Genomic DNA, 57671 nt, shown 5'->3' on the forward strand with positions numbered 1-57671 from the left:
TTTCAAATATAAATATTTGTGTCCAGACGGTAGGGTAGTAGCGGCATCCTTTTGGGGCGGGGTTCGCCCCAAAAGATACAGCGGATGACGGGATTAGCTCCTAATTATTTTTTTAATGAAAAATTATATTGTAATCCTATTAAGAAGGTTCTAGGTGCGGCGGCTGTATACGACGGTTGTGAGGTGCTTAGATTGGCACGAGATACATTAAAGGCGTATAATTTATCGGTCAAATTCATTATGTTTCCGTAGCATTCAAGGGATTTGTAGTGATAGCCCAATCTAAAATTGAAAATATCGTAACCTGCATATTTTACCGTGTTGATTTGGTCTTGGTAATAGCTTCCTACCGATTGCCATTCTAGAGCTGTTCTAAAATTAGGTAACCAATTTGGATAATAGCTGATTTCTGCGTTTCCAGACCATCTTGGAGCTTGAGGCATTTCTTTGCCATCTATGTTTTTTACTGGATCGGTTGGTCTATCCGATACTTTGAAGTTGATAAAGGTGTGCTCAGCAACAGTTCCTCCAAATCGAATGTGCCATTGCTCCAAAGGTTTGTAGCTGAAACCAAATTCAACTCCTTTGTGTCTTGTTTCTCCTGCAGATTGAAAATCGGTTGAATTGTCTGGTTGACGGATGCTTAACAGTTCATTTTTGCCATCCATATAGTAGATAGCATAATCAAAATACAATTTGTTTTTTAGAACATTTATCCAACCACCAGCTTCGTAGTTGTCGAAAGTAGCTGGCTCAAGATTATAGTAAAACTCAGCGGGTTTACCAGTGGTTCCGCCTGTTCCTGGTTTCGCTCTAAAAATAGATGTGATTCCTGGAGGTGCAAATCCTTGTGCATAATTAGCATAAAACCCAAAGTAGGTAGAAGGATTGAAGTTGGCTCCAGCTTTGAAGGTTACTTTGTCGTATATTTTGGTTCCGATGGATTTATCGAGAGCATTGTTATAATCAACCTTCATATTGTCATAACGTAAGCCTCCTGTAAGCACCAATTGTTCAATTGGACTAAAACTAATTTGAGTATATTCGGCAGAGTTGTAAATGTCAGCTGTGTAGTCCACTAATTTGATGTCTGGTCTTTCTGCGATTTGTTCGAAATTGTTTACTGTTAATCCACCAGGGTTTAAGTTGGCTTTTAATTCGGTTCTATACGCCCAATAGGTTACTGGAGAGTAGTCATAAAGTACACCCGCTACAATTTTGGTATCCCAAAAGGATAGTTTTTGGGTGTGTTGTGCAATGGCGCCATAACTTTTGAAATTGTTAGAGTTGATTTCACCTGTTGCTGTAGTTTTTCCTGCGGTCCAACGAATAGAGTAGGAAGGATTTTGTCCTAATTTGTTATCTCTAAAATAAACCGTCAAGGCACTACTTGAGTTGTCATTCCAATCGTGTTCAAGTGCCACTTTAGTTCGTAAGGCATCGGATTTTCTATAAGTGAAATCGGTGGTGCTTTTGTAGGTTCTCTTGTAAAAAGCATCTTCGTTTACACTTCCACTCATATCCGAATAATATTTACCCCACATCATAGTACCGATTAATCGAGTTTTTGGACTGATGTTGAAGTCGATACGGGCATTCAGGTTGTCTTTGTTGTAATCAGAGAAAGCCATCCAGCCGTTTTTTTGCAAACTTGAAATTCCTGCTATGTGAAAACCAACTTTGCCAACCGTTGCACTCGCCATAGCCTGAATACGGTGGTAGCCCCATTGATCGGCTTGGATTCCGAATTTGAACTCTGGGTCTAACGTTGGTTTTTTTGAAATTAAATTGATGGCTCCGCCAACAGCTTCAGGTCCATACAATGAAGAAACTGGTCCTTTGACTACCTCAATGTTTTGAAGGTTGAATTGGTTGATTTCTAGTAATGCATTGTGGTTAAAAATTCCCATGGGGCGAATAGGTAATCCGTCTTCAAGGTATAAGTAATAGGCATTTGTGGTCATAGGTTGACGAATCGCCATAGAATGTTGCTCGTTCCCTAAATTGACCATCAATACACCAGGTATTTTGTTGATTACTTCGAATACAGCAACGGCTTTAGCCTCGTCTATCGTTTTGGCGGTTAGTTTGCTGATGGCCGTTGGGGTTTGTTTACGTTGGGTAGCGGTACGGTTGGCGGTAACAAAAACGGTTTCTAAATCTTGAGTTTTGCTGCTGTCTTTTTCGGTTTTATTTTGCGCAATAGCGATTTGCCCTATTAGTAATAAGGCTGTTATATATTTTTTCATTTGGTTTTAGCTAAAAGTCAAAGCAAATAGCATCTTCCAATTCTTATTTGTTTAAGAATTTTGGATAGACATAAGATAGCATTGACTTTTTGTTAGTATAAATTAAACAACAAGTGTTTTTCAATGAGGTAGTCATTGAATTTACATTCAAAAAGGTTGAAAATAAAAGTAATTTATACTAAAAAGGAGGGAGGTCTGAACGTTGAATTTGTTTTGGAAATGGTTTCTCCAGACGTATGAAAAACGTTCAACTTGGTTGTTGAAGTTATCGGAGTGTTACTTGCAAATGATGTAGGTGTTGAATGAAGAAGGTAAATGAAATCTGCTTTTTCTTTCAGGATGTTTTCCATTTTTTTTTCATTCTCATCAAATTGTTTTAGGCTTTTTTGTAGTTCACAACGACCATTACAAGTATTGTTGACAAGTTTTCGTTGTACACAAATGGTTTTGATGATTTGCTCTTGCTTGGTTTTAAATTGGATGTATACCACTACATTCCCAAAAATAGGGAAGAGCAAAGTTAAAGTTAAAAGAAATACGCCGATTTTTTTCAAAACAATTGTATTGTTTTTTTGAGGAGCAAAAGTAGCACAAGATTTTAGATTACAAAATTATCCTTTCATAAAATTCTATTTTCTAGTTTTATCTGGTTATTGTGAGCTATTAACAATAAGTTCTTGATAAAAGTAAATTTATCTTGTTTTTTTGATATCGTTTTTAATTATATTTAAAAACGATTTAGAATGAAATACCACTTATTATTCCTTACTTTTTTATGGACCTATATTCTGTTGTAATCGTTGATGATGAATCAATCAACATAGAAATTTTAAAGAAAATTATTTCCACGCATTGTTTAAAACTTAAGATTGTTGGTGTTGCTAGAACGATCGAGACCGTCTATTCTGAACTATTAGCAAAGAAACCCGATATCGTTTTTTTGGATATTAATATGCGAGAAAAGCAAATCTTTGAAGTTTTAGATCAATTTGAAACTATTGATTTTCAAATTGTTTTCGCAACAGCTTTTCCAGGGTATTTCTTTAAAGCTACAGATTATAATCCTGCAGATTTTGTAATCAAACCCTTCAGTGAAATTGCTGTAAAAGAAGCGGTAAAAAAAGCCACAAAGCGTATAAAAAAAATACGCAAGCAACTGGAACATTAATTATTTTTTCTTCAGTATTTTGTATTCTTCGTAGCAACCACTAATCGCATCCATGATTTGTAAATCATTGGCGGTTTGAATAAAAGCCTCCGAATAATTACAACGCTTTAATATTTCGGGTATTTCGGTCAACTCAATACCTAAAAGGGTGGCTATCATTTCTCGATCGTACTTGGACTCTAAGGCTTTACGAACGGTATCGTCTTTTTTGAGTTCCTTTAAACGCCTTAATTCTTTGGGTTTGTTACCAAAAACATTGTATAACATATCGGCGGGATTAAATATAGAACCCAAAACTTTTCCAAAGGCATCAGGAGAGTAGTGTCCGCCCTCGTAACCTTGAGAAAGCCCAGAAATGCTGTATCTGAAATTTTCTTTAGTGGGAATTAATTTGGAGTCAACTTCTAAATAACCGGTTAAGTTAAAAGGTCGAATGATAACTTCTTCTAAGGCGATGGCTTTTTCGGTAAGTTTTATGACTGTTTTTTTGGTTTTCAGCCAGTCGTTGGTTACCCTCACTTTGATGGATTGGAAACCTAATAAGGATACGTGTAAGGTGTCGCTTTGTGAAACTTCTATCTCAAAATTACCTTTAGTGTCTGTTGTAGTACCCTTAACTTTGTTAACGTTGATAATGTTGGCATAGGATAAAGGCTGGTCATTACTATCGTTTACAATGGTGCCAGTTACTTTAAGAGAAGTAGGGTTTTCTTGGGCAAAACCTATAAATGATAGTGAGATAAAAAAGAAAACTACAAAATATTTCATACACGATTTTAAAGCACTAAAAATAGTAAATCGCGAATTAATATTTTGTAGTTTTCAAATATAATTATAAGAAAATTAACAAAAATAATTAGTCTCTTCTTGTTCTTCTTGGTCTTGGACTGTCTCCAAAATTATCAGATCTTCTTGGAGCTCTGTCCGATGCACCTTCTCTTCTCGAAGCGCTTCCTCTTTCGCTTCGGAAACCACCTTCTCTTGGAGCAGCGTTTCTGTCGCTTCTAAAGCCGCCTTCTCTTCGTGGGGCAAAACTGCCTTCTCTTCTCGGAGCACCACTTCTGCCACCAAAACCACCAGAGCTTCTTCCGTTGTGATCACGTCTTCCGCCACCATCGTTTTTAGAAATCTCCACATTGATACGACGTCCTTCTAATTGGATGTTGTTCAAGATGTCCATTACTTTGTCGGTATGTTCAGCGTCGGTGTTGAAGAAAGAAAACCCTTCTTTAACATCCACTTTAAATACATCATCTCTGCCTAAATCCAGTGTCTCTTTTAAGAAATCTTTCAATGACATCCAGTCAAAATTGTCTCTTGAACCGATGTTCACAAAGTAACGAGTAGCGCCACCTCCAGCATTGCCTCGAGCTGCGTCTCTATCACCTCGCTCACGACGATCACCGCCGGCAGATTGAGGAGATAAATCTCTGTTTTTCTTGTAATAGTTCAAGAATCTATTGAATTCAACCGAAACCATTTTCTTGATCAATTCTTCTTTGGTCAATCCTTCTAACACATCGTTGATGGCCGGTAAATAGTTGTCAATTTCATGATCTACTTCGGTCTCTTTGATTTTGTTAGCCAAGTGTAACAATTGAATTTCGCAGATTTCAATTCCTGAAGGAATAGTTTTCTCTTCAAATTTTTGTTTGATGATGCGTTCGATAGCCGAAATTTTACGCAATTCACTTTTGGTGATAATAACGATAGAAGTTCCTAGCTTACCAGCACGACCAGTTCGACCTGAGCGGTGATTGTAGGTTTCGATTTCGTCTGGAAGTTGATAGTTGACTACGTGCGTAACATTATCAACGTCAATTCCACGAGCCGCTACGTCGGTAGCTACTAGCATTTGAATTTGTCTTCCTCTAAAAGATTTCATAACGCCATCGCGTTGAGCTTGCGATAAGTCACCGTGTAAGGCAGCAGCATTGTAACCGTCTTCGATAAGTTTTTCGGCAATTTGTTGCGTATCTCTCTTCGTTCTACAAAAAACCACCGAGAAAATATCCGGATTGGCATCGGCCAAACGTTTTAAAGCTTCGTAACGATCTCTTGCGTTTACTAAATAAAACTCGTGTGATACGGTAGCCGATCCTGAATTTTTGGCACCTACAGTAATTTCTAAAGGCTCACTCATGAATTGTTTAGCAATTCGAGCTACTTCCTGTGGCATAGTAGCCGAGAATAACCAAGTGTTTTTTTCATCTGGAGTGTCCGATAAAATAGAGCAAATGTCTTCATAGAATCCCATGTTCAACATTTCATCCGCTTCATCAAGAACGCAATAGTCGATATTTTTGATGTTTACTAAACCTCTATTAATCATGTCTTGCATTCTACCTGGAGTGGCTACAATGATTTGTGCTCCTCTTTTAACTTCTCTCGCTTGCTCTGTAATACTGGCACCACCATATACCGCAACGACATGTATACCTTTTTCGTATTTAGCGTAATTTTTAAGTTCGTTTGTGATTTGTAAACAAAGTTCTCGTGTTGGCGATAAAACTAATGCTTGTGTATTTCTGTTGTCGGCATCAATTTTTTGAATTAGCGGAAAACCAAAAGCTGCTGTTTTCCCAGTCCCTGTTTGAGCCAACGCAACCATATCCGTGTCTTTTTCCAATAATAGGGGAATCGCCTTTTCCTGTACCTCTGACGGATTTTCAAATCCTAGATCTAAAATCGCCTTCAGTAACGATTCATTCAATCCTAATTGTTCAAATTTGTTCATTATATGTTTTTAAAATAGGGCGCAAAATTACTCTTAATTTCCCAAATTAACTAATGCAAATTTAAGTTTTATGGATTTATTTTGTTTTGATATTCAGAAAGTTATGTTTTTGAATTGTAAATTTTCTAATTTTAAAAAGCGATTTTATGCTAAAACCGGAAGAAAAACAATGATAAATATTAGGTAATTGTATAGGTTTTTGATTGTTAATGAGTTGAGAGTAGAAATTGAAGTAAAGCTCGTGTGGCTTTTCCTCTATGGCTGATTTTGTTTTTTTCCTCTAACGAAATCTCAGCAAAGGTGTTTTGATATTCTTCTGGTTGAAAAATTGGATCGTAGCCAAACCCATCCGTGCCCTTTTTTTCTCTGGTGATACTGCCTTTGGCGATACCTTGAAATACATATTGCTGGCCCGAAAGGTTCAAACAAATCACGGTTTTGAATTGGGCATTTCGGTTGTTTTGCAGCTCCAGCAATTGAAGTACTTTATTCATATTGTCTTCTGAGGATCGTTGTGGTCCAGCAAATCGAGCCGAATATACACCTGGGGCATTATGGAGCGCTTCAATCTCTAAACCGGTATCATCGGCAAAACAATCGTAACCGTACTTTTCGGTAATATAATTGGCTTTCATGATAGCATTGCCTTCTATGGTATCAGCGGTTTCGGGTATTTCTTCATGACAACCTATGCTTTCTAAACTCAAAATAGTAATAGAATGAGGAAGCATGCTTTGAATTTCTTTGATTTTATTGGCGTTGTTGGTAGCAAATACGATTTTCATTTTTATTTTTTAGTTCAAAGGTATTGTTTTTACTTTTTAAACATATAATAGGAGGAGAGTAGTTTTGTGTATAAAAATAATTAATAATAAATATGAAAAACATTAAATATGTTTATATGTATTTATGTTTTAGCTTTGCCGAATAAAAATAAATAAAGCCATATGAAAAAATTAAATGCATTTTTAGGGGTAGTCACGATCCTTTTTGTAACAAGTGTCTATGGGCAAGTTTCGCCTTCTCAAGCTTTGGAAGCTTTAAAAGAAGGTAATTTACGATTTGTAGCTGGAAAAAGTATTAAACCGCATCAAGATGTAAATCGCATTAAAGAATTGGCTTCTGGGCAAAAACCTTTTGCGGTTATTGTTGGTTGTTCCGATTCAAGGGTACCTAGTGAAATCATATTTGATCAAGGGTTGGGAGATTTATTTATAGTGAGAACGGCTGGACAAGTTTCGTCCTACGCCTCGTATGGAAGTATTGAATTTGCGAATGCAGTTTTAGGAGCCAAATTGATTGTGGTTTTGGGACATACGCAGTGTGGAGCAGTGGCGGCAGCATGCAAGTTGCCTGAAGTTCCAGGTCATGTGGTGACGTTAGTTAATGCGATAAAACCTGCAGCAAAATTGGCCAAACACCAACACGGGGATGAGATTGAAAATGCAGTGAAAATTAATGTAGCGATGCAAGTAGAGCAGTTGAAAAATTTAGAGCCTGTTTTGACAAAGTCTACTAAGGATGATAGTACGAGAGTAGTTGGAGCAGTGTATGATCTAAAAACGGGTAAGGTTGAATTTCTTCCCGAAAATTATTTGAGCACTTTAAAAGAGAAGTAATATAAGTTTAAAACAAACGGCATCACTAATACGAGATGCCGTTTTTTATAGTTTTAGTAACGAAGCCTAACGTAGACATGTTTAATCCCTTTTTTATCCGAATCTCTTTCGTCAATTTCTAAAATATCGGTCAAGGATTTAAGCATAGGGGTGAGTTTGTTGAAACCGTAACTTCTGGGGTCAAATTCAGGTTTGTTTTTGACAATTAAATTGCCAACATCGCCCAAAAAAGCCCAGCCATCATCATCGCTTATAGCATCTATGGCATCTTCAATCAAATCAATGGTAGGGTCGTCAATTTTTATCGTTTTCTCTTTTTCAGTTACTTTTTTGGTGTCCGAAGTAGTAGTCGAGACGGTTTTAGGTTTTTTCTTTTTGGTGCCACTTTCTAAAACTTCTATAAAGACGAATCGATCACAGGCAACAATAAAGGCGTTTGGCGTTTTCTTTTCGCCCATGCCAATCACTTTCATACCGGACTCCCTTAGTCGGATAGCCAATCGTGTAAAATCGCTGTCACTTGAGACGATGCAAAAACCATCCACTTTATAGGAGTATAGCAAATCCATAGCGTCTATAATTAAGGCAGAATCCGAGGAGTTTTTGCCCGAAGTATAACTGTATTGCTGAATAGGAGTTATGGCGTGTTCTAGTAAAACGGATTTCCAACCATTAGAATTGGGCTTAGTCCAATCGGCATAAATACGTTTGGTGGTGGGGGTGCCGTATTTGGTAATTTCTTCCATCATGCCTTTGATGTTGCTATACGGAACATTATCGGCATCAATCAGTACTGCTATTTTTAACTCTTGAGTGTTGTTTGACATGCTTTATCGGTTTGTGTTCAAAGATACAAAGTTTAAGGTATTCTCCCTTATGTTGGTACAGCAAAACCTCTGACTAGTGACGCAAAAGCGATGAACTGTAGTTTGGACTCTTTTGAAATCAATTTTTTAAGCAAAATAAAAGAGAATTGACAGTGGTGGTTTAAGCTAAATAATTATTTTTGTCGCTTATTAAATAATAAAGTATTAAGTTGATATAAAATGGTAAAAGATCTATTCGAAAGAATCCAAAGCAATAAAGGTCCTTTAGGAAAATGGGCTTCTCAAGCAGAAGGGTATTTTGTTTTTCCAAAACTAGAGGGAGAATTGGGACCTAGAATGCAATTTCAAGGGAAAAATATATTGAACTGGAGTTTGAACGACTATTTAGGTTTGGCAAATCACCCAGAAGTGCGTCAGGCAGATACCGATGCCGCTATTCAATTTGGTGCCGCTTACCCAATGGGAGCGCGAATGATGAGTGGTCATACGAAATACCACGAGCAATTGGAGCAAGAATTGGCTGCTTTTGTGATGAAAGAATCGGCTTATTTATTGAATTTTGGTTACCAAGGAATGGTGTCTATCATCGATGCTTTGGTGACTAAAAATGATATCATTGTATATGATGTAGATTCACACGCTTGTATAATTGACGGGGTGCGTTTGCATATGGGGAAACGTTTTACCTACAAACACAATGATTTAGAGAGTATGGAGAAAAACCTGCAACGTGCTACTAAAATGGCGACAGAAACAGGTGGAGGAATTTTGTTCATTACCGAAGGGGTTTTTGGAATGCGTGGGCAACAAGGAAAATTGAAAGAAATTGTTGCAATGAAAGAGAAGTACAATTTCCGTTTGTTGGTTGATGATGCACACGGATTTGGAACGCTTGGAAAAACAGGTGCTGGAGCAGGAGAGGAGCAAGGGTGTCAAGACGGAATTGATGTGTATTTTTCTACGTTTGCCAAATCGATGGCCAATATTGGTGCTTTCGTAGCGGCAGATAAAGATGTAATCGATTATTTGAAGTACAACTTGCGTTCTCAAATGTTTGCCAAAGCATTACCAATGATTCAGACGATTGGTTCTTTAAAACGTTTACAGTTGTTACGTGAATCTTCTGCAATTAAAGATAAATTGTGGGAAAACGTAAATGCGTTACAAAACGGATTAAAAGAAAGAGGATTTAATATTGGAGATACAAATACTTGTATTACGCCAGTTTACTTAGAAGGAAGCATTCCAGAAGCGATGGTGATGGTAAACGACTTAAGAGAAAACTATGGTATTTTCTTATCGATTGTTGTCTATCCAGTAATCCCGAAAGGTATTATTTTGTTGCGTATGATTCCAACGGCTTCGCATACTTTAGAAGATATTGCAGAAACTTTGGCTGCTTTCGAAGCCATTCGTGAGAAACTAGTTAACGGTACGTATAAAGAAATTGCCGCACGCACTACAGTAGATATGGAAGCTTAGGTTTTTAAGTATTCAGTTTACAGTTAGTAGTAGGCAGTTATATAAGAAATCCATTCGTTTTCGGCGAATGGATTTTTTTTTTAATACAATAAAACAAATACAATACTCAATGTGTATTGATGTTGTTGATGTATAAATTTTCTTTCACAATAATTTCTAATGGTATAGGTAATACTTCTGTGTTATCTTCTTTGTTTGCGCATTTTTTATATAGCAGTTGAATGGCTGTATAGCCTTGTTCTTCTGGTTTTTGATGGATTAAAAAATCGATTCGCTCCTTTAGAAGGAATTCGATATTTTCTTTTAAAAGTTCATGACCTATTAACTTTACATCAGTAATATGGTGTTGTTCGAAAAAACGAGCAACGATATGTACTCTTGAATTGGGAACATATACTGCATCAACGCCTTCAAATTGAGCAGGAGTAAGTATATCTTTGGATTCAATTATGGAATTGGTTTCTGATAAAACAAGGTTGAAATTTGGTTTTTTTTCATCAAAGTAATCTCTGAATCCTTGAATTCGCTGTATGAACACATTATTTCTGTTAGTGTTTTCCTTAAGGCTTTTTAGCTTTAATATTAGAATATGAGCATTAGTATGCAAGCCAAATCCAATAAGTTTTCCTGCGAGATAACCACTTTTAAGAGAATCTTGACCCACATAAAAAACATTCTTTATTTCAGTTAAATTGGAGTCAATCAAGACAACTGGCGTGTTTTTGTTTTGATACTCTAGTAAGAATGATTGGGAGGCTTCTTGAAAAATAGGGGCCAAAACTAAGCCGTCGTGTTCAGCTTCTAATACTTTTTGCGCAGTTTCGATAAATGCTACTTCGTTAAAATCAAAATAGTAATATTCTAAAAGAACTCCCATTACAGTTAATTCTTGAGCTGCTTTTTGAATCCCTTTAATAGGTTCTTTCCAATATTCAATTCGATCACTTTTGGGTAAAAAAATGGCGAATCGGTATTTCTTGTTAAGAGCCAAATTACTAGCCATTACATTTTTGACATAGCCATATTCTTTGATAATTGCGTTTACTTTTTCAATGTTTTCTGGAGTTACTTGGCCTCTATTGTGGATAATACGGTCTACGGTTCCGACAGAAACTTGAGCTAATTCGGCTATTTTTTTAATAGTGATAATGGCTAAATGGTTTTATGGTTAGACTTGGTAAAAATAGTATATTTTTTTTTCATCTTTTTATTTTGTTTTTATTAACAAATAGTTGTACTGCATACATTTTTTTCTATATTTGTATTACGTGTGCGCACACGAATAAATAAAATATGACAAAAAAAATTATAAGTTTAGGTGAAATATTATTGCGATTAACGCCACCCTCGCAATTGAAAATAGCACAAACGAATGCTTTTGATATAGGTTTTGGTGGAGCAGAGGCCAATGTTTTGGCATCTTTATCACGTTTTGGCTGGGATACTCAATTGATAACTGCTTTGCCTCAATCTATACTTGGGGAGAAAGCTTTACGACAATTGCAACAAACTGGGATGGTAATATCAAATCAATCTTTAGTAGGTAGAATGGGCTTATATTATTATGAGCCTGGATTTTCAATACGATCAGGTAAGGTAATTTATGATAGGTCCCATTCCGCCTTTTCAAATCTTAGTGTTGGGACTATTGATTGGCGAACTATATTTGAAGATGCGGATTGGTTTCATTGGTCAGGTATTACGCCTTCTTTATCTATAGATTTGGCTTGTTTATGCAAAGAAGCCCTTTTAGTCGCTCATGAATTAGGTCTTACCATATCTGTAGATCTCAATTATCGTCCAACCTTATGGCAATATGGCATTCGTCCATCCGAAATCATACCTGAATTGATTACTTATTGTGATGTATTATTAGGAGGTATTGAAGATTCTGAACCGGTATTAGGGGTAAAGGTTGAGGCTAATGCTAGTGTTCACGATGTGTTTGCTTTATGGAAGCAAAAGTTTCCAAAATTAAAAGTAGTTTCTAGCACCCAACGTAAAAATGCTACGGCCTCTTCAAATGTAATTAGTGCTGTATTATGGGATGGGAAACAAATGTATGAGTCGACCGAGCATTGTATAATGCCAATAGTGGATCGTATAGGTGCTGGTGATGCCTATATGGCTGGATTGATCCATGGGATTGGTTCATGGTATGAATTTCCACAAAAGACGGTGGATTTTGCCATTGCAGCAAGTGCTTTAAAGCATACCATTGTTGGTGATTTTAATTGGGCTACCCAAGAGGACGTTTTTGATTTAATGCATGGGGCTACAGGTAGCCGTGTAGCAAGATAAAGTAGGCAGTAATTTCAATAGTAAATGAAATAATGAAAACTAATAACAAAATACTTAGTGTTTTAACAGAACAAGGGCTATTGCCACTATATTATCACGACGATGCCGCGATTTCTATAGCGGTACTAAAAGCTTTGTATAAATCAGGAATTCGTGCGGTAGAATATACACATAGGGGCGCAAAGGCTAGTCAAAACTTTGCTAAAATGATGGAAGTTAAGAATCAAATGATGCCAGATTTGTATTTAGGAATTGGTACGGTGAAAGATTTATATCAAGCGCAAGATTACATAACGTTAGGTGCTGATTTTGTAATAAGTCCGGGATTTGTTCCAGAAATAGCTACTTACTTAAAAGGGGAAGGGATTTTGTATAGTCCGGGTTGTATGACGCCAACAGAAATTGGTGCCGCTGAACGTGCGGGAGTTGAGTTGATCAAGTTATTTCCAGGTAATTGTATAGGGCCCTCATTTTTGATGGCAGTAAAAGGATTGTTTCCAGATTTACACTTTATGCCAACTGGAGGAGTGACCCCAGGGCAAGCTAATCTTGAGGAATGGTTTCATGCAGGAGTGGTTGCTGTAGGTATGGGGAGTCAATTAATTAGCACCTCTCTTTTGGAGGCTCGAGATTTTGATGGACTCACTAAATCAACACAAACTCTTTTGCAACAAATTCGATTAATAAAAAATAAATAAGTACATGAAAACAGTTATAATTACAGGGGCTGGAGGGGTATTGTGTAGTGCATTAGCCAAGGCTTTTGCACAACAAGGGTATCAAATTGCAGTTGTCGATTTGAAAAAGGAAGCAGCAGATGCCATTGCAAATGAAATTAATGCATCAGGTGGCATAGCATTTGGATTTGTTGCCAATGTCTTGGAGAAAGCATCATTAGAAGCTGCACGAAATGAGATCAATGCAAAGTTAGGGACTTGCGATATTTTGATAAATGGTGCAGGAGGGAATCATCCATTGGGAACTACCTCGAATTCGTTTTTAACGGAAGATGACCTAGAAAATACTACGGAGGGGTTCAAAACTTTTTTTGATTTGGATGCAGAGGGAATTAAGTTTGTCTTTCATCTTAACTTTATAGGAACGTTATTGCCTACACAAGTTTTTTCAAAAGATATGATTGGCAAAAAGGGCTGTAGTATTTTGAATATTTCCTCTATGAATGCCTATACTCCATTGACAAAAATTCCCGCTTATAGTGGGGCAAAAGCTGCAGTGTCTAATTTTACGCAATGGTTGGCAGTTCATTTTTCAAAAGTAGGAATTCGAGTGAATGCAGTAGCACCTGGTTTTTTCTTAACCGATCAAAATCGCAGTTTATTGACAACCGTTGAGGGGACATTGACTCCAAGAGGGAATACAATTATCGAACAAACGCCTATGGGACGATTTGGACAACCTGAAGATTTAATAAGCACAGCGCTTTATTTAAGTGACGAAGCCTCTTCTTTTGTAACCGGTGTAGTCATTCCAATTGATGGTGGTTTTAGCGCGTATAGTGGAGTGTAATACAATATAAAAAATATAGAAATGGAACAAACATGGCGTTGGTACGGTCCAAATGACCCCGTAAAATTATCTGATGCCCTTCAAGCTGGTGCAACGGGTATAGTGACCGCATTGCATCACATTCCGAATGGACAAGTATGGGAAGTGGATGAAATCTTAAAAAGAAAAGAAGAAGTAGAAGCTGCTGGATTAACACTCTCAGTTATTGAAAGTATTCCAGTACACGAGGATATTAAAAAGCAAACTGGGGATTATTTATTATTCATAGAAAATTACAAACAAAGCTTAAGAAATTTAGCAGCATGTGGCATTTATACCGTATGTTACAATTTTATGCCTGTTTTAGATTGGTCTAGAACCGATTTGTCTTATACCATGCCCGATGGTTCAAAAGCTTTGCGATTTGATGTGATAGCATTTGCGGCATTTGAATTGTTTATCTTGAAAAGACCTGGAGCTGAAGATATATATACCGAATCTCAAATTGCACAAGCGAAAGCGATGTTTGAACACTTATCTGATGCAGATAAAATTAAATTGCAACAAAATATAATTGCAGGCTTACCTGGCGCTGAGGAATCGTACACTGTATCAGATTTTTTAAATGTACTTCAGCAGTATGATGGAATTGATGCTTCTACTTTGAAAGGTAATTTGTATTATTTTTTGAAAGAAATCATTCCTGTTGCTGAACAGGTTGGGATAAAAATGGCCATACATCCCGATGATCCACCTTACTCTATATTAGGATTGCCTAGGGTTGTTAGTACTGAGGCCGATTTAAAGGAGTTATTACAAGCAGTTGATTCTCCTTCTAACGGATTTTGCATGTGTACGGGTTCTTATGGTGTGCTTGCCTCAAATGATTTACCAGGTATTGTAGATCGTTATGGAGACAAAATGCATTTTATTCACTTAAGAAGTACACAACGCGACGCAGCTGGTAATTTTTTCGAAGCCAATCATTTGGAAGGCGATGTCGATATGTATGCCGTAGTGAAATCGATTTTGAAAAAAGAAAAAGAAACCAACAGATGCATTCCTATGCGTCCTGATCACGGGCATCAAATGCTTGACGATTTAAATAAAAAAACCAATCCAGGCTATTCAGCTATTGGGCGTTTAAGGGGGTTGGCAGAACTCAGAGGTTTAGCTATGGGAATTGAAAAAAGTATATTTTAGTATATGACTACTTCAACCTTCATTACCAATAATTTTTTATTGCATACAGCAGCAGCACAAAGACTGTATCATGATTACGCTAAACATCAGCCAATTTTTGATTATCACAGTCATCTTTCGGCCAAAGATATTGCGGAGGATCGACACTTTGAAAATATAACTCAGCTTTGGATAAGCGGTGATCACTATAAGTATCGCGCTATGAGAGCGCATGGAGTTTTGGAACATTTTATTACAGGCCAAGCAAGTGATTATGATAAATTTTGCCAATGGGCAGCTACTGTGCCTTACACGCTTCGAAATCCATTGTATCATTGGACGCATTTGGAGTTACAAAGATATTTTGATATGGATATTTTGCTTTCTGCTGAGACAGCGGATTATGTGTATCACCATGTAGGTACTTTATTGTCAAAAAAGGAGTACAGTGTTCAGAGTTTATTGCGAAAAATGAATGTTCGATTTGTGGGAACTACAGACGATCCTACCGACGATTTACGCTATCATCTAAGACTTCAAGAACAAGGTTTTGAAATTCCAGTACTCCCTACTTTTCGACCTGATAAAGCATTAGAAATTGATAAAGGTTTAGCTTTTAATACGTGGTTATTACAGTTGGGAGCTGTAGTGGGGTATAAAATTGAAACTTTTGATTTGTTATTGCAAGCATTAAAGGAACGTCATGACTTTTTTCATACTATAGGTTGTCGTATTTCTGATCATGGGCTTGGAGAATTGCATTATGAAGTGGCATCTTCTGAAGAGGTTGCTACAATATTTGAAAAGGCAATTTCTGGGGTTTCATTGACTATTGATGAGATCAAAAAATACCAAACTTCGCTATTATTAGCCTTAGCTACAATGAATCATGCTAAGGGATGGGTTCAACAGTTTCATATAGGTGCTTTAAGAAACAATAATTTATTTATGTTTCGAAGTATTGGTGCAGATCAGGGTTTTGATTCGATAGGTGATATCTGCATTGCTCCTTCGTTGGGTCGTTTTTTAGGAAAATTGAGTGAACTTCAATGTTTGTCGAAGACCATTGTGTATAATTTGCATCCAAAAGATAGTGAAATGATAGCTACCATGTTAGGGAATTTTAATGACGATGGTCAGGTTGGTAAAATGCAATATGGGGCAGCTTGGTGGTTTTTGGATCAAAAAAAAGGGATTGAGGCACAACTTGATGTCTTGTCAAATTTTGGATTATTGTCCCACTTTATAGGGATGGTGACAGATTCTAGGAGTTTTATGTCCTTTCCTCGTCATGAATATTTTAGACGCATACTTTGTAATGTACTAGGGGAAGAAATGGAAAAAAATGAATTGCCCCATGATTTTCAGTTGATAGGAGACAGGGTTGCAGCTATTTGTTATCACAATGCGGTAAACTATTTTGCACAATAAAATAAAAACTAATTAGTATGGAAATAAGTGACCTTGTAGTGTCAAAAAAAATTGAAACTACCAAAAAGCAGCCTTTTGCTCAAGGGAAGTATAGATGGGTGGTCTGCAGTATGTTGTTTTTTGCTACAACTATCAATTATCTGGATCGACAAGTCCTTTCATTAACTTGGAAAGACTTTATAGCTCCAGAATTTCATTGGACAAACAATGATTATGGAAATATTACGGCTTTGTTTTCAATTTTTTATGCGATTTCTATGTTGTTTGCTGGCCGCTTGGTAGATCGGTTAGGTACAAAAAAAGGTTTTCTTTGGGCGATAGGGATATGGTCCTTAGGGGCCTGTTTACATGCGTTTTGTGGTATAATCACATCCGGATGGCTAACGGGAGATTGGCAATTAAGTTTTGAAGGTTCCAAAAAAAGTATACAAACAATAGGGAATATTGGCTCAGTAATCTCGGTGAGTGTTACCTTGTTTATTATTTCTCGCTTGGTTTTAGCTATTGGGGAAGCAGGTAACTTTCCAGCGGCCATTAAGGCTACAGCTGAATATTTTCCTAAAAAAGATCGGGCTTTTGCCACGAGTATATTTAATTCAGGGGCTACAATTGGAGCTTTGATTGCTCCTGTAACGATACCATTTATTGCAAGAGTTTTTGGATGGGAAATGGCATTTATAAGTATTGGACTATTGGGATTTGTATGGATGGCAATTTGGATACTGCTTTACGAAACACCAGAGGAAAATGGAAAACTAACCCAAGAGGAATTACAGTACATTCAACAAGATGGATTGGAGCCTTTTGCTGTTACTATGTCTGACACAAAAACACACTATTCTTTGCGCACTTGTTTGAAATATAGACAAACTTGGGCTTTTGTAATTGGCAAATTTTTGACTGATGGTGTTTGGTGGTTTTTCTTATTTTGGACCCCAGCCTATTTAAGTTCGGTGTATCAAATGGAGGCTACAACAGCAGCTTTTCCCTTATTTGTTTTGTATTCGATAACTTTGTTGTCAATTATTGGAGGGTGGTTGCCAACTTATTTTGTTACTAAAAAAGGAATGCAGCCTTATGAAGGAAGAATGAAGGCCATGTTGATTTTTGCCTTTATTCCTTTACTTGCTCTTTTAGCACAACCGTTAGGGCATTATTCTTATTGGATCCCGGTGGTTATTATCGGAGTATGCGGAGCAGCTCATCAGGCATGGTCTGCAAATATTTTTACTAGTATTGGCGATATGTTTCCCAAGCCTACTATTGCTACCATTACAGGAATTGGAGGTTTAGCGGGTGGTATCGGATCTACATTAATAAACAAAGGTTCGGGTATGTTGTTTGATTACATGGAAAAGTATCAATGGGTATTGTTCGGATTTAAAGGGGTAGAAGCCGGTTACTTTATAGTTTTTTCAATTTGTTCTGTAGCGTATCTTCTTGGATGGGGTATAATGAAACTATTAGTACCCCACTACCGTCCAGTTCTGTAAGGATAGGTAGTGTGGGATGCTATTATAGGAATACAGTTTTAAAACTAACTTTACTTGTGGTTTATTCACTACGAGTAAAGTTTTTTTATTTTTCAAATGCTCCTGTATTTTGTGTATTTGACATGTGAAATTCTAAAGTTCCACCTTCCTTAATTTTTAAATGATCAAAAAATGGGGTGTCTAAAGTTACCGAATTGAGTTTTGCTCTTTGAATATAGTAATTGTTTTCACTGTTGTTATTGGCTTTAATAGTAAAGGTACGTTTGTTTTGGAGTTTGATATTTACTTCATCAAATATTGGTCGGCTGATACTGTATTGATTGTTACCAGGGCAAAAAGAATAAAATCCCATGGCGTTTAAAACATACCATGCTGACATTTGTCCACAATCTTCATTACCTGCAAGTCCGTTTGGATTGTTAAAGTACAGGGTTTTCATGATCTGGTGGGTAAGACTTTGAGTTTTCCAAGGTTGTCCCACAAAGTTGTAAAGGTGTGTAATGTGGTGACTGGGTTCGTTACCATGAGCGTATTGTCCAATTAATCCAGAGATGTCTTCGGAAACTTTTCCTCCAGTTAACTCAGAGTTAGTGGCAAAAAGTTGGTCTAGATTCTCTGTGAACGAGGTTTTTCCACCCATTAAATCAATAAGTTGGGTTACGTCATGGGGTACAAACCAATTCCATTGATAGGCATTTCCTTCTGTATAATCATTGGCATTGTGAACAGAGTAGCGCGGGTCAAAAGGTGTTCTCCAACTGCCGTCCAGGTTTTTTCCTCTCATGAAACCAGTAGATTTATCATAATATTGAGAGTAGCGTTTAGATCGTTCGGTAAAACGTTGATAATCTTGAGTTTTTCCCATGTGTTTTGCAACCTGTGCTATACACCAATCGTTGTATGCATATTCTAAAGCTTTGGAAACAGATTGATTTTCCAAGTTCGAAGGGATGAAGCCATACATTTCATTGTACAACTTGCCTTTAGGCATTAGTCTTCTTTCGACTTCTTCGGAAGGGAAATATATCCCTGTACGGGCATAATTAGCAGCATCCACCATAGCTTTATAAGCTTTGTTGTAATCAAAATTCCGTATCCCTTTCAGGTAGGCATCCGCTATTAACGATACTGCGTGGTACCCAATCATACAGCCAGTTTCATTGGACGCTAATTCCCACATTGGGAGTGCTCCACCTTCGTCGTATTTTACCAACAGGGAATGGATAAAATCTCCTGCCCTTACAGGGTCAAGTATCGTTTTTAGTGGATTGTTTCCTCTAAAAGTATCCCATAAGGAAAAAACAGTGTATATAGTTCGGCCATTGGAATTTTTTATAGTGTGGTCCATACTGCGGTATCTGAAATCGACATCATTGGCAATGTTCGGGCAAATAGAGGTATGATATAAAGCAGTATAGAAAATGGTTTTCTCAGTATCTGTTCCACCTTTACTATTTATTTTGTTAAGTTCCTCTTGCCAAAGTTTTTTTGCTTTTTTTTGTATGCTGGCAAAATTCCAGGAAGGGATTTCGGATTCAAGATTGCGTTTAGCTCCTGCATTATCTACGGCTGATATTCCTACTTTGGCCAAAATTTCATCTCCTTTTTCAAGGTCAAAATATAGTACTAGTTGTATGTTTTTGGCTAGAGCATGTTTTTTATTTGGCAAGGCTTTACCGTTTTCGTACAGTATTGCTTTGAATGGCTTGTTGAATTTTGCGTGAAAAAAGACGTGCTGAGCTTCGGCCCAACCTCCTGATTTTTTGAACCCTTGGATTTCGTGATCATTTAGAATACGAATTTCATGATCGGGATTTTTGTCTTTAAAAATAGTATGCGATAAATCGATAATGAGGCCCGAAGGACCGCTTTTAGTATAGGTGTACTTGTGGAATCCAGCTCTTGTAGTGGCTGTTAATTCAGCTTGTATGGCATATTTTTTTAAAAAAACGGAATAGTATCCAGGCGAAGCTTTTTCCTCTAGATGGCTGAAAGTAGAACGGTAACCGTTTTCGGGTTCGCTTGGGGTTCCCGGAGTTAGGTTGGGTTGTCCTGAAAAAGGCATAAATAGAACGTCTCCAAAGTCTCCAATACCCGTTCCGCTTAGGTGAGTATGTGAAAAGCCTATAATAGAGGTGTCCGAATAATGGTAGCCACTACTGGCATCCCAACCTTCCGTACGTGTGTCAGGGCTTAATTGTACCATGCCGTAGGGGACTGTAGCTCCAGGAAAAGTATGCCCGTGTCCTCCTGTTCCAATAAAGGGATTGACCCATTGGGTATTATCTAGGGCTTGTGCGTTTATAAAGTTCGAGTGTGGGCATCCTATCCAAAAGCAACAAAGGATTAATAATTTGAAGTAATACAGTTTCATATGTGTTTAATTTAATAAAACACAAATAAAGTAGGATGGTCTTAAAAAGGTATTAATTTATCCTTAACTGCCAAATAATTATCTATTAATTGGATATTTGAATATTAGTGTCTCCTTTTATTTCAAATAGAAAGTCTGTCTAGAGCCTTAAGCCCTCTCTGTATAGTGTACAGCTAGAGGGAATCAGTTAGGAAAGGCCGAAGGATATCTTAAACAATATCTTTGAAAGGAATTGTGAATTTTGCTTCTAATAAGTTATGATATTCTTTACAAAAATCATCATAAGACTGTTTGGAAAGACTTTTTTTACCCATAGCATAAAGTGCTTTACATTTGATGATGATAGCTTCTTCATTCAGTGGATCGAAGTTTAGAATACTATTGGCAATTAGTTCTAACAATGGTAAATTGGTTTGGTTTTTAGCTAGTTGTTCTAAGGCTTCAATGATATTATTGGCAATATCTACTTTGAATGGGTCAATCCACTCATTTTGAAAATCTGGGCAAATTTCACCAGCTTCAATGGTTTTTAAGAAAGGTTTGATTTCTTGCTCAGGTAAGGTGTTATTTTTGATTGCAGGAATTAGATGTGCTACATAAAAGTAATCACAAAAAACATCTTCCTCAAATTGGATAGACCAATAATTATTTTCGTTTTTAATTTCAATGTTTCCAATTTTTTCCAATAGGATTTTGAGTTTACTTAAGTTGACATTGCGATTATTTCTGGCACTATTTTCGGATTTATCCTGCCATAAACTTTCAATCATTTTAAATGAACTAACCCCTTTTTGATTTTTGGTTTTGGATAGTAAAATCAAAAGAAACAATTGTTTGAGTGTAGGGGTAAATTGAGATGTGATATCTTTACCTTCTTTGTCATAGGCCTCAAATCCGCCAAATAGGTATATGGCAGATTTTTTTATTTTGTTAAAAGGTACTTCTGATGAAGGTTCAATCGTTGTAGTGATTGAAGTTTCCCTTGTTGGCTCTATAGCAACCTCATGGTTTGTGTTTGCAGTTGTAGTACTGAGTTTAGATTTTTTCTTTTGAGTATATAAATATAAACCTGCACCTCCCAAACTTAGCAAGGTAAGAAGGATAATAGCTGTTTGTCCCCATTTTGACTCTTCTTCTTGAAAGACTTCGTTGGCAAGCAGAGGCGGGTAGGCCAAAGTATGAAGATTTACTGTGTTTTCGTTTGTAGTAACAGCAATAAGATTAGCTGTTGGTTCGTCTAACCATAGCGATGCGTTGGATTTGATATCTAAAAATTGATATGGAATTGCTTCTGGATAAAGTGTCATATCATATGAGTTGATACCAAATCGGGCCAGCTTAGCTTTAGTGTTGAAATTGTTGTTGTTGTAAATTAAAGTATAAAAGTGTTTTTTGTTTTGATCCAAAACTAAAGAGCTGACAGGAACAAAAGGTGCATTTTCAAGATTTGTTTGTTTCCATAGCCTTTTCACTTTAAAATCAGCAAAAGATACTTGAAATAAATCATAAAAATGATGACTATTAACCGCTTGACTTCCTGAAGTACTACCAAATCCTCCGAATAATAAAAAGGAATCTGTGTCGTAAATTCCAGCAGTACTTAAATATCGGGGTTCAATGGCATTTGTTTTTACTGCGGACCATTTGCCTGTATTGGGGTTTAAAGTATTGATAGTGTTTTTATAATTGTAATGACCATACCCTCCAAAAGTAATAAGATTTCCATTGCTGGGGTTTATTAGTTTAATATGATGCCACCAATCCGGTTCTAAACAAGTAGTTGGATTTTCGGACCAAGCTGCACTTTCAAAATTGAAACGAGAAATCTTACTTTTTTGGAACGAATAGGACCAAATTTCTTTAGTTTTTTTGTTGTAAATAAATGTATTGTCTTGGCAAGGGTAAGGAGAATTTTTGTAAAAGGTAGTATCTAACTTTTGATTTTTAAGATTATACGTGTAAATGGCTTTGGTATCAATGAAATAGATTTTACTTTGAGTGGCATCATAAGTCGACCCTAATAAGTGATCGAATTGGATGGTTTTAGTGGCACTCCATTTCATGTGTTGGTCCAGCAGCCAAGTTGGATTTGTTGCTGTGGCAATTGTTTTATTTACTTCATCATAAACATTGTTGTTTTTTAAATGTTTTCCTAAAATCCAGTTGTAAGCTAATGTTTTGTTGTCGAAAATTTTGACATGCTTTACGCTCATTGGGCAAACATCTGTAGTATTAAAGTTTTTTAAGTTACTTTTTCCAAATACTATTTCATAAGAACTTAAATCTGAAATTCCGTTAATACTTTTCGTTTTTTTATTACCATTGATGGATAATGAGAGCTTATTTTGACTAGGTCGCCAATCTAATTGGAATGTAGCCCACTTTTTTTCGGCAATATTTGGAATTTCTGTCCATTTGAAGGTGTGTACAATGGAGGAATTGACAACCAAAAGAAAACTTGGAGTGGCTGTATTGATACCGCCTTCAACGCTGCATATTAAGTCGATATTACAGGATTTGTTTCCTAATATCTTTACTATATTTCCATAATATCCATCATTCTTTCTAAAATTTGCTTCAAATTCTAAGGTGAAACCCTCATCAAAAAATATAGGGTTGATAGGAGTTAAATTTAAAGAAGTTCTTTGGTCTTGAACAACTTCTCTAGACTTGAAAAGAAGTCCATCAGCAAGTGTTTCTTGTGCTGATAATGAAATGAAATAAAGGAAAAATAAGAGTAGTGTAAGTAATGTTTTTTTCATTGAATTAAGCCATTCGTTTTTGGTTCAATATGTCAATTTTTAATGTGATTTTCTGTAATTCTAGACAATTTAGAAAAAACTTTCATCTTGCGAATATAAATCAATTTTTAATTTTTATGTAAAATTTTGTATTGAATTCTATTATTAATTTAAAAAAGTAACAATAGGACAGGACCATGTTATATTATTGTTTTTTTTTAGTATAGTTGTAGGTAAGTTCATATTTATCTTGGTTGTTTATTAACTTATTGTAAATCAATTTTTATTTACAAAAACAGTCCTAGGATTGATTGTATAAATGTGATTCTTTGAGCTGTATTTACAATTTAGTGGTGCTCGATGTGTCAATTACATTTTTATGGTTCTTGTAGTTTAGGTTGATTTTTTTTTGTTTTTGATAAAATATCACGCCTAAAAAAATGTAAAAAGGACTTTTTTTTTTCATTAATGGTAAAATTAATAGATTATTAATGGATTATTTACTGATTATTATCTCAAAATTAAGACCTGCGGAAGTACTTTGCTACATCAACAAATTAATTGATTTTTTTATTAATAAAGTAAAATCCACTAGGTATGAAGTAAACGAAGAAATCCAAGTATGAATTAAATAATCAAAAGAATCCATTTATGAATTAAAATTTATGAGACAATTAATGAAACCAAAACCCCAACCAAAAAATAGAAGAATAAGAAGCGTTCAGGCTTTTTTAAGTCTTCTCTTTGTAATTAGTTTTGCCACGCTTTCGGCTCAAAATGACACGAAACAAGGAGCTAAAACACTAACGGGACAGATTGTAGATGCTTCAAGTATGCCTGTGCCTGGAGTTAATATCACGTTATCAGGTACTAAAATTACCACCATATCTGATTTTGATGGTAAGTTTTCTATAAAGATTCCCAGTTTCCCTAGTACTCTACAATTTAGCAGTATGGGGTATAGCACACTAGAACGAAAAGTGAGTTCGTCCGATTTTATCGTAATAACTATGAAATCTGAATATAAAAATTTGAACGAAGTTGTAGTAGTGGGTTATGCTAAACAAAAAAAGGAAACCATTACAGGATCGGTATCGAATATTAAAGGAGCCGCTATTCAAACCACAACTTCGTCAAGTATTGCACAAAAGTTACAGGGAAAGGTAGCTGGACTTAACATTCGTCAAAATTCCGGACAGCCTGGAACTTTTGATAATTCTATTAACATCAGAGGATTTGGTAATCCAATCTACATTATTGATGGTGTTCGTAGAGGAAATGGTGATGAATTTCAACGTCTTAACGGTAATGATATTGAAAGTATCTCTGTATTGAAAGATGCATCGGCAGCCATTTATGGATTAGGAGCTGCAAATGGGGTTATTTTGATAACTACTAAAAAGGGGAACAAAGGTAAAACTACGTTCGAATACAGTTCTTTTATAGGATTTATGTCGCCAACAGATATTCCAACGATGATGAATGCAGCTCAATATGCTGAGATTTTTAATGATGCACAAATAAATCGTCCATTAGGGGGAGTGCCTTTTTTTACTAAAGATGATCTTCAAAATTACCGTATCGGTGCTCCTGGTTATGAAAGTACAGATTGGTATGATACTGCAATAAAAACTACTGCAATGCAAAAACAACAAAATCTTTCGGCATCAGGTGGAAATGAAGACATCAATTATTTTATTGGTTTAGGCTATGTAAATGAAGAAGGTTTGTTGAAAAGTAATGATATTGGTTATGAGCGATTTAACTTGCGATCTAATTTAACAGCAAAACTTACCAAAAACATTGAAGCACAATTGTTAATTGGAGGACGTTATGATTTTAGAAAACAACCTGGAGATAGTTTCTTTAATATCTTTAAAGGAACGCGTTCGAGTGTGCCAATTGATCGTCCTTTTGCTAATAATAATCCATTGTACCCTGGAGTAGTTACTCCTGGAAATCAAAACCCTGCAGTTTTGGCCGATAGAGATATTACAGGCTATGGAGAAGATGTAACCCGTAATTTACAATCAACTTTGGCATTAACATATACGGTGCCTTTTATCAAAGGAATGTCGATTAAAGGATCCGTTTCTTATGATGCCAATAATTTTGTGGCCAACAACTTATCGAAATCCTATACAGTGTATACGTATGATAAAGTTTTAGGAATCTATAAACCGATTCAAATGCGTGCAGGAACTGCAAATATTTCATACAGAACAAGTAATAGTAATTCTACAACTTTGCAAGGGTATATCAATTATAAACCAGAGTTAAATGAAAATCATCATTTGAGTACGGTACTTGTAGTGGAGGAGAATTTATTTAACAAGCAAGATGTTTCCTTGAAAAGATTGTATAAAGATTTTTACACCAAAGATGAAATCCGATATGCTGATCAATTGGGGCAAGAAAGTGATGGAATTAGAAGTGAGTCCGCTGATTTATCCTATATAGGAAGATTAAATTATGATTATAAAGGTAAATATTTGCTAGAATTGGCCGGACGTTACATGGGATCATACCGCTATTCTCCTGAAAATCGTTGGGGATTTTATCCAATGGGATCATTGGGTTGGGTAGTGTCTAAAGAGGAGTTCATGAATACTGAGGAAAGCATTTTGTCTAATTTGAAAATTAGGGGATCATATGGTGTAACGGCGCAGCCTGAAGGAGATCCGTTTCAATACATTAATGGTTATACACTAGGAACAGGTGGATCTTATGAGTTTACGGATGGTACTTTGATTAATGGTGTTGGTACACCAGTACCCGCCAATCCTAATTTGACGTGGATGACAGCTTCTACTGCCGATATAGGAATTGATGTAGGGTTATGGAAAAATAAACTGACTTTAACGGCGGATGTTTTTGACCGATTGGTAGAAGGTATTCCTGCAAAGGTGAGTGTGGCTTTGCCCAATACCTACGGAGGCGTATTGCCTCAAGAAAATTTGAACAGTAACCGTACGCAAGGTATTGAATTGGAAGTAGGGTTTAAAAACAATGATCATGCCTTTAAGTACGATATATCTGGGAATTTCACTTTTTCTAGAACCATGAATAAACATGTAGAAGGAGAGGCGTTTACTAATTCCATGCAACGTTATTTAAATCAAAGAGGACACCGATGGAATGATTTTGAAACCGGCTATGTTTATGCGGGACAATTTCAAAATGAACAAGAAATTTTGAATGCTCCTTTACAAAATGGGGCAAACGGGAATATCAATAGAGAGTTGCCTGGAGATTTTAAATATGAAGATTTGAATAATGACGGGATTATTGATGCACAAGATCAAAAACCTTTGTTTTACAATTCCTCTCCAAAAATATTTTTTGGTTTAAATATTAATGCTAGTTATAAAGGATTTGATTTTAATATGTTATTGCAAGGTGCTGCGCGTTATACTTTAAGATTTGATGGAGTGTATGGTCAAGTATTAGCATTTAACGGAGGGAATTCACCTGCCTATTTCTTTGATAGATGGCATAAAGAAGATCAATTTGATCCAAACAGTGCTTGGGTTCCTGGTAAATGGCCTGCTGCTAGACTATTAGCCGATGTAGGTGGAATTTACAAAGAGAGTTCAGTTTGGCGTAAAAATGCTACTTATGCCAGGTTAAAAAGCGTTGAAATTGGCTATACTTTTAATAGTAAAGAAGCCTTTATGAAAGATCTAGGACTTACTAAATTGCGTTTTTTTGCGAATGGTTTTAACTTATTTACACTAGCGGATAAGTTTGTTAAACCTTTTGACCCTGAAAAAATTGAAGGAGATACCAATGCAGGGTTTACCTATCCAATTTCTACTACTTATAACTTTGGCGTTAATGTTAGTTTTTAATACAAATAATAAAATGAAAAAGATACACTTATTAAAATTATGGTCTTTGTTTATGGTTCTGCTTTTAGTGGGCTGTGACAATGCTCTTGATTTGGAGCCCAGAGACAAGTTGACACCCGATGAAGTTTTTGCTACTTCGGCTGGGACACAATTATACTTGGCCGATTTATACAATCGTTTACCAATAGAAGATTTAACCTTTTTCCCAACACAAGGGTTTAATTACAACGAAGCAAACCCGAATAACAATGGGATTTGTAGTGAGATGTTTACTGGAACCGCAACTCATTCCAATTTAAATGCTCCTGGATTTATTAATGGAGGTCATTACAATTGGTGGGGTGATGCTTATAAATTGATTAGAGACATCAATCTTTTTATTGAAGTTGTTCCTACTTTAAAAGTGTCGGATCAGCAAAAAGCATTGTATTTAGGGGAAGCCTCTTTTTTACGAGCATTTGCCTATTATGGTTTGGTTAAACGCTATGGTGGCGTTCCGATTCTTAAACAAGCTCAAATCTACAATGGCGATTTAGAAGCTTTAAAAGTACCTAGAAATACAGAAAAAGAAACATGGGATTTTGTATTGTCAGAATGTGAAGTAGCTGCTAAAGCCTTAGATATTGATCCAAATGGAAGAAGAGCATCCAAATGGGCAGCCTACGGATTAATGTCAAGAGCAGCCTTACACGCAGCTTCGATAGCAAAATTTGGTGCAAAAAACCCTATGACTGGACCAGCAGTTGATGCGAAATTAGTTGGATTAGATGCTACAGATGCGGCAAGATACTATCAAATTTGTATTGATGCTTCGGCGGCTATTATGGATTCAAATAAATTTTCGTTATACAAGCCTACACCAGCAACTGCTGAAGAGGCTACGGAAAACATCAGATCTATGTTTGAAAATCCAAATGTGGCGCTAACTTCAGAAGCCATTCTAATCAAAGGAAGAACTATTCCAGGAAATGGTACAGGAAATAACTATGATATTTGGTATAGTCCTAACCAATTAAAAAATGGTTGGCCAAGTCCGGGCAGGATGAACCCTACCTTAGAGTTTGTGGATTTGTATGAGAGTTATGCTAATCCAGGGGTGAGTGCACCTATCGTTACCGCAGTTGGAGACAATATTAACGATTATAATGGCTTTGTTAAAACCAAACCCTATTTAAAATTTGATAAACCTCAAGATATCTTTGCTGGAAAAGATGCTCGTTTGTTTGCTACTGTAATTGTACCAGGGTCGCAATTCAAAGGTGTTACCATCAATATACAAGGAGGGTTAATTAATCCAGCAGGTAGTTTAGTGACTACAGGAAGTGTTACAGTAGGAAGTTCTACGTATTATGTGTTTGGTGATTCTAATCCATTTAACTTTTCAGGTTTTGCGCCTTTAGCTTCTGATCATACTAAAACTGGATTTTCCTTTAAAAAATTCTTAAGTACCAAACCCGTAATAAACGGTTGGAATCAAAGTACTACCGATTTTATGGAAATGCGTTATGCAGAAATCTTATTGAATTATGCAGAAGCAGTAGCAGAGAGTGGATTAGGTGATGTTTCAAAAGCAACTGCTGCTTTAAATGCGACTAGAAGAAGAGCGGCATTTATGACTACTATTCCTCTGTCAGTAGCCAACGTTAATCGTGAGCGTACTGTTGAATTGGCTTTCGAAAACAAAAGATATTGGGATTTAATCAGAAGAAGAGAGTATCAAGAGAAGTTTAATAATGTGCGTCAAAAGGCATTAATTCCGATTTTAGACTTACGCGGTACAGCACCTTATAAGTATATTTTTGTACGTTCTAATTTGAATATGAACAACCAATTGTTTTTAAGCAAATATTATTACAAAGAAATTCCAGGGGTAGCCTTAAATGGATTGATACAAAATCCTCAATATTAAAAGATAGTAATTTAAACAAGTAATGATTTATGTTTCGCTTTGAAAAAAATGTGTTTATTGTATTTTGTTTTAAAGTTAGTTATTCTTTAGTTTTCTCAATGGTTTGAATTAGTGCGCTCATTTTTTCAACTGCGAAACATAAATGTATACCCAAGAAAAATTTAAAATTATGAACAGATTTATAAGAATTCTTCCTTTATTGTTAGTGCTTGTAGGATTTACTTCCTGTGAACTAGACAACTTAGATGAACCGACATCGGGATTGTACGGTAGTATAATTGATCAAAAAACGGGTGCACTTGTACCCCAAGATATTATTCAAGGTTCTATTATAGAATTGAGAGAGAATGGGTATGTCAATGTATCACCACAAAACTTGGTGGTAAAGAATAATGGAACCTATGAGAATAGTCGACTATTTGCCAATAGTTATATGGTGCAACCTGTGCGTACCAATTTTCAAGCGGTAGCGTCACAAGAAGTTAATATTAAAGGTAGAACGCAATTGGACTTTTCGGTTACTCCATTTTTGCGTCTGAACGAGGCTAAAATAGAAAAAGTAGGAACTAAAATAGTAGCTTCTTTTAAAATAGAACAAACTACTGCCGATGTAGTTAAGAAATATGGACTTTATGCACACAGAGATCCAAATGTTGGTGAATTCATGCAAACAGCAAGAACAGAAGTTACACTCAATGCTTTAGCAGTAGCTGATAAAGTTTATACAGTAGAAATAGAAACGGCTAATAACGCCAATTTTGTAAAAGGGAAAACCTATTATTTTAGAGTTGGAGCGGTAACTGTTGCACCTGAATCACGTTCTAACTATGCACCGGAAGTAGTTTCGTTTACCTTATAATCAGTATGTTTCACTTTCATCCTTTGCTAGTACTGAATCGTATGGGGAAAGGATGAAAGGTTACACAGTACCTATTGGGTAAAAATCAAATTTTTAACGAGATTTTTTGTGTTATATGAGATACAAATTTCTATTAATTAGTAGAAAATTATTTCCCTTTTTTGGTTTTAGTTTTGTATTGATGCATTTGCTGTATGGTCAATCTATGGAAGCTCAGAGTGGTGCATCAACTGCGTCGGCGCGTACTCCCTTATACCCTTCGTATACAAATTTGGTAATGGCGGGTTATCAAGGCTGGTTTGCGGCACAAGGAGATGGTTCTGATCGAGAGTGGCACCATTACGAAGGTAAATGTGGTTTTGCACCTGGTTGTTCTACTATCGATATGTGGCCAGATATGAGCGAATATACTCAACAGTATAAAACGCCCTTTTCATTTCCAAATGGGACAACAGCCACATTGTACAGTCCGTATGATTCGAATACCATTGATTTGCATTTTAAATGGATGCAAGAGTACGGAATTGATGGGGTACATATGCAACGTTTTATTACCGAAATAAAGCCAAATAGTAAAAATGGTAAACGTCATTTTAATACCGTTTTAGGAAATGCTTTGCGTGCGGCCAAAAAGTATGAAAGAGCGATAGCTTTAATGTATGATTTGAGCGGCTGTACTTCGAATGATCTTTCTTTAGTAGTAGCCGATTTGAAAGAGTTGCAGCAATTGTATCGACTATTTGATGCACAAGAAAATCCCACCTATTTACGACATAGAGGTAAACCCTTGGTGTCGTTATGGGGAGTAGGTTTTAATGATCATCGTAAGTATAGTACGGCTGATGTTGCGCGATTGGTGGCTGCTATTCAAAAAGAGGTACCTGGTTTGTCCCTTATGTTAGGTGTGCCTTATTATTGGCGAACCTTTGGAAAAGACACTACTAAGGATCCATTATTACATGATTTGATTAAACAATGTGATCTTATTATGCCTTGGGCGGTGGGAAGATATACTTTAAAAAGTTACAATGCTAAAATGATAGCTCAAGATATAGCATGGACAAAACGTAATGGAGTAGATTATATTCCTTTGGTTTTTCCTGGTTTTTCTTGGGGGAATTTGAAAAATGATACGCTAAGTTATCATTTAATTCCAAGGGCTAAAGGTGATTTTTTGTGGAAACAAATTGCTGGGGCAAAACAACAAGGAGCTCAAGCTTTATATGTGGCAATGTTTGATGAAATTGATGAAGGAACTGCAATATACAAGGTAATGCAAGAAACAGACGTGCCATTGAATGGTGGAGAGGGTAAAAAATTTATTGGAATCGAAGATGATCTTCCAACTGATTATTACTTGTGGTTAACAGGGCAAGGGGCGCAATGGTTTCATCATAAAAAACAATTTACAACGACAAAACCTATCCGTTAATTTTTGATTTTGCCAATTTGTATAGGGCGCTGTTTTTCAAACAAGCAGCTAAGGGGTAAGGCATTGGTTAAAACTATCAATGATTCCATATCTATGCTGCTTTGTTTAAAAAATGCTTATACTATTACAGGTCAATTAAGCAGTCTAATCTTTTAGTCTGATTCCTTGACTAAATATTTCAAAACTTTTAAGAGTACTTAAAAACAATAACTCTATGAAAATTTATTTAAAGCACTGTTTGCTTTTTACTTTGCTTGTGTTTTTTACATTTGGGCGTGCCCAAATTATAAAGCGAGCCAAAACTATAAAAGATCCCGTGGATTATGTAAATCCTTATATGGGAAATATTAGTCATTTGCTAGTGCCAACTTATCCTACGATTCATTTACCCAATAGTATGCTACGTGTATATCCGGAACGAAAGGATTACACGGGAGTAGTTATAAAAGGGTTACCTGTAGTAGTAACGAGTCACCGTGGCAGTTCTGCCTTTAATATTAGCCCTTTTCAAGGGGCAGAATCGGATATTGCTCCTGTCATTGATTACAGTTATGATTTAGAAAAAATTACTCCGTATTCTTATCAAGTCTATTTGGAAGAACAAAAGACTTCGGTTGATTTTGGTGTGTCACACCAATCGGCTATGTATCAATTTTCGTTTGAAAATGGGGCACCCGTTCATTTAATCTTAAATTCGAAACAAGGTGAATTGACTTGGGATGGTACAGCCGTTTCAGGGTTTCAATGGATAGATGCTACTACCAAAGTATTTCTTTATTTAATCCCTGATCAAAAGCCTACAAAAGTAGGAGCTGTTCTAGCTAATAAAGGAGTAAGTTCAGAAACAAAAGCAACAGGTAAGAATGCCAGTTTGGTATTGTATTTTCCAAAAGGGACAAAACTTTTGAAAGCCCAATATGGCATATCCTTTATAAGTGAGCAGCAGGCCAAAAGAAATGTAACACGAGAAATTGGGAACAAATCTTTAGCTCAAATTCAAAAAGAAGGTCGTGCATTATGGAATGCCTCGTTAGAAAAGATAGCTATTGAAGGAGGAACAATAAACGAGAAAACTGTTTTTTACACCTCTTTGTATCGCTGTTTTGAACGTTCGGTGTGTATTTCCGAAGATGGCCAGTATTATAGTGCCTTTGATAAAAAAGTACATCAAGATTTTGGAAGACCTTTTTATACCGATGATTGGATTTGGGATTCGTATCGTGCCCAACATCCATTACGCGTACTACTAGATCCAAAAGTAGAAGAAGATATCTTAAATTCATTTGTGCTAATGGCAGAACAAATGGATCAGTTGTGGCTACCTACTTTTCCTGAAATAACAGGTGATAGTCGCCGTATGAATTCAAATCACGGTATTGCGTCTATTGTAGATGCTTACAAGAAAGGATTGAGGAATTTTGATGTGCAAAAAGCTTATGCGGCTAGTAAAGGGGCTATTGAAAACAAAACTTTAGCACCGTGGTCAGGTTTACCAGCTGGTGTTTTGGATGATTTTTATAAAAAGAAGGGGTATTTTCCAGCCTTATCTTCGGGTGAAGAGGAGAGCGTTCCAGAAGTACACACTTTTGAAAGTAGGCAACCCGTTGCGGTCACTTTAGGAACAGCATATGATCAATGGTGTTTATCAGAACTAGCTAGCGAATTGGGTAAAAATGTTGATGCAGCTTACTTTAAAAAAGCATCATTTAATTATCGTAATTTATTTCATCCGGAAACCCATTTTTTTCATCCCAAGGACAAAGATGGCAATTTTATTCAGCCTTTTGATTATGTGCTTTCTGGAGGAATGGGGGCAAGAAAATATTATGGTGAGAACAATGGTTGGATTTATCGATGGGATGTACAACACAATATTCCCGATTTGATTCAATTGATGGGCGGCAAGGAGGCTTTTATCAAGAATTTGGATAGCATGTTTTCGAAATCCTTAGGTAAAAGTAAGTTTGAATTTTATGCACAATTGCCGGATCATTCAGGCAATGTGGGGCAATTTTCTATGGCCAATGAGCCTTCGCTACACATTCCGTATTTGTATAATTTTGCAGGTCAACCTTGGAAGACCCAAAAATACATTCGTCAATTGTTGCAAGAGTGGTTTCGAAATGATTTGATGGGGGTGCCAGGTGATGAAGATGGTGGTGGATTGTCTGCTTTTGTAGTGTTTTCACAATTAGGTTTTTATCCAGTAACCCCTGGACTCCCTATTTATTCGATTGGAAGTCCTGTATTTGCTAATGCTCGCATACAATTGGATCATGGCAAATCATTTGAAGTTATTGCTAAAAATTATGCAGAGGACAACAAATACATTCAATCGGCTACATTGAATGGTAAGCCACTTGATACCCCATGGTTTGCACATGAAGTATTGCAAAAAGGGGGTGTTTTGGTGTTGACTATGGGGAATAAACCTAATCCTTTATGGGGAACCAATGCCCAAGCCTATGCTCAAATGACGTTGACAGCATTGGACAAAAAATAATTCATTTTTTTTACTACAACATTGAGGGGTTTGTTTAGGCAAATCCCTCAATTTTTTTATGTGGTGGATCAGATTTCAATAAATTGAGTAGACAAGTAACACAATCTAGTTATTAACGGCAAACTTCTACTAAATTTAAAATTACTAAGAGAGTTTGACCATAACAGTCTATTAATCGTTTTTGCAACACTACAAATCCAATTCTATAGACTTAGAATATTATATCTAATTAGTGTATAGTGGTAATAGTTTGAATTCCAATACAAATGTAATAAGTTGACTTTTGAACTATGGTTTTAAGTTTTGGTGGATTACTTTAATTGAAATGTATTAGTGACTGAGGATTTTTTTCCAAACATTTGCAATAGTTCCCTTTAATTGGAATAATGCATTTAAATTAAAAATTTGATAAGCATAAAAAAGAGGTACTATTTCTGAGTACCTCTTATTTTTTGTAAGAAAATGTAATTAGGAAAAATGACCGTCGTTTTTTGTAAAATAGCTGCCTCTAAAAACTACAAACAAGCTCTCCTTTACCGTTTCTGATATGGATATTGTTTAGATAGACAGTAGTTTGCCCGGTGTTGTTGCCCTCAAAAGTAAGTCCGAAATCATGTATTGTTAAGGGGGACAGACTACCTAAACCTACAACAACATGTTTCCATTGTTGCCCCCATTGTGTTGGAGATTGCAAGGGTTTGTGGTCAAAATTAATTCCATTTCGGTCATTAAAAACACTATTGTTACCTCGTAGTGGAGAAAAATAACAGTAGGATAAAAGGGTAGGTGACAGCACTTTTATATCGTATTCAAGATAATAATCTGCTTGTATAGCCACTTCTTTTTTAATAATTTTCAGGGTTTGTTTCTTTGGTTCAGCTTCCAGATTTAGGGTTAAGCTTATTTCTTTTTCATTCTTTTTTATTGGGACCAATTTCGTTTGTAGTGGTTGGTGCATGAGTGAAACTCCCATTTTTTTAGAAACTTTATTCATATTCCTAATTAGTTTTTGTACCACTTTAGGATTGGCTGAAGCTACATTTTGCGATTCGGCTTTATCTTGAATCATATCGTATAGCTCGACTTTGTTATAGAATCGAAACAATTTCCATTTTGGGGTTCTAAGTACATCATGATCTCTCCAATTCCAATAGAAGCTACGATTGTTTTTCTTTTGTTTGCCTTCGAGAATCTTGACCATACTAATTCCATCTAAATTTTTAGGTAGGCTTTGGTGGCTTCTAGCTAAATCAGCTAAGGTTGGAAATATATCGAGATAGCCACACAATTCGTTCACCCTTTTTGGACTATTTTTAATCATCCCATGTGGAAGTATCATGGTAGCTGGTGCGTGGATTCCACCTTCATACAAGGAGTGTTTTGCACCTCTAAATGGAGCGTTGTTCCCAGCGTATTCCGTTCCGCCATTGTCTGAAAAAAATAGAATAATAGTGTTGTCCATAAGACCAGAATTTTTCAAGTAATCCACAATGAGTCCAATGTTGTCATCTAAGGAGGTAACCATTGCTGAATATAGCATATCTATTTCGGCTTTACTCAATTTTTCAGGTTTTGTCAACCAGTTGGAATCGTTGTAAAGAGTGGCATTAAATTTTCTCCATTCTGGAATATTGATAACCGCATTCCGATAAAAATCATATGGTTTTTGATCTTTGACCTTGCTTAATATCATTTCGGGAACCCTTTTGAGAAGAGCTTCTTTCACTACATGTGGACCATGTACTGCTGGAAACGGAATATAACACAAAAACGGGCGATGATTTATCTTGGCCTGATTCATGAATTCAATGGCGTACTTGGCAGTCAAGTCGGTGGCGTATTCTTGTTCCTCATTTTTGAGTTGCCCATCATGAAACCAACCTGTCGATGCTTTCGAAAAGTAATCTACCGCGCCTGCATAAAAACCTACAAATCGATCAAAACCAAATTGATTCACTGTTGGTGCCTTTGCAACTTGATTGGGCGAGGGGCTGTTATGCCATTTTCCAAAGAGGCCTGTAAGATACCCTTCTTTTTGAAAAAAATTACCAATGTTTGGAAGATTTGGATCCATATTTCCCCCAGTTTCAGGACCTGCGCCGATACGTAAAGGGTGCAAGCCTGTTAATAATCCGCCACGAGTTGGAGTACACACCGGATTGGTCATGAAGTTGGTGAACTCAATACCTTGCTCGAATAATTTATCGATATTGGGTGTGGGGGTAAGTCCACCAGTATAACTCAAATCGCCATAACCAAGATCGTCTGCTAGTAAAATGACTATGTTGGGTGCCGAATTTTTTTGAGCCACTGTCACTGCTGTACAAAGGAGCCAAAGGATTCCGGCCTTTTTCAACAATTTGATAGTACTACACTGATACTGATACTGAGACATAGCTTGCATTAGATTAATTTTCGTTTTTGAACACCCTCAATATGTGAAGAATTGTTTTTTTTCAACCATTCTAATAATGCAGCTCGGAGTTCTTCAGCTTTTTTATGATATTTGGCTCGCTCAGGGTTGTTGCCTAGTAAATTGGTCATTTCATTTGGGTCTTGGTTTAAATTGTACATAGCGTTAAGCACCTTAGAGGTTTCGGTATATGGAACCATAAGTTTCCAACCGTCTTTTACTATCATATAATTCGGTTCCGTATCGCCTCGGTAATCCCATTCTTGTACTACATATTTTCCATGATTTTTATCGGTTCCTTCCATTAGACCGCGCAAACTTTTGCCATCAGATGGGTGTGATGGAACTTGTAAATAGTCTAGTATAGTGGCAAATAAATCTACAGTAGAAGTATAGCCGTTTACTACCTTATTTGCTTTAATTTTATCGGGGAATCGAAGGATTAGAGGTACATGAGCCGATTCTTCATAAAAAACGTTTTTTTCACGCATACCGTGTGCACCAAGCATTTCACCATGATCACTGGTGAAAATTACTAAAGTATTTTCATCTAGATGTAGTGCCTCGAGTTTGTCAAGTATTTTTCCTACCCAATCATCAACCTCTCTAACCAAACCATAGTAACTAGAGATCATATATCTAATTTTCTCTGGGTCAGCATATTCTGGATGGTCTAAACGTCCATTTGTTTTCTTATATGGTGAATTTAACATATCATCTTTCATGCTTACTGGAATAGGCATATCTTTTATAGGGTACATGTTGTAATAGGGAGCGGTGGGTAACATTGGCGCATGCGGCGAATGAAAAGCACAGGTAATACTGAAAGTTGAATCCTTGAGGCGTTCTATTGCTTCCATCGTTTGTTTGGCTTGAAAGGCCGTCATGGTATGTTCTTTGTCTATCAGCAATTCTCCATTCAAATCGGGTTGGATGAAGTGTAATTTTTTTTCTACTATTTCTTCATAGGTCTTGCCATGGAATTTATCTAAAGGATTGGTTCTGTATGGCCTTTCAGTAATTTGATCGTATAATTCACCAGGTTGAAGGGCTCTTTTGGGCGATTTCTCGTTTAAGTAATCCATATAGATATGGGTTTGACCTTCGGGACCAAAGATTGATTTTCCATTTTGTGCTATTTTTTGTGGATTTTTATAAACATCGGCCTTTGAAGTTTGAGAATGCCATTTGCCATAGTATTCACATCGATAGCCATTTTTAGCCAAAATTTCATCAAAAGTAGGCATAGACATCAAGCCTTCTTTTTTAAAACTATAAGCATATTCATTGATTTTCATGCCGTTGTTTTCGATTGTTGTTCCCGTTAAAATTGAAGATCTCGATGGACCACAAACGGCACTCGGGGAGTAAGCATTTTTAAAACGCGCCCCTTGTTTTGCCAATCGATCCATGTTTGGAGTTTTCAGAATTTTGTTGCCAGCACTACTCATAGCATCAAAACGTTGTTGATCCGTAATAATGAAGAGTAAATTTGGTTTTTTCTTTTGTTGGGCTAATGAAGTAGTGCCTTGCAGTAAAGCGCATAGCCCCCAAATGGGCAGTAGGAGGTATTTGAGTTTATTTTTCATAGGTATAGTATTTAAAGTTTTAGAGCATTAACTATTTTGGTTGTACTGTTTTTTGAAAGGATACCGTTTTTTGGAATAATTTTTTACAAATTTTAGGGTTTTTATCGGCTAAATTATTGGATTCAGTAGGGTCGTTTTCGAGGTCAAAAAGGAACCAGCTTCCATTTGATTTCATGGGTTTTACTCCTGGATAGGCTTCCGGGCTTGCTTGCTCCACGGGAGCAATTATACTTATGCCATCAGGACTTCTTGGGTCTTTGTATTTACTAGGGTCAATCTCTTGGTAAAAATCGGGTTTCGTGAGGTGCAATTTCCATTTTCCCATTCGTATGGTTCTTATTTTATTGTCTTTCATGCTAAATATAGGGCCATGGGTTTGTTTTTTACCTTTTAATATTTTACTGATATCTTGGCCATCTAGAACAAGATTGAGAATAGATTTTATACCGGTTAAATTGGTCAGGGTGGGGAATATATCTAAAGAACTACATGGTAGGGTAGCTGTTAATCCTTTAGATACTGCTTTAGGATATCTTATAAGAAATGGAACCCTAATACCCCCTTCCCAATTGTTAGCTTTCATTCCTTTCAATCCCCCCGTATTGCCACCATACCATGGACCATTATCAGACATGAAAATCACTATGGTGTTGTCCAACAACTTTAATTTTTCTAGGCTTTCTATAATAGCACCTGTAGACCAATCGAGTTCTTTTAGCACACTTTCGTACAAGACTTTGCTATTTCCCTCTTTATAAAATGTTTCTGATGCAGCTAAAGGTTTGTGAGGCATGGCATGAGCTAAATAGAGAAAGAAAGGATTTTTTTGATTTTGTTCTATAAAATCTATGGCTTTTGCAGTATATTTTTGGGTAAGCCTTCTTTGGTCAACTTTGCGGTCAATGATTTCATTGTTTTCTAACAAATTAACGGGACGCATGTCATTGGAGTACAACATTCCGTAATACCCATCAAAGCCATGAAGTAGTGGGTGAAATTCAGGTTGGTGGCCCAAATGCCATTTGCCTATACATTGGGTGGCATAGCCTGCTTTTTGAAACATTTCGCCTAAGGTGACTTCTTGTTTTGGTAGTCCTACCTCATTGATATTTGCATCAGGAGCTGGATTTTCAAGCACCCCATGGCGGAGCGGAAATCGTCCGGTGAGTAAACTCGCTCGTGAAGGGGCGCAGTAGGGGGTGGGTACATAAAAATTTGTAAATCGGGCTCCTTCTTTGGCCAACCGATCAATGTGGGGAGTTGCGATTTGTTCGGGGTTATAGCACGAAAGTTCACCATACCCCATATCGTCTGTTAAGATGATGATGACATTGGGAGGTGTCTTTTTGGAATGCAATTGCGCATTGGATTGCCAAATGTTTCCAATGCATAAAAGTAATGAAATATAAAAAAAACGTATTAGTATCATTGTTTTTCGTTAATTTAAGTGTAGCAATTGCATCATTTTTTTTGCGATATCCGTATTTTCCATGAAACCACAAAATTCTGCTGCACCGGGGCCATAAGCGAAAATTGGGACGGCAATTCCAGTATGACCTCCTGTAGTATATTTTGCTTCCACTTTTCCGGTAGTAAAATCACCATTGAGTAGTGTCATGCCTCCTGTTTCATGATCCGCGGTTACAATAATTAAAGTTTCCTGATTTTTCGCAGCAAAAGCTAAGGCTGTACCAATTGCCTTGTCAAAATCGAGCATTTCTAAAATGACTCCTGGCGTATCGTTTTTATGTGCACTAAAATCAATTTGAGATCCTTCAACCATTAAGAAAAAACCTTTTTTGGATTGATTTAAAAGATGTAAAGCACTTTCGGTGGCTATTTCTAGAAATTCTCCTCGTTCGGGCATCGGGGGATTATGGTCTGCAGCGGTTAAGCCTACTAATTTTCCCGAGGTTGTATTGCGAATACTTTCAAGGTTATATGCGATTTGGTAGCCTTTATTTTGGAATTCCATAATCAAATTTCGACCCTCTTTTCGGGATTCAAAGTATTTTCTGCCTCCGCCAATAAAAACATCAATATCGGTTTTTAAAAAATCTAGTGCAATATCTTCAAAGCTTTTTCTCGAATCCACATGCGCAATGAATGCTCCGGGCGTGGCGTGGGTAATGGATGAAGTGGCGACTAAACCCGTTTTGAGTCCTTTTTTGATCGCTTTTTCTAGGATATGGGATAGCGGTTGTTTTTGATTGTCCACCCCAATAGCGCCATTAAAAGTTTTAACTCCTGTGGATAAGGCAGTAGCCCCTGCCGCGGAATCGGTAGTGTAATTTGAAGCAGAGGTAGTTTTTGAAAACCCTATATTTTTGAAATTTTCCAAAAAAAGATGTCCTCCATTAGCCGTCATTCCGCTGAATATTTGCGCTAAGCCCATCCCATCTCCAATCATTAGAATGATGTTTTTAGGTGTTTTTGAAAATGTTTTTTGTGGATAATGGTTGACTTGGTAGGACGCTCCTCCTTCAAACACCTCTGTTCCTTTTTTGTTCTTGGGGTCTTTGTATTCTTCTTGTGCCCAAAGTAGGTTGGTAAAGCAACAACCGACTAGTGTTAAGAAAATGAATGGACTCTTTTTTACTCGTTTCATGTTTGACTTGAATTAGGCAATTTATTGGAGTAAATCTTGTATCATATTAGCCAACAAGCGGCCTGCAATAGGGTCTGTTTCGGATTTATCATGATGCATTGCGGAAAGAATGGCTTGACCACCTTTATTGATTTTTACTAGCGGAAATCCTTTAATGGTTTTCACATAATTAGATCGTTCCAGCATGTCGCCATTGATGTAACCGTGAATTTTGGTTTGATTGGCTAGTTCTAGAACTTCGGGGCTTCGGTTTATTTTGAATGCCGCATTGCAAACAGTTGGCAATTCATTTTTATTGTTATTAAAGTAACGCACGTCAAAAAGGCCAATTTCATCAAATACTTTTGATTCGGGTATTTCAAGATTTACAATATCACCTTCCGTGGGTACAATCCATCCGGTAATGTATTCTGGGAATAGTTTCATAGTAGCTTCGGGTGATTTTAAGAGTAAAATTTTGGCTCCATTATTAAATTTTTGGCGTAGCCATTGCAAATCCAATTCGTTACAATTTTTATTAAGTTCTAAGCCTGAAATGATGTAAAGATCAGCTTTAGCTTGTTGTAAGGCGGTAATGTTGGAATACAATTTATGTGGAATGTGTAAGAAATCGAGTGTAGTTTTGATGCCATTAAAATCTAACAAAGCAATTTTTTTGGTCGATGCGATGCTTGATGCGGCCCATGATTGGCTTGCTACGTTTAGTTCGTATTCGTTTTCAGAAATGGGGATTCCATTTTCTAGTAATTTAAGTTTCAGTACCACTACCCCTTTTGGGAAAGGAAGGATTTCGGGAAGCACCACTTCCGGGGAAATCCACTGTCGGGTCGCAGGGGCTACAGCAGGAATTTTTGCTTGGCCACCCGCTATTTTTTCACCATTCTTTGTTTCAATAGTCCATTGTAGTGTTGATTCTTGCAGGGGTCTTCCGTTTTCAAGGTCATTGACTACACAAATTTTAGTAGGGATTTTATTCCCGGCATAAAAATTTCTCCCCCAAAGTTCTGCGCTGACTAACACTTGTTGCAAGGCTCGTTTCATGGCATAATAGGTTGGATAAGGCTCAATTTTTTGTGCATCATAGACATTTCTAAACCAAGTCAACAAAGCAAAATGTAAAATACCAGAGGCTTTGTCATTGCTTCTTCGTAACGCTTCCGCAAGTTCGCCTGTAATAAAGGCATTTACATTCAAAAAGGCTTGTGGATTGCCAAATTCATAGGATTGGTATCCAATTAAACTTTGTGGATTTTGATGTACTAAATTGTAAAAGCGAGTGGCGTGACCTGTTTCTGCATTTGGATATCCTGTTGACATTTCTTGGCTGATCAAAGGTCTACCTTCGTTGTAGGCGTTTTTTTGAAATTCGCCTTTGAATTGTTTGAAAATGGAATAATCATACCAATTGATGTATTTGTGGTCATCATCAATATCGCCATCATCGATAGTAGTAAAGAATTCTTTACCAAATTTTTTCTCGTTGCGTTTGTAATTCGAATCAAAACTGATGGGACGTGAAGGATCGATAGCTCGCATTCTTTTTACGACATCAGAAATGATTTTCATTTTGATTTTGGCTTTTTCAAAATCAGGTTCGTTGTCATAAAATTTCATTTCATTGTTTACAGTCCAAATCAGTATTGACGGGTGATTTCGGTATTTTTTTACCAAACCAATGAATTCATCAGCCCACATGTCTATTAGCTTTTGATCGGGCATAGAGTTTTTGATCATCAACCAAGGCCAAGTGCCTTCATAACTGACCCCAATACCGTTAGTATCCATGGCATTCATCCACAATTCGTTGTAAGGAGCCGTATGCGTTCTGGTAACATCGATATTGGCCGCTTTCATTAATTGGGCGAAAGAAGTAGCTAATTGCGCATCGTTAGCCGCTAAAGCAAAAGGCGTATGATTTGCACCTCTTAACCAATATTGCTTGCCATTTAGAAAAAAATGGCCTTTTTTGGCTTCAAAAGTTCGGAAACCAGAGACTATATTTTGGGTGTCTACGATTTGATTTTTACTAACAATTTTGAATGTAAAATCATATAAATTAGGATGATTAGGAGTCCAAAGTCTAGGTTTGAGTTGGTCTATAGTAAAAGAAAATTTGCGTTCTTCTCCGGCTTTAAGTGTGAGGTTGGGAAGGGGAGTAGCCGAATGTAAATTGCCCCCCGTTTCTTTATCGTTGATGGTGGTTTGTAATGCGAAATTCGAAGTACGGTTTCCATAGTTTTTCAGGGTCACTTCAAAAGTGCCTCCAGCGAGGGTTGGTTGAATGAAAACGTCTTCGATTTTCAGCGCATTGGTACAAACTAGTTTAACAGGTTGCCAAATTCCGGCTGGATCTTCTTTGTAAAATCCGTGAGCAATATCTTTCAACATATTATTGGTCACAGGGACTGTAACTGCTACATCTACAATTTTTTCACCATTTTCGATATTGGTCAGGAAATCGCGAACCACTCTCACAGCGATAAGATTTTTACCAGGTTGTAAAAGCGTACTGGCATCCACAGAGAAATTGCCAAACATCCCGATGTGAGAGCCTGCTAATTGTCCGTTTATATATACTTCGGCAATTTTGGATACGGCATCAAACTCTAAGGTGCAATGTTTGGAAGTGATGGTATTCGGTAGTTCAATCCATTGCCTGTACCAAGCTACTTTAGTGGTCGTGTAATCAAAGGTATAATTTTTACAACGATCGGTTTCTTTTTGAAAATACACGTCGGAAACCCCTTTTGGATGTCCTTCAAAGGATTCGCCATGTAGCCAAATGCGGGTGGGATTCCAGAAATTAGGAACGGTCATCACGTGCCAATTTTCATCATTTACAACCGTATTGGCTCCTTCTTTGCTGTCATTTAATTCTTGTTCGGGCATGAATAACCATTGTCCCTCCATGCTGATTTCGGTACGATCAGGATGCAGTTCCCCTACCTTAATTGCTTTGTAGGTGTTTCTTTCGCTTACCCGTTGTTTTTCTTTTTGTTCTTTGGGAATGGCTTTAGCCTTGTCTTGAAATGCTACTTGGTCTAGATGAGTTTCACTTAAAGGTGTAATGGTTACATCATCAAATTCAGTAGTAATCCAGCTGCCTCCCAAGGTAATGCCACCCGTTGGACAAAGCGCACTGTTTTTGTCAACAACATCAAGCGCTGGTATGAGGTCATCGTTTAAGAATACTCGAAAACGATTCCCGCAGACTTCTATTTTTATAGTGTACCAAATACCAGGCTTTGGTTCGAAATTTAAAGGAGCTAAGCCTAGAAATTCATCGGTGCCCATATATCCCATCCGACTTAAATAGAGCGAATTTTGATGGCCTCCTCGAAGCCCTACTACATATCTATCGTTGCGGTTGTTGGCTCTAAATCCTGCCCAAATTTGGACTTGTTCTTCGCTTTTTGGAGCCCTTGCTTTGAATTCTATGCTGTAATTTTTCCAAGTATTATTGCCAAAAACGGCATAGGCATCTTTGGAAATTAAACTCCCATCTTTTATAAGGCAGGTTCCTCGACCTATGACATTGAGAGGAATCTGGGTTTCTGAAAAGGAGTGATGTAGCGCTTTTGATTGCCCTAACAGTACGCTTTTTACGCTAATTATTAAAAATAGTACGAGGGTTATACCTTTTTTTTTCATTTTAGATGCTTTTTTCTTGTAATTGGAAGTGTTGACTAATAGCAATTTTCCTTTTTTTATTGAATTTTTACTTGAAAGTATTGATCGTTACTTGTTTATGAAAACGTTGTAGTTTCTGACAATATATAATTATTTCGTTGTATTTACAATTCATAATTTGTATTAATGATGGATTATTAATTTTTTGATAATGTGTGCCATTTCAGACTTGATAGTAATCAGATAGACTCCTTCGTCCCATTTATCTGCGGTAGGGAGTTCTAATTTTGTTTGATGCTTAAGCGTTTGATCGAGCATGATTTTACCATTTAAAGTAAATACTTGCACTCTAGTGTTTTTATCGTTTTCGAATCCTTCAATTTCGATAGTTACTTTGGAGTGATGCGCCGGATTTGGATAAATCACCACACTTCGGCTGTCTTTATGGTTGATGAATTTATTGGTATTTAATGTTTTGGATAGAATTAATTCATCAAAGTTTCCTCCGCTTGATCCTGTAGCTGTTAATTGAATCGTATTGTTGCCAGCCATTAAAGGTAGGCTGAGGGTGTAAGTGCTCCATACGGCAAAGCTTCCTGTGGAAGGAAAAGATATGGAAGGTTGAATGTCAACACCATTTAACGTTAGTTTTAAGGGTCTAATGCTACTTGCAGCATATCTAAAAATGATGTCGTAATTCCCTTCAGAGGGAGCATATACTGTCCATTTGATATAGTCGTTTGACGCATTAGTATAGTCCAAAAATCCAGAGCCATGATAGTCTAGTTGGTTGGTAACAGACACAGGTCCTTTGTATTCTGCATCTTCAGCTTGATACACTGTATTGTTAGGGATAACAGTAATAGTGCTAGTTGCTTTTTTTGCACCATCGGTTGTTGCAGCTTCTATAGTTACGGTCCCGCCACTTAGTCCAGTTACTAAACCTTGGTTACTAACACTAGCAACTGCTGGGTTGGAAGAGGTCCATATAAGTGCTTGATTGGTGGCGTTGCTAGGTGCAATTGTAGTGAGTAATTGTTTAGTGACGTTCAAATGTATAGTATAATTACTTGGATTGATTGCTACATCGGTCACTGGGATTGTGCATGTTCCTTCAGGTATACCACAGCCACAAGCGCCTGGAGCGGACTTGTTTGGATCGTTGGGACATAAATCTATGCCTTGTCCAGGTGCAATGTATACTTCGGTGGTACTATTGGGTTCAAGATCTTTAACAACGTCTATGATATGAAATTGGGTGCCATCAAATTCTTGATCAATTTGGCCATTAGTGGCGCTATACGTTTTTCCTTTAGGGACTACAAAACGAATTTTGGCATTGGTTATAGGGAAATTAAAACGATTTATCAAAGTCGCTTTGTTAGTGTCTACACTTCCATCATTGTTGGCAGAAAAAGTCAAGGTTAAATTAGATACCCAAGTATCAGGGGTATCTTTACTTCCGCTAAATAAGACATTGTTTGATGCATTGGTACCGGAAGGGGTGGTAAAAGTCCCATTTGTATTGTTTACTTTGAATAAATTAAAAGCAAAATGGTCTCTGATGGCGGCTGCTATATATGCAATAGAGGGGCTAGAGGGGGCAAATGGATAAGGATTGCTCGAAAAGATGTTATGTTTATCTCCTGCAAGTACCACACTAAGTTTTTGGAATGCATCGATGTTATGATGCATTTTGTTGTAGGCATGTCCTGCGGTTAAATGAAAATTACCCCCCTTTCCAATTGTTTTTAGCCAATCGATAGCCTTGTCGATTTGGTATTGATGTTCCCCTGCATTGGTTTCAGATACCACCCAAGCATTGTTGAGCAACATAAAACGACCATTTCCATATTGAAAGTTAAAGTTTTGTAAGCCATAATAATCGTTAACAAAAGTGGCGTTTTGAAGTGCGGTACCTTGAGCAAAGTCGTTGGCATTTAGGCCTTCATGATCTCCTGGTATTATGAAAGTAGCGGCCGTTGTTTTGGACATCCCTTTGGTATTGAGTGTGGCATTGCCTAAAAAATAATACTCTTCTCTTTCAGGATGATTTCTAACATTGTACATGTTATCGCCAGTTTCAATAAGTACTTGAACATCCATAATGTTTGCGATGTCTAACATGGCTGATTTTCTTTTTAACAAAACATCGGTATTGTATCCGTTTTGATACAAATGACCATCCGAGAGATGCATGACATAATACTCGTTCAGAAAATTTTTCACCACTTTTACGCCTCCATAAGAAATTACCTCTCCTTTTGAAGTGGCAAGTACTATATCGTATCGATCGGCTGGAGTAGAAGTAGGTACGGTAACTACTATTTTAGTATTATAGCTTTTACCTGACATGTTATCATAAATCCAATTTCCTTTTTCGATGGCAAAGGTTGTATTGCTATTTTGAAATTGGGCTTTCAATAGTACGTTTTCTACCGTTTGATCCGGAAGTGCATTGAGCCAAATTTCAAAATTTTCGCCCCCTTTTACGATGGCTGTGGTGGCTCTCCAAGGATATACAATATTTTGTCCGTATCCCCAAAAGGAGATAGCACTCCAAAAACTTAGTATCATTAAGTAAAGGTATCTTTTCATATTTTATATTGGTTTTAGGTTATTCAATAGGTTATAGTTGTTATTGAGTATTGAGAAATTAACGTCTTGTATTCATTGTCATTTAAAACCTGAAAATGACCATTCTGTTTCAATAGGTCTTTTGGGATGGTTTTTGGCTATATTGGAGTCATTGTCCCAAAATTTTTGATAATTTGAAGCATAGTATTTTCCAGAAATCGTCCCTTTTTCAATATCGAAGTAAACATGGCAGCCATAGAGATCTAATTTTTTATCGTGGAAGCAGGTTTTTAAATACAATAAAGGTTTCCCATTTGTCTTGATTAAAACTGTTGGTCCAGAACGGGCTGTATGTCCAGCTAATACGGCTATTACATTGGGGTATTTTAAACCGAGTTGTGTGATTTTGGAACTGCTATTGGCATCATGTGAAATTAAAATCACGTGTTCTGTTGCGCTTTTTTTTATCCATTTTTCAGCCCAAAGAACGGTTTTGTTATCCGCGCCGTATTGTAACGATATCACTAACCATTTGCTTCCTGATTTAAAAAAACGATGCGCTACATTGTTGTGATGGGTATGATGACCGACAAAGGATTTCCATTTTTTGTATTTTTTTAGAGGGAAAAATGTATTGAAGTTTTTTGCCTTTGGGTCTCTAAATACATCATTATTGCCAAGGTTCAAGACATAGGGTATTTTTTCATCTAATCTTTGCCAAGCTTGTTGAACGATTTTCCAATTTTCTACTTGATTGTCTTCCACTAGGTCGCCCATTTGAAGGATGAAATCTGCATCATCAGTTTGTGGATCGGTCAGTAATTGTTGCATGCCGTTTAAATAGTCTACAGGTGATTCATTGACTATTTTTTGAGAATCCCCAAATACGATAATTTTGATTTTTTGAGCTGTTCCTAAATAAGGATAAAAGCAAAAGAGCAGGATGCCAAACAAACGATTGGCTTGCTTTATGAAAAAAAAGGATTTGATGTTTTTTAAGAAAAAGTCAGTCATGGTCTAATTCAAATAGGTTTCAAATGTATTGAGTCACTATTAATAAAGGCTTAATTAATACTTAACGTGATTCATAATTTTGCCTTAATAGTTTTTAATTTATGACAACTTGATTTTTTTACTTTAAAAACGATACTATTGCTAAATATTGATGGTACTTTTTGTGAATATGGCGATGAGCATAGGTTTGTTTTCTGCTTAACTCAAAATTGCTATTAGACTTTGAAGCAACTCTTAATTTTCAAATAAAATATGAGTTAATGAGCTATTTTTAATTAAAGAAAAAACGTTTGCTGCCTATTTCTGAAAATTATCAGCCATGAGCAATTACTTTTGTTTTCTGAATTTATTCCAATTTTTTTAGAATGTTAGTTTGTGCTTTTGAAGAGGTACTAAATTCAATTGATGCTACTATGAGATATAATTATGCTGAAGAAAATTAGATGTAGATAATTTTAATATACAATTTGTGTTTATTAATATCTGAATTTCGGGATCTGTCATTCTATCCTTTAAATAAAATAAAAAACCCATACTGCAACAGTTCCACTTAAGGTCTTTGTATTCGTATGGGTTTGGCTAAAAATTATTCTACTAGTAATTTCTGAACATTTTGTTTGTTTTCATTAGTAGCGGTTACAAAATATAATCCTTTTGCTAAATGATTAGGGAGTGGAATCACTACTTCATTTTGTCCCACTGATAAAGTTTCGAAGACTACTTGACCTAAGCTATTGGTAATTCTTACTTGGGTGTCCTTAGTGATGTCAAAGTTACCTAGCTTAATAGTAAGCAGACCGCTTTGATACGGGTTGGGGTATATACCGAAGGAAGGATCTTGGGTTGGAGTAGCATTAGTTACGTTTTTGTTTTTTGCGCTCACATTTTTTTGAGAATTTTCAACAGTAGTGGTTATAATTTGAAGCGCATCAATTCTGGTGGTTATACTAGCTGTTTTGGGATTGTATAAGCGGAACCAGTTTATAGCGTTTAGATTTGGAGTGCCTACTACGGTTGCCTCGCTGAGTTTAAGACTGATTTTGTTCCAGCCATTTATCAATCCACTAAGTGGCCAGCTGTATTCATCGCTATCTGCCATACCGCCACTGCCTAATTCTACTCTAACCGTTCCAGATTTGGTGACATCTGACACAAAATACCAAAAGGTAAGTACGCCATTGCTTGAAGTGAGACCAGAATTGAAGGCAGGGGTAAAAACAGTTTTGAATTCTTCAGTAGCACTTCCAGTCATTTGTAAACAACCTGCACCTTGTTTTTTATTTGTAGTGTTGTTAGTCAAGGTGTTCGTTGAAGCGGTAGACCAACTGCTTGTAGCATCACAATCATCTAGATAAGGGATAACTACAAGTTCATCAATGTTACCCCCGTTACTACCTATTGAAGTAAGTCGTATAGTATTTGCACCAGTATTTAAAGTTTGATCTATGGAAATGGTTTGCCATGTATTCCATAGTCCTGTAGCTGGGAAGTCCAATGAGGCTACTTTTACAGTTCCATTAACTTTTACTTCCAAAGGTCGTCCTCCGTTAGGTAATGCATATCGGAAACGCAATTCGTAGGTGTCTGTTTTAGGAACTGTTACCGACCATTGTATGTAATCGCCAGTGTCATTTACAAAATCAACAAACCCTGTTCCGTTATACCCTGTTTGGTTGGTTGCTATAGTAGTTCCACTCAAAGTAGCAGTTTCCGCTTGTAACGTTTTAGGGGGATTTGAAGCAGCAAATACGGTGATACTAGACGTATCGGTTTTACCACCGTCTTGTGTAGTAGCTGTGATGGTGGCTGTTCCAGGGTTTATAGCTGTAACAAGTCCTGTTGCATTTACTGTTGCTACTGTTGTATTGCTTGAGGACCAAGTTACGTTTTTGTTGGTAGCGTTGGTTGGGGTGATAGTGGCTGTAAGTTGTTGAGTTGATCCGTCAACTATGGTTGTCATTGAAGGAGTCAACGTTACATTCGTAACGGCAATGAATCCATTTACACGATTGATGAAATTAATATCAGGTGTTCCTGTAACTATAGTCAGTCTTACTGTATGTAAGCTATTGCTTGCAGTATTATAATTACCCGCATCGATGGTAGTCCAAATTCCATTGGTGTTGGGAAGATTAATTACTGATAAATCTACGCCATCTACAGAAAATTTGATAGAGGCATTTGCAGACGATTTGTAGCGCAATTGAAATTTAGTGTTTTTTAGTAAAGGTACTTCTCGCCATTCTAACCATTCGGTTGGTTGGGTATCAGTAACATTCCAACCGCCAAAGGTATCATTACATTTTTCTACATCCAAATTGCCTGCTTTTAAGAAGGTGCCTCCAGAGTTGCCAGCTGTTGTATCAAAATTAAAATCGCTGGCTTCGGCTTCCATTTTCAAAACGGCGGGATAAGGAGTATTGGTATATCGTCTTAAGATGTTTAATCTTTGATTGGGATAATCGTAATATTGTGGGTCATTACTGCGCCATAAAGCAGCTGCTTCTGCCGCATCGGTAAATCCTTCTACTAATGTGACTCTTGCACCTGCGTCAACCGTAGCAGTTAAGCCTGTTTTTAATCTTTTACCATTGTCAGTAGTTCCCATACTAGGTTCAAGATAATTTGCTGTTTCAGTTGGTTTACCAAAACCAGGACAAAGGGCACCAGTTGTATTCCCATTCCAAGTCTCTAAAGTATAAGAAATTCCATTGGCTACTGAAAACCAACCGTGGACTGCATCAACAGTAGTTGCGCTTAAAGTAGTATCGTTGGGCAACCAATCCTTATCGATTATAATATAGGGAGTGAAACCAAATTCGGCTTGACATTTGGCTCGGATATGGGTGAGGATTTTCGAGAGATTTCCTTGTGTGTTTGACATCCAAGTGGGCTTTACAGACCAGAAGAAAATAACCATTCGTCCATTTATCTTATATCGTTTTGCATCTGGAATTGCGGCTATCGCTTGTCTGAGGTTGTAATCCCAGATGTACTTATAATTGGCCGTATTGCTACAATCAAATTTTATTGAAGTAGTGTAGTTTGTTCCGCCTGATTCATCCCAGTTTTTACTTCCGGTCCAAGAATTGGGACAATCGTCAAAAATCGCTAATTTAAAATTTGAGGTACCTCTTGTATTCATCGCATTTACCATTTTGGAAATATGAATAGGATTACCATTACCTCGATCTGGAGCATTGGGTTGATTGCCTCTGCTTAGCATGGCAACAAAATCGATACCTGAATAATCAATCTCTTCAACCAAGTTTTCCCACCATTGCGTCATGCCTACCCATTCGGGTGTAGTGGAAGTAGGTAGATTGTCTGTGACAATGGATTTGTTGAAATCGTAGGACCGATGTCCTCCATAAATTTCTTGGTATTGCCAACAAAAGGTAGCTCCAATATCTTGGGATATCGCCTTACTATAGTTTAACAGTAAGCTAAGCCAAACAAAAACGATGGGTACTAGTTTTTTTTTCATAATTTAATTTTTAAGGTTGTGGTATTTGTAATTTTTATGGTTTACGTCGTTACTTCATAAGTATTTTTTTTATAATTTTTGATTTATTAGATTCAATAGTAAGAAAATATAAAGTCTCTTTTAGCTGGCCTGATACTTCCAATTGGATGGTTTCAGCATAAGGGAGTAGGGTTTGAAAACACATTTTACCTAAGGCGTTGTGTATTGAAATGTTGAGCATTTCATTCGATTCAAAACCGTTTAGCGCTAGAGTTAGAGGTCCTTCTTTGTATGGGTTTGGGTACAGTAATATTGTTTTATTGTTAGCCATTTTATCCCAATCCTGAGTATTTAAAGCATTGTTTTTGGCAATCATGATCTCGTCTATATTACCGCCATTTTGACCAATGGAAGAGAGCATGATTTCATTTTGACCAATTTTTAAATTTTGAGTAATTGTTAAATATTTCCATGTAGACCACGTACCTGTGGCAGGAAAATTTAATGAAGGTTCAATAATCGTATTGTTGATTTTTAATTCTAGCGGCCTGCCTCCGTTTGGCAAAGCATAGCGAATACTCAAATTATAAGCCCCTTCCTCGCTAGCATTGTATACCCATTTGATAGTGTCACCCGCATTGTTTGTAAAATCTAAAAAACCGGTTCCATTGTATCCGGGTTGATTGGTCGCTACTATAGGACCTTTAAAGGTGGCGTCCTCAGCTTGCAAGGTGGTGGTTGATGATGCTGTTACAGTTACTGTTGCTAATGCTGTTTTTTGACCTTCGATTGAAGTAGCGGTGATTATTGCGTTTCCTTCTTTAACTCCTGTAACTAAACCATTTGTATCAACAGTGGCTACCGATGTATCACTACTGCTCCAAGTAACAGCTGTATTGGTTGCATTTGCAGGTGTTGCAATGCTATTTAAAGATTGGGTTTGTAAACGTTCGATTTTTATGGACTCAGGGCTGATGGTTATACTTTGTAAAGGAACGACTGTAGTATTTGCATTGCTTCTGATGAGGTAGTTTAGGTCGGGTGAACCTGAAAGTATTGTCAAACGAACAGTGTGTACGCTATTTGCAGTAATGTTATAATTGCCGGCATCAATAGTAGTCCAAGCCCCATTCGAATTTGGTAATGCTGTACTTGGTAATACTATGCCATCAACACTAATTTGAATTGAAGCGGGAGCGGTAGATTTATATCGAATTTGAAATTTGGTTTCTTTAAGTAAGGGTAATTCTCGCCATTCCATCCATTCATTGGCTTGGGTATTGACCACTTGCCAGCCGCCTTTGGTATCAGTACTTTTTTCGACATCCAAATCGCCTATATCCAAAAAGGCACCACCGCTATTGCCTGGCGTTTCATCTTTATGAAAATCGCAAGCTTCTATTTCCATTTTTAGAAAATTCGGATACGGATTAGTGCTGTAACTCCTCAAGATGTTGAGTCGTTGATTTGGGTAGTCATAATATTTAAATTGTCCTTCGTCAGAGCTTCTCCAAAGTGCAGCTGATTCGGCAGCATCGGTAAAACCTTCTACTAAAGTTATTTGTGCCCCTGATTTTACAGTGTTGTTTAAACCGTATTTGAGTCGTGCGCCATTATCTTTTGGTGCTGTTGTGCCCATACTGGGGTCTAAAAAGGGACGACCTTCTATATCGTCTGGGGCACTAAATCCGGGAATACATACCCCTGTTTTTTTTAGTGTGTTGGTTTTGAGATCGGTCCAAGATTGTAAGGTCATAGAGGTGCCTCCACCAGCAGAAAACCAGTTGTGTACAGCGTCTACCAAAGTAGAGTTTTGTAAGGTTGTATCTACATCAAGCCAATCTCTATCAATTATAAAATAGGGATAAATACCATAGGTTTCAAAACATTTGGTTTTAATGTGTTCTAAAATTTTGGTTAGATTACCTTGAATATTACTCATCCAAACGGTTTTTACAGACCAAAAATAAATGACCATGCGTCCATCAATTTTGTAACGTCGCTCATCAGGGATTTTGCCAATGGCCTCTTTTAAATTGTAATCCCATATGTATTTGTAATTATCTACTACGCTGCAGTCAAATTTTGGCGTCATAGAATAAGAGGTTCCTGCCGATTCGTTCCAGTTTTTGCTTCCTGTCCATGAGTTAGGGCAATCGTCAAAAATGGCCAATTTAAATGAATTGATGCCTCTTTTATCCATAGCATCTACCATTTTACTAATATGTTTTGGATTTCCGTTCCCTCTATCGGGAGCATTTGGTTGATTGCCTCTGCTTAGTAGCGCTATATAGTTTAAACCGGAATATTCTATTTCTTCCGCCATGTTTTCCCACCATTCGGTTGTAGTTGACCAATGGGTGTTGTCTGTTGGTAATCCTTTTTTTGCAATTGATTGATTGTATTGATAGTCGTGTCCTCCTTCCATTTCTTTATAGTGCCAGGCAAACGTGGCTCCTAATTCTTGAGCATTCATTATAAATGAAAACCCTAATACGATACAATACAGTATAAGTTGGTTATTTTTCATGCTATTCTAGATTTTATTTTTTGATACTTGTTATTTTATTTGAATGGTAGTAGTTATACTGCTGTTAGGAGGGAGTGTTAGGTCGATATCAACAATGTGAAAAGCATCACCGTCAAATGCTTGAGTGATTTTTCCATGATTCACGGTGTATTGATGCCCCAAGGGCATTATCATTCGAACTCTAGCGTCTTGAATTGGAAAATCCAATTTATTAAGTAGGGTAGCAGTGTTACTAGTAGCTGTTCCATTATTAGGAAAGGCGTAGGAAAGAGCTATTTTGGGTTGGTAGCTTACTTCGTTTTTTTCATTAGGAACTAGGTCAGCAAAGGTGACTTGTGCAGTGAGTTTACCTACTGGTTGTATTTCTCTTTTTTTATTATGTATTTCATATAAGTTAAACGATTCATGATCTCTAAGGGAATTTGCTATGTATTCAATTTTTTTGGAATTGAAAAGGCGAGGATTTTCATGAGCGATATGATGATTATGACCCACTAATACTAAGTTAAGTGGGATGTGTTGATCTACATCCAGTAATTCAGAGTCTTTGATATGAGCAGCAACTACCCATAAATCGGATCTTTTCTTTTTTTTAGCCCATTGCACTGTGGTTTTGATTTGGTCTTTGGGGTCAAATCCTACCCATGCATTGTTAAGGATCATAAAATTCGACGGACCGTAGGAAAACTGATGGCATTGTAATCCCCACCAACGGTTCCACCAATTGGCCTTTTCTTTGTAAAAACCATTTTCAGGAACATGATCAAAATCGGTATCATGATTGCCAACGGTTGTAAATTGGGCCGCATTAAGTGCATCTAATCCTTTTTCATTTTTGGTTGCATTGCCTTCAAAAAGTATTTGCATCCTTTCTTCGTTTGGACGATACAAATTATCACCAGTATTAAATACGATTTCAGGGTTAATTATATTGGCTACTTCAATCAAGGTATTTAGTTTAGCCATGGTGTACGGATACCCATTTTGAAATGCATGTATATCAGATAAATGAAGGAGGTAATAGTGATCTTTGTATGCGTTAATTATTTTTACACCACTATTGGAGGTAGCACTTCCTTGGTTTGTTTGTACCATGATAGAATAGCGATCTGCTGGTGTGTTTTTAGGAACAATAACTTTTATTTTAGTATTGTAGGTGTTGAGCGAAGTGGAGTCAAATATCCAATTGCCCTTTTTTATCACATATTTAGGTGTGATCGTTTTAAAAGAGCTCCTCAACTTGATTTGAGTTATCTTTTCATTATTAACCGCATTGTACCAAATTTCGAAAGAATTTCCACTTTTGACAATCGCTGTAGTTGCACGCCAAGGATATAGTATGTTTTGGGCTTGTATTTCAAAAGATACAAAGCAGAAAAAAAAACACAGGGCTAATGGAAGTATTAATTTCATTATTTATCGTTTTATGGTTTGTTTACCCAATAATTTTGTTTACTTATTATTCAAGGATCAAAAGTAAAGGGTGCTGTTAAAATTTTATTAATTATAAATTAATATGGTAAAAAAAACGAAAAAAATATTTTTTATGCTGATTTTTTGCGAATTTCTACCACAAAACTATTTTCATATTAACAAATATTTTTTTTGAATAATTGTAAGGAGATAATAGAACTTCAAAAAGTAAAAGGATTTTAGTATGTTTGTTTTAACAGAGTTGCTGGTAATTCGATTCAATTATGAATGATATTTTATAACAAATTTTTTTTGGTCAGTAGCTGAATCAGATAAGGTTTTTAAATAAGAAATTTGCATTTAGCTATTAATTTATCAATATTTGTCGTTTTAGTATCTCTTGAAAAATAGGTCATTTTAGACGGCAAAATCACTCTGTTTTTTTAATACCTAACTCTTAAGCTAATTATTTTGAAACGTTTCTACCGCTATGTAGTATTTATTTTTATAATACTATTCATTTTTTTGGGATACATTTTCTATACAAATTATAATTCAAATTACGAGGAATGTTTTGTGATCAAGCCAAGTCATGGGGCTTATGTAGGGGATTCAAAATGTATCGATTGTCATCGTGCTACACACCAACAATGGACTACTTCCCATCATTATAAATCCATGTTATTGCCCACTCCTGAAACGGTAAAAGGGGATTTTGATAATAGCACATTTACTGCTGATGGTGTAACTAGTCATTTCTTTAAAAAAGGCACTAAATTTTTCATCAACACCGAGGGAGAAGATGGTAAAAATCATGATTATGAAGTCAAATATGTTTTTGGTTTTACCCCATTACAACAATACCTAGTGGCTTTTCCTGGTGGGCGAATGCAAGTTCCGAGGGTGAGTTGGGACACGGAGAAAAAAAGATGGTTTCATCAATACCCAGGTCAAAAAATTTCTTCTAAGGATTGGTTGCATTGGACGGGGAATTCACAAAATTGGAATACGATGTGTGCTACTTGTCATTCTACGAACCTTCAAAAAAAATATTCAAGTGCTACGGATTCCTATCAAACTACCTTTGATGTCATCAATGTAAGTTGTGAAAGCTGTCATGGGCCAGGAGCGTCCCATTTGGACTACATCAAAGGAGCCGCCTATCAAAGCGGAGAACGAATGAAAGGGAGTTTTCTAAAATTAGCCAAAAATTCTTCGCAAAAGGAAGAGATAAATACGTGTGCTCCCTGTCATGCTAGAGCCACTGAAATCGCACCTACGCATATTGAAAGTACAGAATTGTTGGATAATTACATTCCGCAAATTCCCGACAAAGAATATTATTTTGAAGATGGTCAAATCAAAGAGGAGGATTATATTTATGCTTCATTTTTGCAAAGTAAAATGTATAACAAAGGAGTGAAATGTAGTGACTGTCACGACGTTCATACCACGCAACTAAAGCGACAAGGAAATCAAACCTGTACGAAATGCCATGTTGCTTCTCAATATGATACCCGAAAACACACCTTTCATGCCACGGATGGGGAAGGAGCAAAGTGCGTCAGTTGTCACATGCCGGGCAGATTTTATATGGGAAATGATTTCAGACACGATCATAATTTCAAGGCGCCAAGACCTGATTTATCCCAACGCTATGGCACTCCCAACGCTTGTTCTAATTGTCATAAAAACAAAACTAATGCCGAATTAGCCAAGACTGTTGTACAATGGTATGGAGAAAAAAGAGCCTACCATTTCGCAGAAGATTTAATACCCGGAAGCGCCTTAAATGAGATGAGTGAGCCCCATCTTTTACGCTTAATTTATGGTAAGGAAGTTCCCCAAATAATAAAGGCTACGGCTGCTTTTTACCTATCCTCCATACAAACCCCCAAAAGTGTAGCAGCCCTATTGTTTTGTTTGAAAAGTCAGGAGGCTCAAGTACGCTATCGATCCATCAGAAGTCTGCAAAGTTTTCCACCCGAACAGTGGATGCCTCACGTGTTTCCCTTGCTAAAGGATAAGGTGAGAGCGGTGCGCATTGCCGCCGCTGATTTGGTAGTGTCGATTCCCTTAGCCACATTGCCTGCTACTTTTCAAAGTGATTTCAAAGCGGCTCAAAACGAATTACTACAGTTTTTACATTATCAAACCGACTTTTCAGCGGGGAATGTCTTGCTTGCGGATTATTATATGAAAACAAATGAATTAGAAAAAGCAAAAATTTACTATCTCAAAGGACTCAAAAAAGATGACCAAATGAATTATGCTTGGCTCAATTTGTCGGCTGTTTATAATGCGCAAGGGAATAATAATCAGGCCTTAGCTTCCTTGGTAAAGGCCGCTAAAAATGACCCGAAAAATGAACGAGTCTTTTATAATTTAGGATTATTGTATAGTGAAATGAAACAACCCAAAGCCGCTGTAGCTGCATTTGATAAAGCAGTGCTTTTGGGGTCTAAAAATCCAAAGCTTTACTACAATTACAGCTTGTTGTTATTGCAGTCCCAAAAAATAGAAGAAGCCCAACGTGTTATTGCTAAAGGGATTACAATAACTCCCTATGCTTCTGAATTGTACTATGCGCTAGCGTTTGTATATATGCAATCGAATGCCATGGATAAAGCTCAAGAAACCGTAGTATTGCTAAAAAAAATGGATGGTAATAATCCAAATTATCAAAGTTTGTTTGCACAATTCAAAGTTTAACCCAGATTTCAAATATTGAAACTAGGTTTAAATCATATAGTATTTATATAATAAA

General features: G+C 36.7%; 34 protein-coding genes. 15 read left to right on the forward strand and 19 right to left on the reverse strand.

From position 1 onward, the window contains the following. Positions 1 to 104: 104 nt before the first annotated feature. Together ACZIX2_RS07760 and ACZIX2_RS07765 are read right to left on the reverse strand one after the other, a co-directional pair. Positions 105 to 2249, reverse strand: coding sequence for a TonB-dependent receptor (locus ACZIX2_RS07760; protein ID WP_463339522.1), 2145 nt, complete (start codon positions 2247 to 2249; stop codon positions 105 to 107). A gap of 173 nt (positions 2250 to 2422) precedes the next feature. Next, complete coding sequence (locus tag ACZIX2_RS07765; RefSeq protein WP_463339523.1) at positions 2423 to 2803, reverse strand: hypothetical protein; 381 nt, start codon at positions 2801 to 2803, stop codon at positions 2423 to 2425. A gap of 221 nt (positions 2804 to 3024) precedes the next feature. Here ACZIX2_RS07765 and ACZIX2_RS07770 point away from each other — a divergent pair, with 221 nt between their 5' ends. Next, on the forward strand, positions 3025 to 3417 hold the full coding sequence (locus ACZIX2_RS07770) for a LytR/AlgR family response regulator transcription factor (protein WP_463339524.1): 393 nt from the start codon (positions 3025 to 3027) through the stop codon (positions 3415 to 3417). On the opposite strand, the gene ACZIX2_RS07775 is transcribed toward ACZIX2_RS07770, so the two are convergent. The 3 genes from ACZIX2_RS07775 to ACZIX2_RS07785 form a co-directional block, all read right to left on the reverse strand. Next, positions 3418 to 4185, reverse strand: coding sequence for a carboxypeptidase-like regulatory domain-containing protein (locus ACZIX2_RS07775; protein ID WP_463339525.1), 768 nt, complete (start codon positions 4183 to 4185; stop codon positions 3418 to 3420). 88 nt (positions 4186 to 4273) lie between these two features. Further along, a complete protein-coding gene (locus ACZIX2_RS07780; RefSeq protein WP_463339526.1) occupies positions 4274 to 6154 on the reverse strand; it encodes a DEAD/DEAH box helicase in 1881 nt (626 codons plus the stop codon). Positions 6155 to 6360: 206 nt separating this feature from the next. Continuing rightward, a complete protein-coding gene (locus tag ACZIX2_RS07785; RefSeq protein ID WP_463339527.1) occupies positions 6361 to 6939 on the reverse strand; it encodes a non-canonical purine NTP diphosphatase in 579 nt (192 codons plus the stop codon). Between the two features lie 162 nt (positions 6940 to 7101). On the opposite strand from ACZIX2_RS07785, the gene ACZIX2_RS07790 reads away from it, so the two are divergent. Next, entirely contained in the window at positions 7102 to 7773 is a 672-nt protein-coding gene (locus ACZIX2_RS07790) for a carbonic anhydrase (protein WP_463339528.1), read from the forward strand. A gap of 53 nt (positions 7774 to 7826) precedes the next feature. On the opposite strand, the gene ACZIX2_RS07795 is transcribed toward ACZIX2_RS07790, so the two are convergent. Further along, the gene (locus ACZIX2_RS07795; protein ID WP_463339529.1) at positions 7827 to 8600 is read right to left on the reverse strand and encodes an NYN domain-containing protein; all 774 of its coding nucleotides are present in this window, start codon (positions 8598 to 8600) and stop codon (positions 7827 to 7829) included. Positions 8601 to 8819: 219 nt separating this feature from the next. On the opposite strand from ACZIX2_RS07795, the gene ACZIX2_RS07800 reads away from it, so the two are divergent. After that, positions 8820 to 10082 (forward strand): aminotransferase class I/II-fold pyridoxal phosphate-dependent enzyme, encoded by a 1263-nt coding sequence (locus ACZIX2_RS07800; protein WP_463339530.1) that lies wholly within the window; start codon positions 8820 to 8822, stop codon positions 10080 to 10082. A 106-nt stretch (positions 10083 to 10188) separates the two neighbouring features. Here ACZIX2_RS07800 and ACZIX2_RS07805 read toward each other — a convergent pair whose 3' ends face one another. Then, on the reverse strand, positions 10189 to 11232 hold the full coding sequence (locus tag ACZIX2_RS07805) for a LacI family DNA-binding transcriptional regulator (RefSeq protein ID WP_463339643.1): 1044 nt from the start codon (positions 11230 to 11232) through the stop codon (positions 10189 to 10191). Positions 11233 to 11375: 143 nt separating this feature from the next. On the opposite strand from ACZIX2_RS07805, the gene ACZIX2_RS07810 reads away from it, so the two are divergent. From ACZIX2_RS07810 to ACZIX2_RS07835, 6 genes are all read left to right on the forward strand, one after another. Further along, a complete protein-coding gene (locus tag ACZIX2_RS07810) occupies positions 11376 to 12383 on the forward strand; it encodes a PfkB family carbohydrate kinase (protein WP_463339531.1) in 1008 nt (335 codons plus the stop codon). A 32-nt stretch (positions 12384 to 12415) separates the two neighbouring features. After that, complete coding sequence (locus ACZIX2_RS07815; protein WP_463339532.1) at positions 12416 to 13081, forward strand: bifunctional 4-hydroxy-2-oxoglutarate aldolase/2-dehydro-3-deoxy-phosphogluconate aldolase; 666 nt, start codon at positions 12416 to 12418, stop codon at positions 13079 to 13081. Between the two features lie 4 nt (positions 13082 to 13085). Further along, positions 13086 to 13910 carry an SDR family oxidoreductase gene (locus tag ACZIX2_RS07820; protein ID WP_463339533.1) on the forward strand — a complete coding sequence of 275 codons (825 nt, stop codon included), beginning with the start codon at positions 13086 to 13088 and terminating at the stop codon, positions 13908 to 13910. A 21-nt stretch (positions 13911 to 13931) separates the two neighbouring features. After that, entirely contained in the window at positions 13932 to 15092 is a 1161-nt protein-coding gene (gene uxuA / locus ACZIX2_RS07825; protein WP_463339534.1) for a mannonate dehydratase, read from the forward strand. Between the two features lie 3 nt (positions 15093 to 15095). Further along, the gene (uxaC, locus tag ACZIX2_RS07830; RefSeq protein WP_463339535.1) at positions 15096 to 16502 is read left to right on the forward strand and encodes a glucuronate isomerase; all 1407 of its coding nucleotides are present in this window, start codon (positions 15096 to 15098) and stop codon (positions 16500 to 16502) included. A 110-nt stretch (positions 16503 to 16612) separates the two neighbouring features. Beyond that, positions 16613 to 17995, forward strand: coding sequence for an MFS transporter (locus ACZIX2_RS07835; protein WP_463339644.1), 1383 nt, complete (start codon positions 16613 to 16615; stop codon positions 17993 to 17995). A gap of 85 nt (positions 17996 to 18080) precedes the next feature. Here the strand turns inward: ACZIX2_RS07835 and ACZIX2_RS07840 are convergent, their stop codons facing one another. Together ACZIX2_RS07840 and ACZIX2_RS07845 are read right to left on the reverse strand one after the other, a co-directional pair. Beyond that, entirely contained in the window at positions 18081 to 20369 is a 2289-nt protein-coding gene (locus tag ACZIX2_RS07840) for a GH92 family glycosyl hydrolase (protein ID WP_463339536.1), read from the reverse strand. Between the two features lie 209 nt (positions 20370 to 20578). Then, positions 20579 to 23131, reverse strand: coding sequence for a hypothetical protein (locus ACZIX2_RS07845; protein ID WP_463339537.1), 2553 nt, complete (start codon positions 23129 to 23131; stop codon positions 20579 to 20581). 656 nt (positions 23132 to 23787) lie between these two features. On the opposite strand from ACZIX2_RS07845, the gene ACZIX2_RS07850 reads away from it, so the two are divergent. The 5 genes from ACZIX2_RS07850 to ACZIX2_RS07870 all read left to right on the forward strand — a co-directional run bounded on the left by ACZIX2_RS07850 (position 23788) and on the right by ACZIX2_RS07870 (position 33664). Continuing rightward, entirely contained in the window at positions 23788 to 26961 is a 3174-nt protein-coding gene (locus ACZIX2_RS07850) for a SusC/RagA family TonB-linked outer membrane protein (protein WP_463339538.1), read from the forward strand. 13 nt (positions 26962 to 26974) lie between these two features. Beyond that, the gene (locus ACZIX2_RS07855) at positions 26975 to 28870 is read left to right on the forward strand and encodes a RagB/SusD family nutrient uptake outer membrane protein (protein ID WP_463339539.1); all 1896 of its coding nucleotides are present in this window, start codon (positions 26975 to 26977) and stop codon (positions 28868 to 28870) included. A gap of 169 nt (positions 28871 to 29039) precedes the next feature. After that, positions 29040 to 29729: a DUF3823 domain-containing protein gene (locus ACZIX2_RS07860; RefSeq protein WP_463339540.1), complete on the forward strand. Its 690-nt coding sequence runs from the start codon at positions 29040 to 29042 to the stop codon at positions 29727 to 29729. Between the two features lie 115 nt (positions 29730 to 29844). Then, a complete protein-coding gene (locus ACZIX2_RS07865; RefSeq protein ID WP_463339541.1) occupies positions 29845 to 31161 on the forward strand; it encodes a glycoside hydrolase family 71/99-like protein in 1317 nt (438 codons plus the stop codon). 214 nt (positions 31162 to 31375) lie between these two features. Next, entirely contained in the window at positions 31376 to 33664 is a 2289-nt protein-coding gene (locus tag ACZIX2_RS07870) for a GH92 family glycosyl hydrolase (protein ID WP_463339542.1), read from the forward strand. Between the two features lie 508 nt (positions 33665 to 34172). On the opposite strand, the gene ACZIX2_RS07875 is transcribed toward ACZIX2_RS07870, so the two are convergent. From ACZIX2_RS07875 to ACZIX2_RS07920, 10 genes are all read right to left on the reverse strand, one after another. After that, positions 34173 to 36068 (reverse strand): sulfatase family protein, encoded by a 1896-nt coding sequence (locus tag ACZIX2_RS07875; RefSeq protein ID WP_463339543.1) that lies wholly within the window; start codon positions 36066 to 36068, stop codon positions 34173 to 34175. After that, on the reverse strand, positions 36068 to 37666 hold the full coding sequence (locus ACZIX2_RS07880) for a sulfatase-like hydrolase/transferase (RefSeq protein ID WP_463339544.1): 1599 nt from the start codon (positions 37664 to 37666) through the stop codon (positions 36068 to 36070). The genes ACZIX2_RS07875 and ACZIX2_RS07880 overlap by 1 nt, the downstream gene beginning before the upstream one ends. A 31-nt stretch (positions 37667 to 37697) precedes the next feature. Beyond that, the gene (locus ACZIX2_RS07885; protein ID WP_463339545.1) at positions 37698 to 39095 is read right to left on the reverse strand and encodes a sulfatase family protein; all 1398 of its coding nucleotides are present in this window, start codon (positions 39093 to 39095) and stop codon (positions 37698 to 37700) included. A gap of 9 nt (positions 39096 to 39104) precedes the next feature. Further along, a complete protein-coding gene (locus ACZIX2_RS07890) occupies positions 39105 to 40274 on the reverse strand; it encodes an alkaline phosphatase (protein ID WP_463339546.1) in 1170 nt (389 codons plus the stop codon). A 21-nt stretch (positions 40275 to 40295) separates the two neighbouring features. Continuing rightward, a complete protein-coding gene (locus ACZIX2_RS07895) occupies positions 40296 to 43925 on the reverse strand; it encodes a glycoside hydrolase family 2 TIM barrel-domain containing protein (RefSeq protein WP_463339547.1) in 3630 nt (1209 codons plus the stop codon). 162 nt (positions 43926 to 44087) lie between these two features. Then, complete coding sequence (locus ACZIX2_RS07900) at positions 44088 to 46502, reverse strand: Ig-like domain-containing protein (RefSeq protein WP_463339548.1); 2415 nt, start codon at positions 46500 to 46502, stop codon at positions 44088 to 44090. Positions 46503 to 46580: 78 nt separating this feature from the next. Continuing rightward, entirely contained in the window at positions 46581 to 47495 is a 915-nt protein-coding gene (locus ACZIX2_RS07905) for a metallophosphoesterase family protein (protein WP_463339549.1), read from the reverse strand. 586 nt (positions 47496 to 48081) lie between these two features. Next, positions 48082 to 50982 (reverse strand): DUF5010 domain-containing protein, encoded by a 2901-nt coding sequence (locus ACZIX2_RS07910; RefSeq protein ID WP_463339550.1) that lies wholly within the window; start codon positions 50980 to 50982, stop codon positions 48082 to 48084. A 49-nt stretch (positions 50983 to 51031) separates the two neighbouring features. Then, complete coding sequence (locus tag ACZIX2_RS07915) at positions 51032 to 53491, reverse strand: DUF5010 domain-containing protein (RefSeq protein ID WP_463339551.1); 2460 nt, start codon at positions 53489 to 53491, stop codon at positions 51032 to 51034. A 30-nt stretch (positions 53492 to 53521) separates the two neighbouring features. Next, positions 53522 to 54904, reverse strand: coding sequence for a metallophosphoesterase family protein (locus ACZIX2_RS07920; protein ID WP_463339552.1), 1383 nt, complete (start codon positions 54902 to 54904; stop codon positions 53522 to 53524). Between the two features lie 576 nt (positions 54905 to 55480). Between ACZIX2_RS07920 and ACZIX2_RS07925 the strand changes: the two genes are divergently transcribed. Beyond that, on the forward strand, positions 55481 to 57616 hold the full coding sequence (locus ACZIX2_RS07925) for a tetratricopeptide repeat protein (RefSeq protein WP_463339553.1): 2136 nt from the start codon (positions 55481 to 55483) through the stop codon (positions 57614 to 57616). Positions 57617 to 57671 lie beyond the last annotated feature (55 nt).

The sequence above is a fragment of the Flavobacterium riviphilum genome (genome assembly GCF_055231795.1).

Bases quoted from the DNA above. Each gene is read 5' to 3' on its own strand.
- ACZIX2_RS07790 (WP_463339528.1), top strand. From the start codon at position 7,102: ATGAAAAAATTAAATGCATTTTTAGGGGTAGTCACGATCCTTTTTGTA.
- ACZIX2_RS07770 (WP_463339524.1), top strand. From the start codon at position 3,025: ATGGACCTATATTCTGTTGTAATCGTTGATGATGAATCAATCAACATA.
- ACZIX2_RS07820 (WP_463339533.1), top strand. From the start codon at position 13,086: ATGAAAACAGTTATAATTACAGGGGCTGGAGGGGTATTGTGTAGTGCA.
- ACZIX2_RS07760 (WP_463339522.1), bottom strand. From the start codon at position 2,249: ATGAAAAAATATATAACAGCCTTATTACTAATAGGGCAAATCGCTATT.
- ACZIX2_RS07860 (WP_463339540.1), top strand. From the start codon at position 29,040: ATGAACAGATTTATAAGAATTCTTCCTTTATTGTTAGTGCTTGTAGGA.
- ACZIX2_RS07800 (WP_463339530.1), top strand. From the start codon at position 8,820: ATGGTAAAAGATCTATTCGAAAGAATCCAAAGCAATAAAGGTCCTTTA.
- ACZIX2_RS07880 (WP_463339544.1), bottom strand. From the start codon at position 37,666: ATGAAAAATAAACTCAAATACCTCCTACTGCCCATTTGGGGGCTATGC.
- ACZIX2_RS07855 (WP_463339539.1), top strand. From the start codon at position 26,975: ATGAAAAAGATACACTTATTAAAATTATGGTCTTTGTTTATGGTTCTG.
- ACZIX2_RS07910 (WP_463339550.1), bottom strand. From the start codon at position 50,982: ATGAAAAAAAAACTAGTACCCATCGTTTTTGTTTGGCTTAGCTTACTG.
- ACZIX2_RS07890 (WP_463339546.1), bottom strand. From the start codon at position 40,274: ATGAAACGAGTAAAAAAGAGTCCATTCATTTTCTTAACACTAGTCGGT.
- ACZIX2_RS07900 (WP_463339548.1), bottom strand. From the start codon at position 46,502: ATGAAAAGATACCTTTACTTAATGATACTAAGTTTTTGGAGTGCTATC.
- ACZIX2_RS07865 (WP_463339541.1), top strand. From the start codon at position 29,845: ATGAGATACAAATTTCTATTAATTAGTAGAAAATTATTTCCCTTTTTT.
- ACZIX2_RS07795 (WP_463339529.1), bottom strand. From the start codon at position 8,600: ATGTCAAACAACACTCAAGAGTTAAAAATAGCAGTACTGATTGATGCC.
- uxaC (WP_463339535.1), top strand. From the start codon at position 15,096: ATGACTACTTCAACCTTCATTACCAATAATTTTTTATTGCATACAGCA.
- ACZIX2_RS07785 (WP_463339527.1), bottom strand. From the start codon at position 6,939: ATGAAAATCGTATTTGCTACCAACAACGCCAATAAAATCAAAGAAATT.
- ACZIX2_RS07775 (WP_463339525.1), bottom strand. From the start codon at position 4,185: ATGAAATATTTTGTAGTTTTCTTTTTTATCTCACTATCATTTATAGGT.
- ACZIX2_RS07920 (WP_463339552.1), bottom strand. From the start codon at position 54,904: ATGAAATTAATACTTCCATTAGCCCTGTGTTTTTTTTTCTGCTTTGTA.
- ACZIX2_RS07885 (WP_463339545.1), bottom strand. From the start codon at position 39,095: ATGATACTAATACGTTTTTTTTATATTTCATTACTTTTATGCATTGGA.
- ACZIX2_RS07850 (WP_463339538.1), top strand. From the start codon at position 23,788: ATGAAACCAAAACCCCAACCAAAAAATAGAAGAATAAGAAGCGTTCAG.
- uxuA (WP_463339534.1), top strand. From the start codon at position 13,932: ATGGAACAAACATGGCGTTGGTACGGTCCAAATGACCCCGTAAAATTA.
- ACZIX2_RS07905 (WP_463339549.1), bottom strand. From the start codon at position 47,495: ATGACTGACTTTTTCTTAAAAAACATCAAATCCTTTTTTTTCATAAAG.
- ACZIX2_RS07815 (WP_463339532.1), top strand. From the start codon at position 12,416: ATGAAAACTAATAACAAAATACTTAGTGTTTTAACAGAACAAGGGCTA.
- ACZIX2_RS07780 (WP_463339526.1), bottom strand. From the start codon at position 6,154: ATGAACAAATTTGAACAATTAGGATTGAATGAATCGTTACTGAAGGCG.
- ACZIX2_RS07840 (WP_463339536.1), bottom strand. From the start codon at position 20,369: ATGAAACTGTATTACTTCAAATTATTAATCCTTTGTTGCTTTTGGATA.
- ACZIX2_RS07810 (WP_463339531.1), top strand. From the start codon at position 11,376: ATGACAAAAAAAATTATAAGTTTAGGTGAAATATTATTGCGATTAACG.
- ACZIX2_RS07835 (WP_463339644.1), top strand. From the start codon at position 16,613: ATGTTGTTTTTTGCTACAACTATCAATTATCTGGATCGACAAGTCCTT.
- ACZIX2_RS07875 (WP_463339543.1), bottom strand. From the start codon at position 36,068: ATGCAAGCTATGTCTCAGTATCAGTATCAGTGTAGTACTATCAAATTG.
- ACZIX2_RS07870 (WP_463339542.1), top strand. From the start codon at position 31,376: ATGAAAATTTATTTAAAGCACTGTTTGCTTTTTACTTTGCTTGTGTTT.
- ACZIX2_RS07915 (WP_463339551.1), bottom strand. From the start codon at position 53,491: ATGAAAAATAACCAACTTATACTGTATTGTATCGTATTAGGGTTTTCA.
- ACZIX2_RS07845 (WP_463339537.1), bottom strand. From the start codon at position 23,131: ATGAAAAAAACATTACTTACACTACTCTTATTTTTCCTTTATTTCATT.
- ACZIX2_RS07895 (WP_463339547.1), bottom strand. From the start codon at position 43,925: ATGAAAAAAAAAGGTATAACCCTCGTACTATTTTTAATAATTAGCGTA.